58 protein-coding genes and 1 tRNA gene (2 of these 59 running past the window's edge) are annotated in these 54,726 nt (G+C 69.0%); 40 read left to right on the top strand and 19 right to left on the bottom strand.

What is annotated here, in order from left to right; all coding sequences use genetic code 11:
• Window positions 1-2,768: the 3' portion of a type I secretion C-terminal target domain-containing protein gene (locus JNK84_RS02850; RefSeq protein WP_293420331.1), read on the top strand. It extends 11,365 nt beyond the left edge of the window; only the last 2,768 of its 14,133 coding nucleotides appear in the window; its start codon lies beyond the left edge, outside the window; its stop codon occupies window positions 2,766-2,768.
• A 6-nt stretch (window positions 2,769-2,774) separates the two neighbouring features.
• Here JNK84_RS02850 and JNK84_RS02845 read toward each other — a convergent pair whose 3' ends face one another.
• Both JNK84_RS02845 and JNK84_RS02840 read right to left on the bottom strand, forming a co-directional pair.
• Window positions 2,775-3,188 carry an EVE domain-containing protein gene (locus tag JNK84_RS02845; protein ID WP_293420329.1) on the bottom strand — a complete coding sequence of 138 codons (414 nt, stop codon included), beginning with the start codon at window positions 3,186-3,188 and terminating at the stop codon, window positions 2,775-2,777.
• Window positions 3,185-4,189 (bottom strand): NAD(P)H-dependent glycerol-3-phosphate dehydrogenase, encoded by a 1,005-nt coding sequence (locus JNK84_RS02840; RefSeq protein ID WP_293420327.1) that lies wholly within the window; start codon window positions 4,187-4,189, stop codon window positions 3,185-3,187. The genes JNK84_RS02845 and JNK84_RS02840 overlap by 4 nt, the downstream gene beginning before the upstream one ends.
• Window positions 4,190-4,230: 41 nt before the next feature.
• Between JNK84_RS02840 and JNK84_RS02835 the strand changes: the two genes are divergently transcribed.
• Window positions 4,231-5,232 (top strand): SDR family NAD(P)-dependent oxidoreductase, encoded by a 1,002-nt coding sequence (locus tag JNK84_RS02835; RefSeq protein ID WP_293420325.1) that lies wholly within the window; start codon window positions 4,231-4,233, stop codon window positions 5,230-5,232.
• Between the two features lie 17 nt (window positions 5,233-5,249).
• On the opposite strand, the gene tsaD is transcribed toward JNK84_RS02835, so the two are convergent.
• Together tsaD and JNK84_RS02825 are read right to left on the bottom strand one after the other, a co-directional pair.
• Window positions 5,250-6,326 (bottom strand): tRNA (adenosine(37)-N6)-threonylcarbamoyltransferase complex transferase subunit TsaD, encoded by a 1,077-nt coding sequence (gene tsaD / locus JNK84_RS02830; protein WP_293420363.1) that lies wholly within the window; start codon window positions 6,324-6,326, stop codon window positions 5,250-5,252.
• Window positions 6,327-6,392: 66 nt separating this feature from the next.
• Window positions 6,393-6,695, bottom strand: coding sequence for a hypothetical protein (locus JNK84_RS02825; protein WP_293420323.1), 303 nt, complete (start codon window positions 6,693-6,695; stop codon window positions 6,393-6,395).
• Between the two features lie 200 nt (window positions 6,696-6,895).
• Between JNK84_RS02825 and JNK84_RS02820 the strand changes: the two genes are divergently transcribed.
• On the top strand, window positions 6,896-7,414 hold the full coding sequence (locus JNK84_RS02820; protein WP_293420321.1) for a MarR family winged helix-turn-helix transcriptional regulator: 519 nt from the start codon (window positions 6,896-6,898) through the stop codon (window positions 7,412-7,414).
• Window positions 7,415-7,440: 26 nt separating this feature from the next.
• Here JNK84_RS02820 and JNK84_RS02815 read toward each other — a convergent pair whose 3' ends face one another.
• Window positions 7,441-7,770, bottom strand: a complete 330-nt coding sequence (locus JNK84_RS02815) for a DHCW motif cupin fold protein (protein ID WP_293420319.1) — start codon at window positions 7,768-7,770, stop codon at window positions 7,441-7,443.
• A gap of 17 nt (window positions 7,771-7,787) precedes the next feature.
• On the bottom strand, window positions 7,788-9,167 hold the full coding sequence (locus JNK84_RS02810) for a formimidoylglutamate deiminase (RefSeq protein WP_293420317.1): 1,380 nt from the start codon (window positions 9,165-9,167) through the stop codon (window positions 7,788-7,790).
• A gap of 150 nt (window positions 9,168-9,317) precedes the next feature.
• Between JNK84_RS02810 and hutI the strand changes: the two genes are divergently transcribed.
• Window positions 9,318-10,547, top strand: a complete 1,230-nt coding sequence (hutI, locus tag JNK84_RS02805) for an imidazolonepropionase (protein WP_293420315.1) — start codon at window positions 9,318-9,320, stop codon at window positions 10,545-10,547.
• A complete protein-coding gene (hutG, locus tag JNK84_RS02800; RefSeq protein WP_293420313.1) occupies window positions 10,544-11,344 on the top strand; it encodes an N-formylglutamate deformylase in 801 nt (266 codons plus the stop codon). The genes hutI and hutG overlap by 4 nt, the downstream gene beginning before the upstream one ends.
• On the opposite strand, the gene JNK84_RS02795 is transcribed toward hutG, so the two are convergent.
• On the bottom strand, window positions 11,338-11,847 hold the full coding sequence (locus JNK84_RS02795; protein WP_293420311.1) for an adenine phosphoribosyltransferase: 510 nt from the start codon (window positions 11,845-11,847) through the stop codon (window positions 11,338-11,340). The two genes, hutG and JNK84_RS02795, sit on opposite strands and share 7 nt — an antisense overlap.
• 38 nt (window positions 11,848-11,885) lie before the next feature.
• Here JNK84_RS02795 and JNK84_RS02790 point away from each other — a divergent pair, with 38 nt between their 5' ends.
• A complete protein-coding gene (locus tag JNK84_RS02790) occupies window positions 11,886-13,160 on the top strand; it encodes a DUF2336 domain-containing protein (RefSeq protein ID WP_293420309.1) in 1,275 nt (424 codons plus the stop codon).
• A 141-nt stretch (window positions 13,161-13,301) separates the two neighbouring features.
• On the opposite strand, the gene JNK84_RS02785 is transcribed toward JNK84_RS02790, so the two are convergent.
• Window positions 13,302-13,378: transfer RNA gene (locus tag JNK84_RS02785), tRNA-Pro, on the bottom strand.
• Between the two features lie 257 nt (window positions 13,379-13,635).
• Window positions 13,636-14,661 carry a polyprenyl synthetase family protein gene (locus JNK84_RS02780; protein WP_293420307.1) on the bottom strand — a complete coding sequence of 342 codons (1,026 nt, stop codon included), beginning with the start codon at window positions 14,659-14,661 and terminating at the stop codon, window positions 13,636-13,638.
• A 104-nt stretch (window positions 14,662-14,765) separates the two neighbouring features.
• On the opposite strand from JNK84_RS02780, the gene JNK84_RS02775 reads away from it, so the two are divergent.
• The 6 genes from JNK84_RS02775 to JNK84_RS02750 all read left to right on the top strand — a co-directional run bounded on the left by JNK84_RS02775 (window position 14,766) and on the right by JNK84_RS02750 (window position 18,169).
• Window positions 14,766-14,993, top strand: a complete 228-nt coding sequence (locus JNK84_RS02775) for a putative signal transducing protein (RefSeq protein ID WP_293420305.1) — start codon at window positions 14,766-14,768, stop codon at window positions 14,991-14,993.
• A complete protein-coding gene (locus JNK84_RS02770) occupies window positions 14,990-15,736 on the top strand; it encodes a tRNA1(Val) (adenine(37)-N6)-methyltransferase (RefSeq protein WP_293420303.1) in 747 nt (248 codons plus the stop codon). The genes JNK84_RS02775 and JNK84_RS02770 overlap by 4 nt, the downstream gene beginning before the upstream one ends.
• Before the next feature lie 13 nt (window positions 15,737-15,749).
• Window positions 15,750-16,187 carry a hypothetical protein gene (locus JNK84_RS02765; protein ID WP_293420301.1) on the top strand — a complete coding sequence of 146 codons (438 nt, stop codon included), beginning with the start codon at window positions 15,750-15,752 and terminating at the stop codon, window positions 16,185-16,187.
• A 6-nt stretch (window positions 16,188-16,193) separates the two neighbouring features.
• Window positions 16,194-16,454, top strand: a complete 261-nt coding sequence (locus JNK84_RS02760; protein WP_293420299.1) for a hypothetical protein — start codon at window positions 16,194-16,196, stop codon at window positions 16,452-16,454.
• Window positions 16,455-16,669: 215 nt separating this feature from the next.
• Entirely contained in the window at window positions 16,670-17,581 is a 912-nt protein-coding gene (locus JNK84_RS02755) for a glycine--tRNA ligase subunit alpha (protein ID WP_293420297.1), read from the top strand.
• A gap of 105 nt (window positions 17,582-17,686) precedes the next feature.
• Window positions 17,687-18,169: a DUF3828 domain-containing protein gene (locus JNK84_RS02750; RefSeq protein WP_293420295.1), complete on the top strand. Its 483-nt coding sequence runs from the start codon at window positions 17,687-17,689 to the stop codon at window positions 18,167-18,169.
• 21 nt (window positions 18,170-18,190) lie between these two features.
• Here the strand turns inward: JNK84_RS02750 and JNK84_RS02745 are convergent, their stop codons facing one another.
• Window positions 18,191-18,445, bottom strand: coding sequence for a putative hemolysin (locus JNK84_RS02745; RefSeq protein ID WP_293420293.1), 255 nt, complete (start codon window positions 18,443-18,445; stop codon window positions 18,191-18,193).
• 90 nt (window positions 18,446-18,535) lie between these two features.
• Between JNK84_RS02745 and glyS the strand changes: the two genes are divergently transcribed.
• Complete coding sequence (glyS, locus tag JNK84_RS02740) at window positions 18,536-20,638, top strand: glycine--tRNA ligase subunit beta (protein WP_293420291.1); 2,103 nt, start codon at window positions 18,536-18,538, stop codon at window positions 20,636-20,638.
• A 221-nt stretch (window positions 20,639-20,859) separates the two neighbouring features.
• Here the strand turns inward: glyS and JNK84_RS02735 are convergent, their stop codons facing one another.
• Genes JNK84_RS02735 through JNK84_RS02725 form a run of 3 tightly spaced genes read right to left on the bottom strand, consistent with a single transcriptional unit; the run spans window position 20,860 to window position 22,329 of the window.
• The gene (locus JNK84_RS02735; RefSeq protein ID WP_293420264.1) at window positions 20,860-21,279 is read right to left on the bottom strand and encodes an Ivy family c-type lysozyme inhibitor; all 420 of its coding nucleotides are present in this window, start codon (window positions 21,277-21,279) and stop codon (window positions 20,860-20,862) included.
• On the bottom strand, window positions 21,280-22,044 hold the full coding sequence (locus JNK84_RS02730) for a tRNA1(Val) (adenine(37)-N6)-methyltransferase (protein ID WP_293420262.1): 765 nt from the start codon (window positions 22,042-22,044) through the stop codon (window positions 21,280-21,282).
• 57 nt (window positions 22,045-22,101) lie between these two features.
• Entirely contained in the window at window positions 22,102-22,329 is a 228-nt protein-coding gene (locus JNK84_RS02725; protein WP_293420260.1) for a putative signal transducing protein, read from the bottom strand.
• Window positions 22,330-22,460: 131 nt separating this feature from the next.
• On the opposite strand from JNK84_RS02725, the gene JNK84_RS02720 reads away from it, so the two are divergent.
• Together JNK84_RS02720 and queC are read left to right on the top strand one after the other, a co-directional pair.
• Window positions 22,461-23,468 carry a polyprenyl synthetase family protein gene (locus JNK84_RS02720; RefSeq protein WP_293420258.1) on the top strand — a complete coding sequence of 336 codons (1,008 nt, stop codon included), beginning with the start codon at window positions 22,461-22,463 and terminating at the stop codon, window positions 23,466-23,468.
• Window positions 23,469-23,478: 10 nt separating this feature from the next.
• Window positions 23,479-24,192, top strand: coding sequence for a 7-cyano-7-deazaguanine synthase QueC (gene queC, locus JNK84_RS02715; protein WP_293420256.1), 714 nt, complete (start codon window positions 23,479-23,481; stop codon window positions 24,190-24,192).
• A 4-nt stretch (window positions 24,193-24,196) separates the two neighbouring features.
• Here the strand turns inward: queC and JNK84_RS02710 are convergent, their stop codons facing one another.
• Together JNK84_RS02710 and JNK84_RS02705 are read right to left on the bottom strand one after the other, a co-directional pair.
• Window positions 24,197-25,072: a 4-(cytidine 5'-diphospho)-2-C-methyl-D-erythritol kinase gene (locus JNK84_RS02710; RefSeq protein WP_293420254.1), complete on the bottom strand. Its 876-nt coding sequence runs from the start codon at window positions 25,070-25,072 to the stop codon at window positions 24,197-24,199.
• Window positions 25,073-25,109: 37 nt separating this feature from the next.
• The gene (locus JNK84_RS02705; RefSeq protein WP_293420252.1) at window positions 25,110-26,900 is read right to left on the bottom strand and encodes a tetratricopeptide repeat protein; all 1,791 of its coding nucleotides are present in this window, start codon (window positions 26,898-26,900) and stop codon (window positions 25,110-25,112) included.
• A 267-nt stretch (window positions 26,901-27,167) separates the two neighbouring features.
• On the opposite strand from JNK84_RS02705, the gene prmB reads away from it, so the two are divergent.
• On the top strand, window positions 27,168-28,088 hold the full coding sequence (gene prmB / locus JNK84_RS02700; RefSeq protein ID WP_293420250.1) for a 50S ribosomal protein L3 N(5)-glutamine methyltransferase: 921 nt from the start codon (window positions 27,168-27,170) through the stop codon (window positions 28,086-28,088).
• Between the two features lie 3 nt (window positions 28,089-28,091).
• On the opposite strand, the gene JNK84_RS02695 is transcribed toward prmB, so the two are convergent.
• Window positions 28,092-28,583, bottom strand: a complete 492-nt coding sequence (locus JNK84_RS02695) for a GNAT family N-acetyltransferase (protein WP_293420248.1) — start codon at window positions 28,581-28,583, stop codon at window positions 28,092-28,094.
• An 11-nt stretch (window positions 28,584-28,594) separates the two neighbouring features.
• On the bottom strand, window positions 28,595-30,247 hold the full coding sequence (ettA, locus tag JNK84_RS02690; protein ID WP_293420246.1) for an energy-dependent translational throttle protein EttA: 1,653 nt from the start codon (window positions 30,245-30,247) through the stop codon (window positions 28,595-28,597).
• 208 nt (window positions 30,248-30,455) lie between these two features.
• On the opposite strand from ettA, the gene JNK84_RS02685 reads away from it, so the two are divergent.
• Window positions 30,456-30,824, top strand: coding sequence for a hypothetical protein (locus JNK84_RS02685; protein ID WP_293420244.1), 369 nt, complete (start codon window positions 30,456-30,458; stop codon window positions 30,822-30,824).
• 46 nt (window positions 30,825-30,870) lie between these two features.
• On the opposite strand, the gene JNK84_RS02680 is transcribed toward JNK84_RS02685, so the two are convergent.
• A complete protein-coding gene (locus tag JNK84_RS02680; RefSeq protein WP_293420242.1) occupies window positions 30,871-31,854 on the bottom strand; it encodes an alpha/beta fold hydrolase in 984 nt (327 codons plus the stop codon).
• A gap of 322 nt (window positions 31,855-32,176) precedes the next feature.
• On the opposite strand from JNK84_RS02680, the gene JNK84_RS02675 reads away from it, so the two are divergent.
• From JNK84_RS02675 to JNK84_RS02615, 13 genes are all read left to right on the top strand, one after another.
• Window positions 32,177-32,860, top strand: a complete 684-nt coding sequence (locus JNK84_RS02675; protein ID WP_293420240.1) for a TetR/AcrR family transcriptional regulator — start codon at window positions 32,177-32,179, stop codon at window positions 32,858-32,860.
• 65 nt (window positions 32,861-32,925) lie between these two features.
• Entirely contained in the window at window positions 32,926-33,876 is a 951-nt protein-coding gene (locus JNK84_RS02670) for an ABC transporter substrate-binding protein (RefSeq protein WP_293420238.1), read from the top strand.
• An 11-nt stretch (window positions 33,877-33,887) separates the two neighbouring features.
• Window positions 33,888-34,661, top strand: a complete 774-nt coding sequence (locus JNK84_RS02665) for an ABC transporter ATP-binding protein (protein ID WP_293420236.1) — start codon at window positions 33,888-33,890, stop codon at window positions 34,659-34,661.
• Window positions 34,661-35,419, top strand: coding sequence for an ABC transporter permease (locus JNK84_RS02660; protein WP_293420234.1), 759 nt, complete (start codon window positions 34,661-34,663; stop codon window positions 35,417-35,419). Before JNK84_RS02665 ends, JNK84_RS02660 begins: the two co-directional genes overlap by 1 nt.
• A complete protein-coding gene (locus JNK84_RS02655; RefSeq protein ID WP_293420232.1) occupies window positions 35,416-36,180 on the top strand; it encodes an ABC transporter permease in 765 nt (254 codons plus the stop codon). The genes JNK84_RS02660 and JNK84_RS02655 overlap by 4 nt, the downstream gene beginning before the upstream one ends.
• Window positions 36,181-36,193: 13 nt before the next feature.
• Window positions 36,194-36,970 carry a cyclase family protein gene (locus JNK84_RS02650; protein ID WP_293420230.1) on the top strand — a complete coding sequence of 259 codons (777 nt, stop codon included), beginning with the start codon at window positions 36,194-36,196 and terminating at the stop codon, window positions 36,968-36,970.
• Between the two features lie 123 nt (window positions 36,971-37,093).
• Window positions 37,094-38,116 carry an SMP-30/gluconolactonase/LRE family protein gene (locus tag JNK84_RS02645; RefSeq protein ID WP_293420228.1) on the top strand — a complete coding sequence of 341 codons (1,023 nt, stop codon included), beginning with the start codon at window positions 37,094-37,096 and terminating at the stop codon, window positions 38,114-38,116.
• Between the two features lie 328 nt (window positions 38,117-38,444).
• The gene (locus tag JNK84_RS02640; protein ID WP_293420226.1) at window positions 38,445-39,254 is read left to right on the top strand and encodes an ABC transporter ATP-binding protein; all 810 of its coding nucleotides are present in this window, start codon (window positions 38,445-38,447) and stop codon (window positions 39,252-39,254) included.
• Window positions 39,255-39,257: 3 nt separating this feature from the next.
• Entirely contained in the window at window positions 39,258-39,971 is a 714-nt protein-coding gene (locus JNK84_RS02635; RefSeq protein WP_293420224.1) for an ABC transporter ATP-binding protein, read from the top strand.
• Between the two features lie 69 nt (window positions 39,972-40,040).
• Complete coding sequence (locus JNK84_RS02630; protein ID WP_293420222.1) at window positions 40,041-40,946, top strand: branched-chain amino acid ABC transporter permease; 906 nt, start codon at window positions 40,041-40,043, stop codon at window positions 40,944-40,946.
• A gap of 3 nt (window positions 40,947-40,949) precedes the next feature.
• Window positions 40,950-41,999: a branched-chain amino acid ABC transporter permease gene (locus JNK84_RS02625; protein ID WP_293420220.1), complete on the top strand. Its 1,050-nt coding sequence runs from the start codon at window positions 40,950-40,952 to the stop codon at window positions 41,997-41,999.
• An 87-nt stretch (window positions 42,000-42,086) separates the two neighbouring features.
• Entirely contained in the window at window positions 42,087-43,313 is a 1,227-nt protein-coding gene (locus tag JNK84_RS02620; RefSeq protein ID WP_293420218.1) for an ABC transporter substrate-binding protein, read from the top strand.
• Window positions 43,314-43,390: 77 nt separating this feature from the next.
• Window positions 43,391-44,941, top strand: a complete 1,551-nt coding sequence (locus JNK84_RS02615) for an AMP-binding protein (protein WP_293420216.1) — start codon at window positions 43,391-43,393, stop codon at window positions 44,939-44,941.
• A gap of 4 nt (window positions 44,942-44,945) precedes the next feature.
• On the opposite strand, the gene JNK84_RS02610 is transcribed toward JNK84_RS02615, so the two are convergent.
• Complete coding sequence (locus tag JNK84_RS02610) at window positions 44,946-45,782, bottom strand: hypothetical protein (protein ID WP_293420214.1); 837 nt, start codon at window positions 45,780-45,782, stop codon at window positions 44,946-44,948.
• 213 nt (window positions 45,783-45,995) lie between these two features.
• Here JNK84_RS02610 and JNK84_RS02605 point away from each other — a divergent pair, with 213 nt between their 5' ends.
• The 10 genes from JNK84_RS02605 to JNK84_RS02560 form a co-directional block, all read left to right on the top strand.
• Window positions 45,996-46,823, top strand: coding sequence for a sugar phosphate isomerase/epimerase family protein (locus tag JNK84_RS02605; RefSeq protein ID WP_293420212.1), 828 nt, complete (start codon window positions 45,996-45,998; stop codon window positions 46,821-46,823).
• 157 nt (window positions 46,824-46,980) lie between these two features.
• Entirely contained in the window at window positions 46,981-48,615 is a 1,635-nt protein-coding gene (locus JNK84_RS02600; protein WP_293420210.1) for an ABC transporter substrate-binding protein, read from the top strand.
• A gap of 7 nt (window positions 48,616-48,622) precedes the next feature.
• On the top strand, window positions 48,623-49,651 hold the full coding sequence (locus JNK84_RS02595) for an ABC transporter ATP-binding protein (protein WP_293420208.1): 1,029 nt from the start codon (window positions 48,623-48,625) through the stop codon (window positions 49,649-49,651).
• On the top strand, window positions 49,648-50,637 hold the full coding sequence (locus JNK84_RS02590) for an ABC transporter ATP-binding protein (protein ID WP_293420206.1): 990 nt from the start codon (window positions 49,648-49,650) through the stop codon (window positions 50,635-50,637). Before JNK84_RS02595 ends, JNK84_RS02590 begins: the two co-directional genes overlap by 4 nt.
• Window positions 50,637-51,572: an ABC transporter permease gene (locus tag JNK84_RS02585; RefSeq protein WP_293420204.1), complete on the top strand. Its 936-nt coding sequence runs from the start codon at window positions 50,637-50,639 to the stop codon at window positions 51,570-51,572. Before JNK84_RS02590 ends, JNK84_RS02585 begins: the two co-directional genes overlap by 1 nt.
• 10 nt (window positions 51,573-51,582) lie before the next feature.
• Window positions 51,583-52,449, top strand: a complete 867-nt coding sequence (locus JNK84_RS02580; RefSeq protein WP_293420202.1) for an ABC transporter permease — start codon at window positions 51,583-51,585, stop codon at window positions 52,447-52,449.
• A gap of 115 nt (window positions 52,450-52,564) precedes the next feature.
• A complete protein-coding gene (locus JNK84_RS02575) occupies window positions 52,565-52,819 on the top strand; it encodes a helix-turn-helix transcriptional regulator (protein WP_293420200.1) in 255 nt (84 codons plus the stop codon).
• Window positions 52,819-54,132 carry a type II toxin-antitoxin system HipA family toxin gene (locus JNK84_RS02570; protein WP_293420199.1) on the top strand — a complete coding sequence of 438 codons (1,314 nt, stop codon included), beginning with the start codon at window positions 52,819-52,821 and terminating at the stop codon, window positions 54,130-54,132. Before JNK84_RS02575 ends, JNK84_RS02570 begins: the two co-directional genes overlap by 1 nt.
• Before the next feature lie 138 nt (window positions 54,133-54,270).
• On the top strand, window positions 54,271-54,702 hold the full coding sequence (locus JNK84_RS02565) for a hypothetical protein (protein ID WP_293420198.1): 432 nt from the start codon (window positions 54,271-54,273) through the stop codon (window positions 54,700-54,702).
• A protein-coding gene (locus tag JNK84_RS02560) for a relaxase/mobilization nuclease domain-containing protein (RefSeq protein WP_293420197.1) crosses the window boundary here: on the top strand, window positions 54,699-54,726 show its 5' end (the start). Its footprint extends 1,250 nt past the window's final position; only the first 28 of its 1,278 coding nucleotides appear in the window; its start codon is at window positions 54,699-54,701; the stop codon falls past the right edge of the window. Before JNK84_RS02565 ends, JNK84_RS02560 begins: the two co-directional genes overlap by 4 nt.

Genomic DNA, 54,726 nt, shown 5'->3' with positions numbered 1-54,726 from the left:
GCGGTAGCGAGTGGGATGCCGTCGACCTGATCGGGTGGCCGGCGCATCGCGCCGCGACGCTCGACCTGCGCGCCACGGTCGTGACCACCGAGAACGACGGCGACACCGAGGCCACCGGCTTCGCGACCTTCCCCGTCGTGGTTGCGCCGGTCGTCGACGACTTCGCGCCCGGCGGCGGCGCCTCCGGGCTCGAGGATACGGCGATCGCGTTGACCTTCGCGCCCGGGCTCGTCGATGCGGACGGCTCGGAGCGGATCGCGGGCGCGGTCACGCTCGGCCAGGTGCCGGCGGATGCGGTGCTGCGCGCCGACGGCGTGGCATTGACGCCGAGCGCGATCGACGGCGGTCTCGCGACCTATGTCGTCGCGCCGGCGGCGCTCGCGAGCCTGACGCTGCAGGCCCGCCACGACTCGAATGTCGATTTCACGCTGTCGGCGACGATGACGATCGCGGAGTTCGACGCCGGCGGCGCGCCGATCCCCGGCCAGAGTCGGACCGAGAGCTTCACGCTGCCCGTCGCCGTCGTCGGTGTCGCCGACATTCCCATGCCGCTCGCCGGTGACGCGAACGGCCCGGCCGGGACGGCGATCGATCTCGCGCTCGGCGGCACGCTGGCCGACACCGACGGTTCGGAGCGGCTGTACGTCGTCGTCTCAGGCATTCCGGCCGGGATGGGGCTGCGGCTCGCCGCGACGGCGTCGCCCGGCGACCATCTGCTCAATCTCGGCGGCGGGCGCTGGCTCGCCGACGCGGGCGCGCTCGACGACCTGCAGCTGCGCACGCGCAGCGATTTCGGCGGCGGCGGTACGACCGTCGTGCCGCTCACGCTCACGGCGATCGCGCAGGAGGACGACGGCGTGCGCGATCGCGCCGCGGCGAACCTGGAATTCAACGTCACGATCACGCCGGCCGGCGGCGGAGGGGGCGGCGGCGGTGTCAACGACGCCACCGACCTGCCTGGACCGACGCCGACGATCGCGATCGCTGCCGGCCTCGGCGGCGACGAGGATGCCGGCGCGCTTCTCGGCGTGTCGCTGCCGGGACTGCCGGCGGGTGCCGCCGCGACGTTGATCGTTCGGCGCGACAGCCTGCCGCCCGGAAGCGAGCTCGCGTCCGGCACCCCCGACGGCATCTTCATCGATCCGGCGACGGGCGACTGGATCGTCGTCGACGAGCCCGGCGTGCTCGCCTCGCTCGAGATCCGGCCGCCCGCGAATTTCGCCGGTATGATCGAGCCGGACGTCGCGGCGATCGTCACCTATGCGGACGGCCGCGTCGGATCGGCCGCCGCGCCGGTGCCGATCGCGATCCGCCCGATCGCCGATGCCGCCGCGATCGCGACCGGCGGGGCGGGGGCCGAGGATACGCTCATCAAGCTCGATCTCGCGGCGACGCCGACGGACACCGACGGCTCCGAGACGATCTCGTCGCTTCGCATCTCGGGCCTGACGCCGGGTGCCGTGCTCACCGACGCCGCCGGCGTGGCGCTGCCGCAGACGGCAGGCGTCTACACGATCGACGATCCGTCGAGCGTCCATGTCCGGCCGCCTGAACATCTGCACGGCGCGGTGACCTACAGCGTCGAGGCGACGGTCGTGGACAGCGTCGCGGGCCTGCCGGTCGACACCGTCGTCACGACCATCGCCGGCAGCGTCGCCGTCGCCGCCGTCGCGGATGCCGCGCCGATCGACGGTCCGGCGGTGCTCTCGGGCATCGAGCACAGCGGCGCGGCGCTCGGCGGCATCGGTCGCGTCACGGTCACGCCGATCGACACCGACGGCTCCGAGCTGCTGTCGGTGGTCGTGCATGTGCTCACCGCGCCCGCCGGCATTCTGCCGACCGATGTGCGCCTGTCGGCCGGCGTCGACAACGGCGACGGCAGCTGGACGCTGACCCGCGACGAGTTCGCCGGCGCGAGCCTGCTGCTGCCCGACAACGTGGCCGGGGACGTCGCGATCCGCGTGGTGGCGAACTCGTTCGAGCTCTCCAACGGCAGCACGGCCGCGACGCAGCGGGACTTCGCCGTCGCCATCCAGGCGGCCGCGGATGCGCCGCTGCTCACGGTCGCCGCCGCGAGCGGCCCGGAGGACCAGCCCATCGGGCTCGCGATCGATGCCGGCCTCGTCGACCTCGACGGCTCGGAGACGCTGACGCTGACCATCGAGAACCTGCCTGCGGGCGCCTCGCTGTCCGCGGGCACGGACAACGGCGACGGGTCGTGGTCGCTGACGCCGGCGCAGCTCGCGGGCCTCAGCTTCACCGCCCCGGCCGACGAGTTCGGCAGTTACGAACTGACGGTCGTCGCGACCGCGACCGAGCTGGGTGGCGGCGCGCCGGCCAGCGCCAGCACGACCGCGGCCCTGTCGGTCACCGTGACCGACGTCGTCGACAGCTTCGTCGGCGGCGCGGGGGCGGACACGCTGACCGGCACGGCAGGCCGCGACGTCATCGAGGGCAGGGGCGGCGCCGATCGGCTCGCCGGCGGCGCGGGCGACGACCGCTTCGTGTTCGGGGCCGACGCGCTGGATGCCGCCGACGTCATCGAGGATTTCGCGGCCGGCGACACGCTGGCGCTCGACACGCTGCTGCAGTCGCTGGGCGGTGCGCCGGCGGAAGGCGGGGACTATGTCCGCTTCGTGCAGAGCGGGATCAATGTCGAGCTGCGCGTCGACCAGAACGGCGCAGGCGCCGGCGACACCAACACGCTGCTGGCGACGATCCAGGACCAGACCGCCGCGCAGGTTCGCGCGCAGACCGATTTCGGCTGACGGGCGTCAGGCGGGGATGCCGGCCATCCGGCACAGCAGCTTCCACTCGGCTGCGCCGACCGGACTCACCGAGAGCCGCGATTGACGCAGGAAGACGAGCTCGGCGAGCTTCGGCTCGGCCTTCATCTGCGCGAGCGTGACCGGCGTCTTGACGGCAGCGAGGGGCGCCACGTCGACCATCACGAAGCGACCGGTCGGATCCGTCGGATCGGGATAGGCGGTGCGGGCGATCGTCATCACGCCCACGATCTCCTTGCCGATGTTCGAGTGGTAGAAGAATGCGCGGTCGCCGACCTTCATGGCCTTCAGGTTGATCGCGGCCTGGTGATTGCGCACGCCGTCCCAATGGCCGCGCCCGTCGGCGACGAGCTTCGACCAGGGATAGACGTCCGGCTCGGACTTCATCAGCCAGTACTTCATGGCGCGTCGGATTCCTCCTTGAGGGGGCGGGCGAGAAGCGCGGCGACGGCGTCGTCGATCCGCGCCTCGCCGCGCAGGATGGCGTTCACCGCGACGACGATCGGCATGTCGATGGCGCGCTCGGCCGCCAGCGCGGCGATCGCCGCGGCGGCCTCGACGCCCTCGACGACGCTGCGGCGTCCGGCGAGCAGGGCGGCGAGGGGCTCGCCGCGGCCCAGCGCGAGGCCGAGCGAGTGGTTGCGCGACTGCGGCGAACTGCAGGTCAACGCGAGGTCGCCGAGACCGGACAAGCCCATCAGCGTTTCGCGCCGCGCGCCGAGCGCGGCGCCGAGGCGGGCCATCTCCGCGAGGCCGCGCGTGAGCACCGCGGCGCGGGCGCTCTCGCCGAGACCGCGGCCGATGACGAGGCCGCATGCGATCGCGATCACGTTCTTGACCGCGCCGCCGATCTGCACGCCGACGAGGTCGTCGCTGGAGTAGATGCGCAGGCTCGGCGTGGCGAGGCGGCCCGCGAGGTCGCGGGCCCGCGCGCCGTCGACGCAGGCCAGCGTGACGGCGGTCGGAAGGCCGCGCGCGACGTCCGCCGCGAAGCTCGGGCCGCTGAGGACCGCGATCGTGGCGGACGGCAGGATCGCCGCGAGCGCGTCGGCGAGGAGGCGATGCGTGACCGGCTCGAGCCCCTTGGCCGCGAGCACGAGCGGACGCGTGCCGATCGCGGTCAGCCGTCGGGCGAGCGCCGCGACGTGGGCCGATGGAACGGCGAGGATGACGAGGCTGCTGGACTCCAATGTCGCCTCGAGGTCGCTCGAGACCGCGAGCCGCGGATCGAGCGCGATGCCGGGCAGGCAGGGCCGGTTCTCGCGCGCGGCGACGACGGACTCGACTACGTCGGCGCGCCGCGCCCAGAGCCGCGTCGGCCGCCCGGCGGCGGCATTCACCTGGGCGAGCGCGGTGCCCCAGGCGCCGGCGCCGATCACCGCGATTCCATCCCGCTTCGTCATCGCATGATTGTCCCGGCGCGCGTCGTCACGACGCAAGCGGCTTGCTGGCCATCGTCGCGGACGCGTGGTCAACTCCGTTCATGGCGGAGCTTGTGCTGGTGCTCGGGGCGGGGGGCGGCTTCGGCGGTGCGATCGCGGCGGAACTCGCGCGCGCAGGCATCCCCGTCCGCGCCTTCGTGCGACGCGCCGAGCAGGCGGCCGCGCTGGCCGACAGTCCCGGGGTCGAGATCGTCGAGGGCGATGCGCAGGACCGCTCGCGCCTGGCGCAATGCGCCGAGGGCGTCGCGACGATCGTGCACGCGATCAACTATCCCTATCCGCAATGGGATCCGGCGATGCGCGAGGTCAGCGCCAAGATCATCGCGACCGCGCGCGACGCCGGCGCCCGCCTCGTCTTTCCGGGGAACGTCTACGGATTCTCGCCCGAAGCGGGGCGCGCGCTGCCCGAGGACGCCCCGCAGGAGCCGGCGACGCGCAAGGGCCGCCTGCGTGCCGAGATCGAGTTCATGATCCAGCGTGGCACCGACGACGGCCGCATGGCCGCGCTGATCGTGCGCAGCGGCGATTTCTACGGCCCGACGGTGCGCAACGGCCTCGTCGACCGCGTGTTCGGCCGCGCGGCGCAGGGTCGCGCGATCCAGGCGCTCGGCCGGCTGACGATGCCGCACCAATGGGCCTATGTGCCGGACGTCGCGCGCCTCGCGGTGGCGCTGCTGCGCGTACCGCAGCGGCTGCGTCCGTTCGAGGTCGTGCACGTGGCGGGACATGTCGTGATGCGCCAGCTCGACTTCCTGCGCGAAGTCGCGGCGGCCGCCGGCAGGCCGAATCTTCCGATCCGAACCATGCCCTGGTGGCTGGTGCGGCTGGGCGCGCTGATCGATCCGATGGCCCGCGAGCTGCTCGAGCTCGCCTATCTCTTCGACGAGGCGATCATCCTCGACGACCCCAATCGGCGTCGGCTGCTGCCGGAGTTCCAGCCGACGCCGCTGGCGACCGCGATCGCGGTCACTCTCGGCAGCTACCGCCGGCCCGGCGGCGCCTGACGGCCTCGGCGCCGGTTCTAGGCGACGCGTGGATCGAGCGGCCAGCGCGGCCGCGCGGCGACATCGAGCCGGTCCACATGACCGGCGCGGAAATGTTCGAGTCCCGCCCACGCGATCATCGCGGCGTTGTCGGTGCACAGTGCCGGCGGCGGAGCGGCGAGAGCCAGGCCGTGTGCCGCGGCGAGCTCGGTCAGGCGCCGGCGGATCAACTGGTTGGCGGCGACCCCGCCGGCCACGACGAGGGCGGTCGGGCGCAGGCCGCGCTCGTCCGCCATTGCCAGGGCGTGGCGCGTGCGGTCCACGAGGACGGCGGCGACCGCGGCCTGGAAAGCCGCGGAGATGTCGGCGACGTCCCGGGCCGTCGCATCGGAGCCGAGCCGTTCGACGAGTTGCCGCACGGCGGTCTTCAGCCCCGAGAAGGAGAAGTCGCAGCCTGGGCGGCCGACGAGGGGCTGTGGCAGCGCGAAGCGGCGCGGGTCGCCCGTCACGGCGCTGCGCTCGAGGGCGGGGCCGCCGGGGTAGCCGAGGCCGAGCAGCTTGGCGGTCTTGTCGAAGGCTTCGCCGGCCGCGTCGTCGATCGTGCCGCCGAGTCGGTGATAGGTCCCGAGCCCCTCGACGACCAGCAGCTGGCAGTGTCCGCCGGAGACGAGGAGAAGGAGGTAGGGATAGGCAACGCCCGGCGCGAGGCGGGCCGACAGCGCATGCCCCTCAAGGTGGTTGACCGCGATGAAGGGAAGTCCCGCCGCCAGCGCGATCGCCTTGCCGGTCATCGCGCCGACGATCAGGCCGCCGATCAGTCCCGGTCCCACGGTCGCCGCCACCGCGTCCAGGTCGTTGAGAGATAGCGACGCTTGTTCAAGTGCTTGTGTCACGATCCTGTCGATGTGATCGAGGTGGGCACGGGCCGCGATTTCGGGCACGACGCCGCCATGGACCGCGTGAAGCGCGGTCTGGGAAAGGATCACGTTGCTGAGGATCGAGCGATCGGCGGCGACGACGGCGGCCGCGGTCTCGTCGCAGCTCGTCTCGATGCCGAGGACGAAGGGACGCTGCGGCGGTGCGGGATGTCGGGGAGGAGACTGAGGAGGAGCCATCGCGGGAGGCCGCGCTCCTACCACGGTCACCCCGGTCGGGAAACGTCGTGTGCGCGGCCGCCCGTCTCACGGGCGGTCGACGAGACGAACGATCACGGCGCGGCCGGTGTCGAGTCGGCAGGTGAACGCGAAGCGCGTCGCGGGGCCGTGGCCGTCATCTTGCTCGGCGACCCCGCGATAGCTGTGCGGCCGCGCCGGCGTCGCCGCGGCCTCGACGATCGTGAATGCCGTGGGGTCGGCCCCCTCGGCCCGAGCGAGAGCGATCCGGCAGGCTTCGAGGGCCCCGGGCTCGTTGGGCGCCGGCGCCAGGTATCCGGCGCCGGAGGCGGCGACGGAGGCGGCCAAGACCGCCTTGATCACGGTGTTCATGCGGCACCTCCCGGCAACGACGGCAACAGGGATACAGCGTCCCGGTCACCAGGGATGTGACGGCGCTAACTCGGCGTGGCGCCGCGTTGCTCCGTAGGCAGCCAAATCCCTGGTTGTGGTGCGGGAATGCCGGCGATAGCCTCCGCGCGCAATCGACATCGCGGGCGCGCCGTCAGGGCGCCGCGGGCAGGAGGCGAGGAATGCTTGATCCGAAACCAGCCGAGCGCGGTCCCGCGGCGGCGATGCCCGCGAAGCTGCAGCGGCCGGAAGGGGCGGACCTGATCACGCCAGCGGTGCGCGCCCTCGCGGAGCTCGTCGAGCAGGTCAATCGGATCGTCTACGGTCTGGGCTTCTCGGGCGGCGTCAATCCCGCCCAATGGGCCGCGCTGCGCTATTTCTCGCGCGCGCCGGAGGGTCGCCGCACCGTCGGCGGTCTCGCCGAATACCAGTGCGTCACAGCGCCGACGGCGTCGGAGACGGTGTCGGCACTCGTGCGCAAGGGCTATGTCGAGCGCCGGCCGTCGCTCACCGACAAGCGCAGCCACACGCTGATCCTGACGGCCGAAGGCCAGGCGCTGCTGCGCATGGACCCGCAGGCCGAGGTCGCCGTCGCGCTCAAGGCCCTGACCGACGACCAGCGCCTGGGTCTCGCCGAGGCGCTCGACGTGCTGCAGCGCCAGCTTCTCGCGCGTCGTCAGCTTCGCCGCAACCACGCCTGAGGGCGCGGGGGCGCGGCGCGCCCGCTTCAGTCGACGATGAACAGGGTCGCGCCCTCTGCGGTCCAGGAGCGATGCGGCTCGGCACCGTCCGCGACCTGGTAGCTCTGGCCGGGCGTGAGCGTGACCTTGCGGCCATCCGCGAGCTCGGTGTTCAGCTCGCCCTTCAGCACCAGCAGGATGTGGCCCTTCTTGCACCAATGGTCGGCGCGATAGCCCGGGCTGTAGTCCACCATGCGGACCCGGATGCCGGCGAAGTTGCGCGTGCGCCATGTCGCGGCGCCGGTCTCGCCGGGATGATGGGTCGGCAGCACCGACGCCCAGTCGGTGGTGCCGAAGGGAATGTCGCGCATCTCCATCTCGATCGCTCCTCGTTTCAATCCGATTGCATCAGCCGGGCGACCGCGCGCCCGAAGTCGGCGCGCGCCTGCGCCTCGTGGACGTGACGGCCCTCGCGCACGAGCCAATGGCCGCCGACCATGACGTCGCGCACGGGCGTGTCGTTGCCGGCGAAGATCCAGGCGTCGAGCAGCGCGTCGTCGTCGCGGCCCAGCAGCACGGGATGATCGGCGTCGAGCACGACGAGATCGGCGCGGTGCCCGGGGGCGAGCGCGCCGATGGGCCTCGCGCAGGCTCGCGCGCCGCCGGCCAGCGCCGCCCGATAGAGCGCGGCCCCGGTCGACGCGCCGGGCGTCGGCGCGAAGAGGTTGCGCGCGCGCCGCGTCAGGCGCTGGCCGTATTCGAGCCAGCGCAGCTCCTCGACCGGGCTGACGGAGACGTTGGAATCCGACCCGATGCCGAGCACGCCGCCGGCGGCGACATAGGGCCCGAGCGCGAAGAGCCCGTCGCCGAGATTGCCTTCGGTGGTCGGGCAGATTCCGGCGACGGCGCCGCTCGCCGCCAGGCGTCCGGTCTCGAGCGTGTCCATGTGGGTGGCGTGCACCGCGCACCACCGCCCGTCGATCGCGGCGTTGTCGAGCAGCCAGGCGACCGGCCGCGCGCCCGACCAGGCGAGGCATTGCTCGACCTCGCGCAGCTGCTCGGCGACGTGGATGTGGATCGGCGCGCGCGGATCGAGACGCGTGACGTGGTCGACGGCGCGGCGCAGCGCCTCCGGCGCGACGGCGCGCAGCGAGTGCGGCGCGATGCCGATGCGGATCTGACGGTCGCCGCGATGCCTCCGCAGCAGCGTCTCGACGAGGCGTGCGTAGCGGTCGTCGTCGAGCAGGAAGCGCCGCTGCGCGGGAAGCGGGGCCGCACCGCCGAATCCCCCGGACTGGTAGAGCACGGGAAGCAGCGTCAATCCGATCCCGCTTGCGCCGGCGGCGGCGCAGATCGCATCGCAGAGCGCGGTCGGTTCCTCGTAGGCGCCGCCGTCGCGATCGTTGTGCAGGTAATGGAACTCGGCGACCGCCGTGTAGCCGTGACGGAGAAGCTCGACATAGACCTGCGCCGCGATCGCCTCGACCTCGACGGGGCCGAGCCGATCGAGGAAGCGGTACATCAGGTCGCGCCAGCTCCAGAAGCTGTCGCCGGCAGGGCCGGCGCGCTCCGTCAGGCCGGCCATCGCGCGCTGGAAGGCATGGCTGTGGAGATCGGGCATACCCGGGACGACGATGCCGGCGACGCGCATGCCGTCGCCGGCCTCGACGCCGGGCGCGATCGCGACGATGTCGCCGTGCGCGTCGATGTCGATGCGCACGTCGCGCGCCCAGCCGTCGGGCAGCAGCGCGCGCGGGGCGTGGAGGCGGGGCATCGACGAAGCTCCGGCATTGGGGTTAGGTAGCCGCGACACTCTTGCCCGGCCCCGATGCGGCGGCGCAAGCCGAATTGCGCCGCGACCGCGCGACGCGCCGACGAGACGCCGGCTCCACGTGAAGACACGACGACGGGATGGGATGACGCGATGGCCGAACGCTGGGACACGCTCTGGACGAATCTTCGCCTCGCCACCATGGTCGCCGACGGGCGGCCCTATGGTGCGATCGAGGACGGCGCGATCGCGATCCGCGACGGGCGGATCGCCTGGATCGGGCCGCGCGCGGAGCTGCCGGCGAACGACGCGCGCGCGCGCCACGACGGCGGCGGCCGCTGGGCGACGCCGGGCCTGATCGACTGCCACACGCATCTCGTGTTCGGCGGCGATCGCGCCCATGAGTTCGAGCTGCGGCTCGGCGGCGCCACCTACGAGGAGATCTCCCGCGCCGGCGGCGGCATCCGCTCGACCGTCGCCGCCACGCGCGCGGCCGGCCCCGAGACGCTGCGCGCGGCGGCGCTGCCGCGGCTCGCGGCGCTGGCGCGCGAGGGCGTGACGACCGTCGAGGTCAAGTCCGGCTACGGGCTCGACGTCGAGACCGAGGTTAAGCAGCTGCGCGTCGCGCGCTCGCTGGGCGTGCCCGGCGGATCGCGGATCGTGACGACCTTCCTGGGCGCCCATGCCTTGCCGCCGGAGTTCGCCGGGCGGCAGACTGCCTTCATCGATCTCGTGGCGGGGCCGATGCTCGACGCGGTCGCCCGCGAAGGGCTTGCCGATGCGGTCGACGTCTTCGCCGACCGCATCGGATTCACGAACGAGGAGACCGGTAGGGTCTTCGCGGCCGCGCACGACAAGGGCATCGCCGTGAAGCTGCATGCCGACCAGCTTACCGACCAGGACGGTGCGGCCTTCGCCGCCCGCCACGGCGCGCTCTCGGCCGATCACCTCGAATACGCGAACGAGGCCGGAATCGCGGCGATGGCGCGCGCCGGCACCGTTGGCGTGCTGCTGCCCGGCGCCTTCTACTTCCTGCGCGAGAAGCAGCTGCCGCCCGTCGAGGCCTTCCGCCGCGCCGGCACGCGCATCGCGCTGGCGACCGACGCCAATCCCGGGTCGTCGCCGGCGCTGTCGCTGCTTCTCATGCTGAACATGGGCGCAACACTGTTCCGCCTCACGCCGGAGGAGGCGCTGTCCGGCGTGACACGCCACGCGGCGGCGGCGCTGGGCCTCGGCGGCGAGATCGGCACGCTCGAGACCGGCAAGGCGGCCGACATCGCGATCTGGGACATCGAGCGGCCTGCCGAGCTGACCTACTGGATCGCGCGCAATCCCCTGCACCTGGCGCTGCGCGCCGGCCGACCGCTGGAGCTGCCCCGATGACCGACGTCTTCGCCCTCGTGCGCGGCTCCGCGCCGCTGGTGGTCAGCGCACCGCATGTCGGCATCTACATTCCGCCCGAACTCGGCGCGGCGATGACGCCGGAGGCGGTCACGGTGCCGGACACCGACTGGCACATCGACCGGCTCTACGCCTTCGCGCTCGGCCTCGGCGCGTCGATGATCGTCGCCACGCATTCGCGCTTCGTCGTCGATCTCAATCGCGATCCCGGCGGCCGTGCGCTCTATCCCGGCGCCAGCAATACCGAGCTCTGCCCGCTCGGCACCTTCGCGAGCGGGCCGGTCTACCGGACCGGCGGCGAGCCCGATCCCGCCGCGGTCGAGCGGCGCGTCGACCGGTACTGGCGGCCTTATCACGAGGCGCTGGCCGCCGAGCTCGAGCGCGTCCGGCAGGCGCACGGCGTCGCGGTGCTGTGGGATGCGCATTCGATCGTCTCGCGCGCGCCGCGGTTCTTCGAGGGCGTGCTGCCGGACTTCAATCTCGGCACGGCCGACGGCGCGAGCTGCGATGCCGGCCTCGCGACGCGCGTCGAGGGGATCCTGCGCGGCGCGCCATCGTTCACGACCGTCCACAACGGCCGCTTCAAGGGCGGCTACATCACGCGCCGCTACGGCCGCCCCGCGGAGCGCGTCCATGCGTTGCAGCTCGAGATGGCGCAGTCGGCCTACATGACCGAGGGGCCACCCTTCGCCTGGAACGCGACGAAGGCGGCGGCCGTGCAGCCGGTGCTCGAGCGCTGCCTGGACGCCTGCCTCGACTGGGCGCGCCGCGCTCAGTAGGCGAGCAGGGCGTCGAACGGCACGTCGAGGCGCTTTCGGCCGTCGAGGAAGGTGAGCTCGAGGATGCAGGCGGCGCCGCGGACCTCGGCGCCCGCCTTGCGCAGCAGCGAGATCGCCGCCGCGAGCGTGCCGCCGGTCGCGAGCACGTCGTCGAGCACGACGACCCGCTGGCCCGGCGTCACGGCGTCGTCCTGGATCTCGATCGTGTCGGTGCCGTATTCGAGCTGATAGGTGTGCGGGACGGTCTTGCCCGGCAGCTTGCCGCGCTTGCGCACCATCACGAAGCCGCAGCCCAGGGCGAGGGCGAGCGGCGCCGTCACCAGGAATCCGCGGGATTCGATGCCGGCGAGAAGGTCCGGCTTGTGCGGACGGATCCGCTCGGCGAGCTGGTCGACGCAGCTGCGCCACGCTCCTGCGTCGCCGAGCAGAGGGGAGATGTCGCGGAACAGGATTCCGGGCTTTGGAAAGTCGGGGACGTCCCGGATGAAAGGCTTGAGATCCATGCGACGACTCGCGGGCGCTAGAGGGCGGCGGGGCGCGGATGCTAGTGGCGGGGCGCCCGCGCGGCAATTTCCTCGCGCGCCGGGTCGCCATCGCCGGGTGCGGCAACGACGCCGGGCATCGCGCCCCGCCGCTTAACGAAGGGTTAGCCAGCCTGGGGCTAGTTTCGAACCATTCCTCGAACCACGAGGCCTATGGAATGAGCCAGCCCCTGAGTCTCCAGGACGTCGAGCGACTCCTGTCCGACGGATCCCCGCATGCGCGTGCGGCGACGGCCGCCAAGGTCGCCACGCTCGTGGATCTGCCGAGCCTGGGGGCGCAACAGCGGCGCGAGCTCGAGCTGGTGCTGAACCTTTTCGCGCGCGACGCCGAGATCATGGTGCGCGCCGCCCTCGCCGAGCAGCTCAAGTCGAGCCCCCGGCTGCCCGTCGAGCTCGCCGCGCGCCTGGCGCGCGACGCGGTCGAGGTCGCGCTGCCGATCCTCAGCTACTCCGACGTGCTGACCGACGAACTGCTGGTCGAGATCGTCGCCGCCGGCGACGGCGGCAAGCAGCTTGCGATCGCAGGACGCGGCGCCGTGTCGGCCGAGGTCAGCGAGGCGCTGATCGAGAAGGGCCAGGAGGCCGCGGTCGCGCGGCTCGCCAGCAACGACGGCGCGCAGATCGACGAGGGCGGATTCGAGCGCATGCTCGAGCGCTTCGCCAGCTCGACGACGGTCGCGACCGGCCTCGCCAATCGCAAGCAGCTGCCGCCGACCATCGCCGAGAAGGTCATCGCGCGGGTCTCCGATCGCTTGAGCGCCGACCTCGTCGCGCGCCACGCGCTGCCCGAGCGGATCGCCGACCAGCTGGTCGACCAGGCCCGAGAAAAGGCGACCGCCGGCTATGCCGCGATGGTGGGCGAGGCCGAGGCCTCGCGCGCGCTCGCCCGTCAGATGCATCAGAACGGCAAGCTGACCTCGACGATCATCCTGCGCTCGCTGTGCATGGGCGACCTCCCGTTCTTCGAAGCCTCGATGTCGATCAAGGCCGGCATCCCGCTGGCAAGCACGCAGACGCTGATCCACGACGTCGGCGGGCGCGGCATCAAGGCGATCGCCGAGCGCGCTCAGCTGCCGGGCGCCTTCCTGCCGGCGGTGCGCGCGGCGGTAAGCGCCATCCTCGAGACCGACTACGACGGCATGCCCGGCGATCGCGTGCGCTTCATGAAGCGCGTCATCGAGCGCGTGCTGACGCAGGTCGAGGAGGTCGGCGCCGAGACTCTCGACTACCTGCTGGCCAAGTTGGCCGAGCCGGAGACCGTGAACGCGGCCTGAGCTGCGGCCGGCGCCCTGCGCCGTTCGACACGACGACGGCTCGTTCGCGTTTCGGCTGTCGGATCGGGGCGTCGGGCTCTCGGGAGCGCCGTGCCGGCGCTCGCGTCGCCGCGGCACGCCGTCGTCGGGGCGACGGCGAAATGGTCGGAGTGAGAGGATTCGAACCTCCGGCCCCTTGGTCCCGAACCAAGTGCTCTACCAGGCTGAGCTACACTCCGGCCGTCGAGCCTCGGACCGGACGGCCCGAAGCTCGGGGGCGGGCTTATAGCCCCGGGCGGCGGGTGGGGCAAGCCGTCCGCGCGGGGCTGCCCGCAAGGAGTAGGGCGGATCCGACACGGCGTGGCACGGGGCGGGGCGCTGGGAATGCCCCGCGGCCTCGATGACGGGGGCGGAAGGAGGCGCCCGCTCGGAGCGATGAACGCGGCGGGCCGTGCGCCCGCCGTCGATCGCGCGGACGGACGCGCCGTCCCGGGCCTCAATGCGCCCGGTGGATCGCGAAATCGATCAGCTCGATCAGGGCGCGCTTGATCGGATGGTCCGGAAAGATGCCGAGCGCGTCGCGGGCGATGGCGCCGTAGTGGCGCGCGCGCTCGACCGTGTCGCGCAGCGCGCCGTGGCGCGTCATCAGCTCGATCGCGTGGGCGAGGTCGCCGTCCTTCTGGTCGAGATCCTCGAGCGTGCGCCGCCAGAACTGGCGCTCCTCCTCGCCGCCGCGCAGGAAGGAGAGCACGACCGGCAGCGTGATCTTGCCGTCGCGGAAGTCGTCGCCGACCGACTTGCCCATCTTCTCCGCGGTCGAGGTGTAGTCGATGACGTCGTCGACGAGCTGGAAGGCGATGCCGAGATTGAGGCCGTAGCTCTCCAGCGCCTCCTCCTCGGCCTTGGGACGCGCGGCGACGACGGCGCCGACGCGGGCCGCGGCCGCGAAGAGCACCGCGGTCTTGGCCTTGATGACCTCGAGATAGGCGTTCTCGGTGGTCTCGGTGTCGTTGGCGGTGGTGAGCTGCAGCACTTCGCCCTCGGCGATCACCGCCGAGGCGTTGGCGAGGATGCGCAGGACGTCGAGCGAGCCGTCCTCGACCATCACCTGGAAGGCGCGGCTGAACAGGAAGTCGCCGACCAGCACCGAGGCCTTGTTTCCCCACACGGCGTTGGCAGTGGCGAGACCGCGGCGCAGGTCGGACTCGTCCACCACGTCGTCGTGCAGCAGGGTCGCGGTGTGGATGAACTCGACGCAGGCCGCGAGGCTGACGTGACGCTCGCCGTTGGCGTAGCCGCAGAGCCGGGCGGCGGCGAGGGTGAGCATCGGGCGCATGCGCTTGCCGCCCGCCGCGATGATGTGGCCGGCGAGCTGCGGGATCAGCGCCACCGGGCTGTGCATCCGGCGGATGATGACCTCGTTCACGCGCTTCAGATCGTCGCCGACGAGCGCCGTGAGTGGCGCCAGCGACGGTGCGCGCGAACGCTCCCGCCCGTCTTCGAGGTTGACGACGACTGCCACGTGACGCTCCCTTCGTTCCCGACCGATGTCCTTCCGTCCGAGCATAGAGCCGGCGTCGCGCCGATCAAGCAGAGTGCGCGTCCGTCGCGGCGCCGTGATCGTCGATGCGTGAAGTCCTGCGCACGTCCGACGCGGTCGAGTTGTGCTGGGCGCGGGCCGTGCTCGACGCTGCGGGTATCGATGTGCTCGTCTTCGACCACAACATCGCCGCGGCGGAGGGGGCGATCCTGGCCTTCCCGCAGCGCCTGATGGTGGCGAGCGACATGTGGCCGCAGGCGTGCGCCGCACTCGACGCGGCCCGTGCGGCGTTGCGCACGAGCAACGATCCATGACGGAACCGGCCACGACATCGGGAACGCTGCTGGGCGGCCGGCTGCGTTTCGAACAGCCCGCACGCGGCTACCGCGTCGCCATCGACCCGGTGCTCCTCGCCGCGTCGGTTGGCCTCGCGCGCGGCCGCGTGCTCGATCTCGGGGCCGGGGCGGGGGCCGCCGGCCTTTGCCTGGCTTGGCGCGTACCGGGCGTCGCGGTGACGGCGGTCGAGATCGACGAGACGCTGACCCGGCTCGCCGCGCGCAATGCCGCGGCGAACGGCCTCGCGTCGCGGCTCGCGGCGACGACGGGCGACGTGCTGCGGCTGCCGCGCGCGCTGCATGGCGCCTTCGACGCCGTCGTCACGAACCCGCCCTTCGAAACGGCGGCGCGCGCCAGCCCATCGCCCGATGCGGCGCGGCGTCGCGCCCATGTCGAGGGCGAGGCGACGCTCGAGCGTTGGGTCCGCGCCGCCCATCGGGCGCTCAAGCCGCGCGGCCGGCTGTTCGTCGTTCATCGCGCCGATCGCCTGGGCGAGCTGCTTGCGGCGCTCGGCCCGCGCTTCGGCGATGTCGAGATCGTCGCTTTGTGGCCGCGGGCGGGCGCGGCCGCCAAGCGGGTGATCGTACGCGCGCGGCGCGACGCGCGCGGCGCGCTGGTCTTGCATCCGGGGTTGGTCCTGCACGAGGCCGATGGCCGCTTCACCGCGGCCGCCGAGCGGATCCTGCGCGACGGCGCGGCGCTCGGCGCCGGGCCAGCCTGACGGCCCCGCGCCGATGACGCGCCGCACCGACAGCGAACTGCTCGCCGGTTTGCGCGCGCTGATCGTCGCCGGCGCCGTCGAGCTGCGCCTCGATCCCGCGCGGCTGGACAAGACCGACAGCCCCGTCAGCGTACAGGCGGAGTCCACACGCTGGCTCTACGCGCTCGTGGCGCTCGCGCTGGGCGCGGCCTGGCTCGGCGGCGCCGCAGCCTTCGGCATCGCCGCGGCACTCGGTGCCGGCCTGTGGTTCGGCTGGGTGCGCCGCGACGTCGCGCGGCGAATCCGCGATCGTGTCGAGACGCGCGCGCTCGTGGATGTGACATTATGGCGGCGGCTCTGGCGTTTCGGCGGCGTGCGGCTGGTCGCGACGGCCGACGGCGCGGCATGTTCGGCGCCGGACGACAATTGGATGCAATACGTGCGCGACCGGTCGCCGGTCGGGCACGAGTGAGGCGAGATGGGCGGCAGCTTCGGCAAGATCCTCCTGGTGATCGCGGTGTTCTCGATCGCGTGGTTCGGCTGGCGGTGGTTCCAGCGCTGGGACAAGGAGCGTCGTCAGCTCGCGGAGCGTCGCGAGGCGGCGGACTCCGTGCGCCGGCGTCGCGATCAGGACCAGCCGGTGGAGGTCGAGGAGCTGTCGAAGTGCCGCATCTGCGGCGCCTTCGTCGCCGCCGGGGCCCGCGCCTGCGAGCGCAGCGGCTGCCCCTATCCGCGCTGAGCGGTTCGGGCGGCCCGACCACGACCGTCGCGGCGTGCGATCGGGACGGGTGAGCTTTCCGAGGCGACATTCGGCAGGCGCGCCGCCGGCAGCACGGCGCGGCTGCGATGCCACGCCGCGCATCGGCCCGATGTCGGGTTGACTCGCCAACCTTCGCGGGTATGTTGCGCCGCACACCGGTTCCCCTCCGGCGACGCTTCCCTCGCAGGTATCCCGTGGCCAAACCGACGTCGTTTCAGGGCCTGATCCTGACGCTCCAGGACTACTGGGCGAAGCAGGGCTGCGTGATCCTGCAGCCCTACGACATGGAGGTCGGTGCCGGCACCTTTCATCCGGCGACGACGCTGCGCGCCCTCGGTCCGAAGCCGTGGAATGCGGCCTATGTGCAGCCCTCGCGCCGGCCCGCCGACGGGCGCTACGGCGAGAACCCGAACCGGCTGCAACACTACTACCAGTTCCAGGTGATCATGAAGCCGTCGCCGGCCGACGCGCAGGAGCTCTATCTCGGCAGCCTGCGCGCCATCGGGATCGACCCGGCCCAGCACGACATACGCTTCGTCGAGGACGACTGGGAGAGCCCGACGCTCGGCGCCTGGGGCCTCGGCTGGGAGTGCTGGTGCGACGGCATGGAAGTCTCGCAGTTCACCTACTTCCAGCAGGTCGCCGGCTTTGAGTGCGCGCCAGTCGCGGGCGAACTGACCTACGGTCTGGAGCGCCTCGCCATGTATGTGCAGGGCGTGGAGCGGGTCTATGACCTGAACTTCAACGGCCGAGAAGGCGCCGAGAAGGTCACCTATGGCGACGTCTTCCTCCAGGCCGAGCAGGAATATTCGCGCCACAACTTCGAATTCGCCGACACCGACATGCTGTTCGAGCAGTTCCGCATGGCCGAAGCTGCCTGCCGGAAATATCTCGCGGCCGGCGCCCCGGCGGAGGGTTCGGACGGGCGGCACCTCTCCGCCCTGCCCGCCTATGACCAGTGCATCAAGGCGAGCCACGCCTTCAACCTGCTGGATGCGCGCGGCGTGATCTCGGTCACCGAACGGCAGAGCTACATCCTGCGCGTGCGCGAACTCGCCAAGGCCTGTGGCGCGGCCTGGCTTCAGACCGAGGCGGGTGGCGCCTAGCAGCGTCCCGCGCTTTGTGTCGTGGGCGCTGCTGGCGACGACCACAAGCTGAAACCGAATACTCCCACAACCGCCCGGCCCGCCAACCAACGGACCGGATATCGCATGACATCGCATTCGAAAGCCTTCCCGCTGCTCTCGCGCCGCGTCCTTGGCCTCGCGGTCGCGGCAAGCGCCCTCGCTCCCCGCCTTGCGCTCGCGCAATCGACCACCGATCCCGTCGAGACGGTGCGCACCTTTTTCGCGACCGTGAACGAGCGCAACGAGCGGACTTTCCTCACCCGCGAGCTCAACCGCCTGTTCGCGCGCCAGCGCCGCCGCTCGCGCGAGCAGGACAGCCCCCTGCCCGGCCTCGACGCCGACTACCTCTGCCTGTGCCAGGAGGAGGAGGACGGCTGGAAGAACACGCTGCGCTTTGAACTCGTGGCCAAGGTCGACCGCGTCGCCCGCGTGCGCGTGAAGTTCCGCAACTACGAGGAGCGCGAGGTCATCTACGCGCTGCATTTCGAGAACGGCCGCTGGCTGATCGACAATATCGAGCCGCCGGGCCAGCAGAGCTGGCAATATCTCCTGCAGCAGACGGAATGAGGCGAGGCGCTGGTCGCGGGTTCAACCCCGCGGCCTTACGCAGCGGCCTTCCCGGAACAGCGCCCATTCCTCGCAGACCCGCCCGTCGGCGAATATGCAGACGCCATACTGGCCCTGCGCGCTATTCCTGATTTCCGAGCGCCCACCGCGCTGAATGCAGTTCGTCGAGGCCGGATTGGCTAGACCAACACCGCGCAGCTGCGCGACAGCCGATGACCACGCGACCGTGGCGACGACAGCAGCAATAGCCGCCAGCAGGCTCGGCGCTGGACGCATGGCCATTCTCCAATTACGGAAGCACCCGACGAAACCATCGCACAGGGTGCCTCCGTTCGCCACGCGGCGCGCGCCCGCCGAGCCGAGCCCATGCCCGATCTCCTTCTCGAACTGCTCTCGGAAGAAATCCCGGCCCGCATGCAGGCGGATGCCGCGGCGCATCTGAAGAAGGCCGTCACCGACGCTCTGGTGGCCAAGGGCTGCCTCTACGAGGGCGCCCGCGCCGTCGTCACCCCGCGTCGCATCGCGCTGTCGGTCCACGGCCTGCCCGCCGCCTCGCCGGACGTGAAGGAAGAGCGCAAGGGGCCACGCGTCGGCGCGCCGGAAGCCGCCATTCAGGGCTTCCTGAAAGCTGCCGGCCTCGCCTCCATCGATCAGGCGACCATCCAGTCCGACCCGAAGAAGGGCGACAGCTACATCGCCGTCATCGACAAGCCGGGGCGGCCGACCCCCGAGGTGATCGCCGAGATCGTCCCGGAGATCGTCCGTTCGTTCCCATGGCCGAAATCGATGCGCTGGGGCGAGGCGTCCATTTCGACCTCGTCGCTGCGCTGGGTGCGGCCGCTGCAATCCATCGTCTGCACCTTCGGCCCGGAGACCGAGGAGCCCGCGGTCATTCCCTTCGCCATCGACGGAATCGTTTCCGGAGACGTGACGCGCGGCCATCGCTTCATGGCGCCCGGCGACATCCGCGTCCGGCGCATGGACGATTATCTCGGCAGCCTCGACAAGGCGAAGGTCGTCGTCGACCCCGAGGAGCGCAAGCGCCGCATCCTCGACGACGCCAAGAACCTCTGCTTCGCGCAAGGCTATGAGCTGGTCGAGGACGAGGGCCTGCTCAATGAGGTCGCCGGCCTCGTCGAATGGCCGGTCGTGCTGATGGGCACGTTCGAGGCGGATTTCCTCCAGATCCCCGACGAGGTGATCCGGGCCACGATCCGCGCCAACCAGAAATGCTTCGTGGTGCGCGACCCGAAGACCGGGCGGCTCGCCAACCGCTTCGTGCTGACCGCCAATCTCGAAGCTGCCGACGGGGGGCTAACCATCGTCGCCGGCAACGAGCGGGTCATCCGAGCCCGCCTGTCGGATGCGCTCTATTTCTGGCAGACCGACCAGAAGCCCCTGCCCGGCTACGAGACACACGGAAAGCCGCTGGACCAGCGCATGGCGAAGCTCCGCGCGCTGAACGTGGTGTTCCACGAGAAGCTTGGCACGCAGGGCGAGCGCGTCGAGCGCATCAAGGCGCTGGCGAAGCATATCGCGCCGCTAGTGGGTGCGGATCCGGCTCTGGCCGAGCGTGCGGCGGAACTCGCCAAGGCCGACCTGATGACCGAGGTGGTCGGCGAGTTCCCGGAAGTGCAGGGCCTGATGGGCCGGAAATATGCGCTTCTGCAGGGCGAACACGAGAGCGTCGCGGCGGCCATCGAGGATCACTACAAGCCGCAGGGGCCGAGCGACCGCGTGCCGACCGATAAGGTCGCCGTGGCGGTGGCGCTCGCCGACAAGCTGGACGTTCTTACCGGATTCTGGCGGATCGACGAGAAGCCTACCGGCTCCAAAGATCCGTTCGCGCTGCGTCGCGCCGCGCTCGGCGTCATCCGCCTGCTGGCCGAGAATGGCCTGACGTTCGCCCTCACGAAGGTCGATGGCTTCAACGGCGACCTCCTCTCCTTCTTCCACGACCGCCTGAAAGTCCTGCTCCGCGATCAGGGCCAGCGCCACGACCTCGTCGATGCCGTGCTGGCTTCCGGCGAGGGCAATGACGACCTCCTGCTGGTCGTCCGACGCGTCGAGGCACTCGCCGCCTTCCTGACCACCGACGACGGGAAGAACCTGCTGGCCGGTACCAAGCGCGCCATGAACATCCTGCGCATCGAGGAGAAGAAGGACGGCCGCGCCTATGACGGCGCGCCCGACTCCCAGCTCGTCCATGACAAGGGCCTTCCCGAGGAGCGCGCGCTCTACAACCTGCTCCAGTCCGCCACGGCGCATGCCCGCGACCATGTCGCGCGCGAAGACTATGCCGGTGCGATGAAGGCGCTCGCCGAGCTTCGGCCCGCCGTCGATGCCTTCTTCGACAAGGTGACGGTCAATGCCGAAGACCCGGCGCTGCGCGAAAACCGGCTGAAGATGCTGGCCGAACTGCGCGCGGCAACCGCGACGGTCGCGGATTTCTCGAAGATCGAGGGATAGTGCTCCCTTCACCCTCCCTTGGAGGGCGAGGGTTGGCGGACGAAGGTCGACAGGCACGAGAGCCACCTGATCCTTCTCCCCTTGTGGGAGAAAGTGCCCCAGAGGGGCGGATGAGGGGTCTGTTTTTTCCCCTCACCCGCCTGCTACGCAGGCACTCTCTCCCACAAGGGGAGAGGGTTGGCACTGGCCAGGGCTACGCTCAGCATAATGAGCGACCACTTTCACCGCGCCAGCCGCTGCTCCAGCAGGCGCCGCTCCACCGGGCCGGGATTGCCGAACCACTGCACGAAATCCTTGTGCCGAAGCGTCGCCCAGGCCCTGCTTCCGTCTGCCGTGAACAGCACGAAAAGCTGGTTGTCGGCGCAGTCATGCGGCTTGCAGACATCGGTCGACAGGAAGCGCCGCCCGTCGGCCGCCACCAGCTCGGCAGGGCCGGAGACGCCGTTGCCCCCGCCGCCGAACACATGCACCCAGCGATCGACATTGCGGTTGCGGCGGAACAGGTTGTCCCAGCTGTCCTTGAAGGCCGGCCGTTTCAGAAGGTCGAACAGATAGGGCTGGTCGCTCTGCGCGGATAGCCGCGCCGGCGCGCCCAGCGCCACAATGGCCGCGACAAGGCCGGCAACGATCATCCGCATCATCTAGAAGCCCCTTCCTTCCCGCAGGATCGCCTCGGCCTCGGGCGTCGGCTGTCCCTCGCCGTCCTGCAGCACGAGACCGGGCAGGATCGACACCGGCGCGCGCGAGCCCTTGATGCCCGTGGCGATGAGCCTGACGGCCGCCGCGCCAGGCTTCGGATGGATCGGCCTGAGCGTCACACCGCCGAAACGCCCGCGCAGAGCCCCGAGCAGCACCTCCGGCTGGTCGGCGCGGTGGATCAGCGTCACCGTGCCGCCGGGCCGCAGCATCGAGACGGCGGTGCGCAGGAACCCGGCGATGAGGTCGTCGCCCGCCGCATGCGCGAGCCGCTTGCCCACCGAAGGCGAGGCGCGGTGACGCGGCGTGTCGTGGAAGGGCGGATTGGTCATCACGCGGTCGATTTCGCCGACCAGCAGGCCCGCCTTCTCGCGCGGCGCGCCGCGCGCGAGCGCGTCCATGACGATGACGCGGGTGCGGTTGCCATAGCCGTTGGCGGCGGCGTTCTGTTCGGCGAGCCGGGCAAGCCCCGGGTCGACCTCGACCAGCGTCAGGTAGCCGACGGCCACCCGCGCGGCGAGGCAGAAGGCCGCAGTGCCCACCCCCGCGCCGAGATCGAGCACCCGCTCGCCCGGCAGCGCGGGCACGGCGGCCGCCAGCAGCACGGCGTCATGGCCGGCGCGATGGCCGCGACGCGGCTGGACGAGCCGCACACGCCCGCCGAGGACGGTGTCGGTGGTCGTTTCCTGATCCTGCGCGTCGAGGCTCATCCCCAAGCCATGGCACGGATCACCGGACATGCCCACCCTGCATCGCGCGGCGACAAATCAGGGCGCCGGCCTCAGTTCATCGCCCCAGCCGGCCTCGCGGATCAGCCGCCGGGCGCGGTCGGCCTGGTCCGCCGGCACCAGCACACGCAGCGGAAAGGCGACGATACGTGCCTCGATGGCCGAAATGTGCCGATCGGCCACCAGAACGTCGATGCCCTCGGACCCCAGCAGGGCCTCGACCGCGCCGACCAGGACCGGATCGGGGGTTCGGATGATCTCCTCCACGATGCGCTTGCTCCCTCATGCGGCAACCTCGCCATCTTTCGCGACACCGCGCGACTTGAGAAGGGTGCGCCGCATCCCTATTGTCCCGGTAAATTCCGTCCAATGCGGACGCATACAGTCTGGAGCATGGCGTGGCAGTCGTCGTCCCCTTCGAGAAGGAAAAGGCCACCATCGAGGCGCTGGTCGGGGCGACCCGCGCGGACATGGAACGCGTCAACGCGATGATCCTGTCGCGCACGGGCTCCGAGGTCACCATGATCCCGGAGGTCGCGAACCATCTGATCTCCTCGGGCGGCAAGCGGCTCAGGCCCATGCTGACGCTGGCGACGGCCCAGCTCGCCGGCTACCGGGGCGAAGGCCACGTCAAGCTCGCGGCGGCCGTCGAGTTCATGCACACGGCGACGCTGCTGCACGACGATGTCGTGGACGAAAGCGACATGCGCCGGGGCAAGCCCGCCGCCCGCATGGTCTGGGGCAACGAGGCCTCGGTTCTGGTCGGCGACTTCCTGCTGGGGCAGGCCTTCAAGATGATGGTCGAGGTCGGCTCGCTGCGCGCGCTGGACATCCTCTCGACGGCGGCCGCCGTGATCGCCGAGGGCGAGGTCATGCAGCTTGCCGCGGCCAAGAACACCGCGACGACCGAGGACGAGTATCTGGCGGTGATCCGGGGCAAGACGGCGGAGTTGTTCGCCGCCGCCTGCGAGGTCGGCCCGGTCATCGCCGAGCGGCCGAAGGCGGAGCAGGCCGCCGCCCGGGCCTATGGCATGAACCTCGGCATCGCCTTCCAGCTCATCGACGACGCGCTGGACTATGGCGGCAAGGCGCAGAAGCTCGGCAAGAACACCGGCGACGATTTCCGCGAGGGCAAGATCACCCTGCCCGTCGTGCTCGCCTTTAGGCGCGGCTCGGAGGCCGAGCGCGCCTTCTGGAAGAAGACGCTGGTCGAAGGGGAGATCGCCGAGGGCGACCTCGACGCCGCCATCGGTCTGATGACCAAGCACGGTGCCCTCGCCGACACGATCGAGCGCGCGCGCCACTATGGCGACATGGCCAACGATGCGCTGGCGCTGTTCCCGGACTCCGCCCTGAAGGACGCGCTGAAGCAGGCGGTCGAGTTCTGCATCGCCCGCGCCTACTGAGCCGGCGGCGATGGCGTGCGAGAGCACTGGAACGCCTGGCGCCCTCGTCCTGTTCTCGGGCGGCCAGGATTCCTCGACCTGCCTCGCCTGGGCGCTGGACCGTTTCGGCCATGTCGAGACGCTCGGCTTCGACTACGGCCAGCGCCACCGCGTCGAGCTCGAATGCCGGGCAGCGGTGCGCGGCGGCCTGGCGAACCTGAACCCCGCATGGCGACAGCGGCTCGGCGAGGATCACACGGTCGGGCTCGCGGCGCTCGGCGAAATCTCGAACACCTCGCTCACCCGCGATGTCGCCATCGAGATGACCGATGCCGGCCTGCCCAACACCTTCGTTCCCGGCCGCAACCTCGTCTTCCTGACCTTTGCGGCCGCCCTCGCCTACCGGCGCGGCCTGAAACACATCGTCGCCGGCATGTGCGAAACCGACTATTCCGGCTATCCCGACTGCCGCGACGACACGATCAAGGCATTGCAGGTGGCGCTGAACCTCGGCATGGACACACGCTTCGTGCTGCACACGCCGTTGATGTTCATCGACAAGGCCGAGACCTGGGCCATGACCGAGCGCCTCGGCGGCGAAGCGCTGGTCGATCTCATCCGCGACGAGAGTCATTCCTGCTATCTCGGCGACCGCACGACAAAGCACGACTGGGGCTATGGCTGCGGCACCTGTCCGGCCTGCGATCTCCGCGTCGCCGGCTGGCGGCGTTACCGGAACAGCTGACGCCTCACCCGATCATCGTCGGCTTGACCCACCAGCCGGGATGATCGGCGGCAATGGCCTTGCCGGCCGCGGCCGCGGCCCGGCAGGTATCGAACAGGCCGAACACGGTCGCTCCCGAGCCCGACATGCGCGCGAGCCGGCAGCCGGGATCGGTCCGCAGCGTGGCCAGCGCCTCGCCGATGACAGGGGCGATGGCGAGAGCCGGCGGTTCGAGATCATTGCGGGAGGCATGCAGCCGCGCGATGAGGTCGGAGCGGCGGAGGGCCGCTTGCCGCTCGATCGTCGATGCGGCGTCGGCGGCGCCGGTCGATCCGGCCGCCATTCCGAGCCTTCGGAACACGTCCGGGGTCGGAACCGAAACACGCGGGTTGACGAGCAGGGCCGGCAATCGCGGCAGCGCGAGGACCGACCCGAGATCGTGGCCGATACCGCGCATCATGCGCGGCCGCGCCTCGAGGCAGACCGGCACGTCGGCGCCCGTCAGGCGCGCGGCCTCGATCAGCCGTGGGTCATCGCTGGCAAGTCCCGCGGCCCGCGCCAGAAGTCGCAGCGCGGCGGCAGCGTCCGATGAGCCGCCGCCAAGGCCAGCCGCGACGGGCAGGCGCTTCACCAGCACGAAACGGCCGCCGGGCAGACCGGAAATACGCTCCGAGGCGAGGCGCGCCGCCTTCAGCACGAGATTGTCGGCGAGCTGCCCCGCATCGGCGGCCGTCGCGCCGCGAACCGCGAGGTCGTAGCTCTCGCCGCCGGGTTCGAAGCGCAGCTCATCGCCGGCCGCCGCAAAGGCGACGAGGCTTTCGAGGTCGTGATAGCCGTCCGCACGGCGGCCGCGCACGGCGAGCGTCAGGTTGATCTTGGCGGGCGCCCGTTCGACCAGCATGGCGGCACGGCGGGGCTTGCGCTCCCGCCGCCTGCTGTCAGTTCGGGGCGGATTGCGGCGCCGCCTGCCCGGTCGTCGTGCGGGCAGCCGGATCGCGATCGTCGGAGAGACCGCTGGCGATCTTCTGCAGGATGCGCGGCAGATCGTCCGGCTCCGGCTTCAGGTCGCGCGCATGGTTCCACTGGAACCGCGCCTCCAGCTGACGGCCCGTGCGCCAGTAGGCATCGCCGAGATGATCGTTGATCACCGGGTCCTCGGGGCGCAGTTCGATGGCCCGCTCCAGCTCGACCACCGCCTCCTCGTAGCGGCCCATCCGGTAATAGGCCCAACCCAGGCTGTCGACGATGTAGCCGTCCTCCGGCGTCAGCTCGACGGCCTTGCGGATATGGGCCAGCCCCTCTTCGAGGTTCAGGCCCTGATCCACCCAGGAATAGCCGAGATAGTTGAGCACCTGCGCGCGACCGCGCGCGTTGCTCTCGGGGATCAGTTCCAGCGCCCGCTTCAGGTCGGCTTCCGCCTTCGACCACTGCTTGGTGCGCTCGTAGGCGATGCCACGGAAGTAGAAATAGACCCAGTGCTGCGAGGTCGGCGTCGGGATCAGCGCCAGCGCGCGCGAATAGGCATCGGCCGCCTCCGCGAACTGCTTGCGGCCGCGCAGGACATTGCCGAGCGCCTGAATCGCCTCCAGATCGTTCGGATATTTCGCCGTCAGATCCTGCAGCGCCTTCCGGGCCTCGTCGGTGCGCTCCATCTGGTCGAGGTTCAGGGCCCGCTGGATCTGCGCGTTGCGGTAGAGCGGCGAGGATTCCGGCATGGCGTCGAAGACCGCGATCGCCCGGCCCGGAACCTTCAGGAACTCATAGAGATCGGCCAGCGACAGGATCGCGAGGTCGTGCTGCGGGTCGAGCCAGCGCGCGAGTTGCAGATAGATCAGCGCGAGATCCTCGCCGCCCTGACGGGACAGCGCCGAGCCGAGCCCGTAGAGCACTTCGGCCGCGCCCGTCTGGGGCGTGCGCACCAGCATGGGCAGCGTGCCGCCCTCCGCGCCGAGCCGGCGCTGCGCGTCGGCGATGATCGGATGGCCGGGGATGACCTTGTCATAGGCCGCGAAAATCTGCCGCGCCTCGTCGGCGGACTTGGCTCGCGAGGCCCAGCGGCCATAGGCATCGACGATGCGCAGGATGGTCGGGTCCTGCTTGTAGGCCTCCTGCAGCCGGGCGCCGGCATCGGTGCGCCGCCCGGCGGCGTCGAGGATGAGGCCGGCGTGGAAGTTCTTGAACAGGGCATACCAGTCCGCGCCCGTCAGGCGGTCGATCGCCGCGACGCCCGCGCCGGCATCGCCGGAGCCAAGCTGCGACCAGCCGACCAGCAGCGCCGAGGTCAGGTCGGCGCCGGCGCGCGGGGCGGAATTGAGATGATTGCGCGCGGCCTGATACTGCCGGGCCTTCATCGCCCGCATCGCGAGGGCGAGGCGGGCCAGACGGTGGCCGCGATCGATCTGGATCAGACGCTCGGCGAGCGGAACCGCCTCATCGATATTGCCGTCCGCGAGGGTCGTGACGAAGGCGCGTTCGAGAATCTCGTTGTTGCGCGGGTCCTGCCGGAGCGCGGCCCGCCAGTAGACCGAGGCGGTGGCGGTGTCGCGCACTGTGGCGGCAAGGCGGGCGGCGAGCACGTTGCCATAGACCGAGGCGCGCAGCGCGTCGCGGAACGTCGGCGTCGCGCCGAGCGGCTGGAACGTGGCATTGCGTCCCTGGGCCATCGCGGTGGTCGCCGCGACAAGCCCGGCAGCGAGCGCGAAAGCCCGCAAAACGATGTTGAACGTCACTATCGGTCTCTCGTCATCCCGAGGGGAAGGGTCCGCTGAGGAAGGGTCGGCATGGGGCGGAAACGCCCGCTCCGCATGCAGCCGGCCATCTGGTCACCATGCCCGCGAACCCGGTGATCCGCAAGGCGACCATCGCCCCCGACTTGGGCAAGGCCGTGGCGGGATCGCCGTTTCGCGGCCTCGCCCGGCGCGCCGGGACTTGAAGCCCGCCGCCGCGCGCATTAGCAGGGGCCAAGCTGGCGCCCGGCCCAGCAGGAGACCCGCCTGATGGCCCAGCCAGCCAGCCCCGCCGACGACCTCATCACCGTGCGCGACCTGCTGCGCTACGGCGTCTCGCGCTTCTCGGCAGCGAAGCTCACTTTCGGCCATGGCACCAGCACGGCGCTGGACGAGGCCGCCTTCATGATCCTCGAAGGCCTGTCGCTGCCCATCGACGATCTCGCGCCCTGGCTGGAAGCGCGGCTGACACGCCCCGAACGCGAGAAAGTGATCGGCCTGATCGACGCGCGCGTCTCGACCCGCAAGCCCGCGCCCTACCTGCTCGGCCGCGCCTATATCCAGGGCATCCCGTTCCGGGTCGACGAGCGCGTCATCATCCCGCGCTCCTATCTCGGCGAGCTGATGATGACCGGCGGGCTGGAGCAGGACGGCCTCGGCCCGGTTCCCGAACCTTATGCGGTGGCCCGCGCCCTCGACCTCTGCACCGGCTCCGGCTGTCTCGCGATCCTCGCCGCCATGGCCTATCCGAATGCTACCGTCGATGCCGTCGACCTCTCGCGCGACGCGCTGGAAGTGGCGAAGCTGAACGTCGCCGATCACGGCATGCAGGACCGCGTGTCGCTGCTCGCGGGCGATCTGTTCAGTCCGGTGGCCGGCCGCCGCTACGACCTGATCATCGCCAACCCCCCCTATGTCGCCAGGGCCGAGGTCGACGCCTTCCCTGCGGAATATCGCGCCGAGCCGGTCATGGCCCATCTCGGCGGCGCGGACGGGTTCGACATCGTCCGCCGCATCCTCGACGAGGCCGGCAACCACCTCACCGCGCGCGGCGGCATCCTCTGCGAGATCGGAACGGGCCGCGACATCCTCGAAGCCGAATACGACCTGCCCTTCCTCTGGCTCGATTCGGAGGAGAGCGAGGGCGAGGTGTTCTGGCTGTCGGCGCGCGATCTCGGGCAGCGGGTTTGAGGCTCAGTCTCCGGCGAGCCGCGCCAGCGCCTCGCCTTCCAGCCGGTAGAAGACCGCCGGCCTGACCTTCATGCCGAGCCGCTCGTAAAAGCGCTGGGCGCCCTTGTTGTCAGGCTCGGCCGTCAGGTCGATGCGCCTGATGCCCTTCCCGGCCGCGAACCGCGCCAGAAAGCGCATCATCGCCTCGCCGGTGCCGAGGCTGCGCGCCTCCTCGGCGACAAAGAGGTCTTTCAGGAACAGAAGGCCGCCAAGACGCCGGCCCGGATGGATCAGCGCGAAGAAGGCGATGCCGGCGGGCTGGCCAGCGTGGAATGCCAGCGCGACCTGCGTCCCGAGTTGCGTATCGGCCCGGATGCGCTCCATCAGCGCGACGACGTCGCCCGCCGCGTCCGGCTCATCGCCGGGACGATAGAACCGGTCCATCGCCTGATTCATCGCGGCGATGGCGGCGTCGTCTCCCGGGCCCGCAATGCGGATCGTCAAGTCGTCCGCCATCCCCGCTCCGGTCAGCGCGAGAACTTCTTGTACTGGATGCGCTTCGGAATGGTCGAATCGATGCCGAGGCGGCGCTTCTTGTCTTCCTCGTAGTCCTGGAAGTTGCCCTCGAACCACTCGACATGGCTGTCGCCCTCGAAGGCGAGGATGTGGGTCGCGATGCGGTCGAGGAACATGCGGTCGTGGCTGATGATCACGGCGCAGCCGGCATAGTCCTCGAGTGCTTCTTCGAGCGCGCGCAGCGTGTCGACGTCGAGGTCGTTGGTCGGCTCGTCGAGCAGCAGGACATTGGCGCCGCGCTGCAGGATCTTGGCGAGGTGCACGCGGTTGCGCTCACCGCCCGAGAGCTGGCCGACCTTCTTCTGCTGGTCGCCGCCCTTGAAGTTGAACGCGCCGCAATAAGCGCGGGCGTTGATCTCGCGCTTGCCGAGATAGAGGATCTCGTTGCCCCCGGAGATTTCCTCATAGACGGTCTTGTTGTCGGCCAGCGCGTCGCGCGACTGATCGACATAGCCGAGCTTGACGTTGTCGGCGATGACGATCTCGCCGGCATCCGGCTTCTCCTGACCCGCGATCATGCGGAACAGCGTGGTCTTGCCGGCGCCGTTCGGGCCGATAATGCCGACGATGCCGCCTGGTGGCAGGCGGAACGACAGGTCGTCGATCAGGAGCTTGTCGCCGAAGGCCTTCGACAGTTCCTTGAACTCGATGACGTTGTTGCCGAGCCGCTCGGCGATCGGAATGATGATCTGCGCGGTGGTCGGGCCGGCCTCGGCCGCCTTCTTGACGAGATCGTCGTAGCGCTGGATGCGGGCCTTGTTCTTGGCCTGCCGCGCCTTGGGCGAGGACCCCATCCATTCGGCCTCGCGGGCGAGGGTTTTGAGGCGCGTCTCTTCCTCGCGGCCTTCCTGAATGAGCCGCTTCTGCTTCTGCTGGAGCCAGGACGAGTAGTTGCCCTCGTAGGGAATGCCCTTGCCGCGATCGAGCTCGAGAATCCAGCCCGTGACGTTGTCGAGGAAATAGCGATCGTGGGTGACGATCAGGATCGCGCCCGGATAGCTGCGCAGGTGGCCTTCGAGCCAGGCGGTCGTCTCGGCGTCGAGATGGTTGGTCGGTTCGTCCAGCAGCAGGACTTCCGGCTGGTCGAGCAGCAGGCGGCAGAGCGCGACACGGCGCTTCTCGCCACCCGACAGCTTGTCCACGGCCCAGTCGTCCGGCGGGCAGATGAGGGCGTCCATGGCCTGGTCGACCTGGCTGTCGAGATCCCACAGGCCCTTGGCCTCGATCTCGTCCTGGAGCCTCGCCATCTCGTCCGCGGTCTCGTCCGAATAGTTCATGGCGAGTTCGTTGTAGCGGTCGAGGATCGCCTTCTTCGCGGCGACGCCGAGCATGACGTTCTCACGAACCGTCAGACTGGCGTCGAGCTGCGGCTCCTGCGGCAGGTAGCCGACGCGCACGCCCTCGGCGGCCCAGGCCTCGCCGGTATATTCCTTGTCGGTGCCGGCCATGATGCGCAGCAGGGTCGACTTGCCCGCGCCGTTGACGCCGAGCACGCCGATCTTGGCGTCCGGGTAGAAGGAAAGATGGACGTTCTCCAGCACCTTCTTGCCGTTCGGATAGGCCTTGGTCAGGCCGGACATGTGATAGGCGAACTGGCGGGCCATGGGGTCGCGCCTCCTGAAGGAACGGGCGTATCGCTGGGGTTGGCCGCGAGATAGCGGGCGCGGGACGCCGCCGCAAGCCGGGCCCCGCGATTTGCTGGCATTCTGCCCGGAATATACCCAAGGTGACCCTGCGACACGCTGCGGCAACAATGGCTGGGGAATGTGCGCACCGGGGGCCGCGAGAGCCCCGATCCGACGGGAGTTCTTCATGACCATGCTTCGTTGCGCGGCGGCCGCCGCCATTCTGGCCGCGAGCGTTGCGACCGCGGGAGCCCAGCAGCTCACCGGCCGCTATCAGGTGATCGGCGACAATGGCAACGGCACCGGCTATCGCGGCGTCGCCGAGATTTCCGGCACGGCCGGCGGCAATTGCGCGATCCGCTGGGCCATCGTGAACACGCCGCCGACGCAGGGGTTTTGCATGCGGCAGGGCAATGTGCTTTCCGCCGCCTATCGGCTCGGCAATTCCATCGGGCTCGTCGTCTATCGCCTGAACGACGACGGTACGCTCGACGGCACCTGGACCATTGCCGGGCAGGAGGGCGTCGGCAAGGAGCGGCTGGTTCCACAGCGCTGACCTGTCCGGGCTGGCGACGCGCGGCCCCGGCCGCGCGGCCTCTGCCTCAGCGGAGTTCCGCGAGGAACGCAACGAGCAGGTCGCGGACCTCCTCCGCCCGCTCCTGCTGGATCCAGTGTCCGGCTCCGTCAAGGATATGGGCGCCCCGGCAGCCCGGCAGCGTCCTCGGGAAAGCCTCGATCTGCGCCTTCGACGCGGGGAAATGCATCACCCCGTCATTCGCCCCCGCGATGAACAGCGAGGGCTGCCAAATCGGCTGGCCTCGCCAGGGCGCCATCAGCGCAGCGTTGCGCCGCAGGCAGCGATACCAGTTGAGCCCCCCGCGAAAACCGGATTGCCGGAACTGCTCGGCCATGTAGGCCATGTGGTCCTCGGGGAGCCACGCCGGCAACACGCCCGGCGGATCGGTATTGTCGAGGATGCCGCCGCCACTCTTCATCCGGATCATCGACTTGCGGCGATCGGTCCGGTGGCCGAACCCGTCCTGATAGATTCGGTGCAGACTCTCGCGTGGATCGCGGTCGAGTTCGGCGTCGGCGACGCCCGGCGCCTGAAAATACTGGATGTAGAAGTCGCGGATGCCGAGCTTTTCGAGCGAGGTCAGCATGTCGGTATAGCCCGGCGGGGTCCACGGCACGCTCATGCCGACGACGGCCGGGAAGATGTCGGGCCGCAGCAGCGCGCAATGCCAGGCGACGGGCGCACCCCAGTCGTGACCGGCGATGACAGCCGTCTCCGCGCCGAGCGCCTTCACAAGCTCGACCTGATCGGCGACGAGATCGAGGATCGAATAGCGCTCGATCTCGGCCGGCGCGTCGGTGCCGCCATAGCCGCGCATGTCCGGCGCGACGGCCCGGTAGCCGGCGGCAGCCAGCGCGATCAACTGATGTCGCCATGAGGCCCAGCCTTCCGGCCAGCCATGGGTGAACAGGACCAGTGGCCCCTCCCCGACCTCGGCGTAGCGGATGGTGATGCCGTTGGCCCTGACGGTCTTGAGCGCGATGGCGGGATCGTGGTGCTCGCCGGACATGCATGAGGCTCCCGAGGAACCCAGACCCTGCCGGAACGGTTACCCGTTGAACACCCTGACAGGAGGCGCATATGCCGCGCGGCGACAAATCGGCCTACACGGACAGGCAGCGGCGCGGCGCGCTGCCCGGCGCTCCGCCTCCGCGAAGAAGGCGGCCGAAACGCGTGCAACCTGAAGGTGAGAGCCAACAGCCGACACAGCGCCAACAGCCTCGACCTCGGCCGAACGATAGAGAGACCGCTCCTGCGACAGGCCGCATCCCGCCGTTGACTCGCCTGGGCACATCATCTTGACTGATCGAACAGTCAGACAACGGGACCGGATGCCGACCAACCTCGCCACTGCCCGCGCCAAAGCGACGTCGAAGGAAGAGATCCTCGACGCGGCGGAGCGCCTGTTCGCCAAGTTCGGCTTCGACGGCACGAGCATGCGCGAGATCGCGCAGGAGGCGGGCGTCGCGCAGGCGCTGCTCCATTACCATTTCAAGACCAAGGAAGGCCTGTTCGAGGCCATGTTCTCGCGCCGCTCGGGCGCGATCAACCGCATCCGCCTCGCCCGGCTCGACGCCATGATCGCGCGCGGCACGCCGACGCTCGAGGAGATTGTCGATTCCCTGCTGCGCCCGACCATCGAGGCCGGCCACGACCCCGCGCGCGGCGGCTCGACCTTCGCCAGCCTCATCCTCGTCATGGGCGCTTCGAACCTCGACTGGCAGAAGGGCCTGATCTCCGCGAGCTATGACGCCATGGCCAAGCGCTACATCGCGGCGCTGCGCCTCGCCCTGCCGGAACTGACCCAGGCCAATGCCACCTGGGGCTATCTGTTCATCATCGGCGCGGCGCTGACCCAGATGTCGCCGACCGGCCGCGCCGACCGCCTGTCGGACGGCGAGACCACCGGCGGCAATACCGAGATCATGCTTTCGCGCGCGGTCGCCTTCGCGGCGGCCGGCATGCGGGGGCTTGCCGCAAGGTCCGACCCGGAGACACAGCCGGGCCGAGCCTGAACCATCCAGAGAGCCGGACGCGAAGATCCGGGCACAGACATCATTCACACGAGAGGACGACGTCCATGACTGAACTCACTCGCCGCGGCTTCGCCGCCGGCATTGCGGCCGGCTCGACCCTGATCGCCGCCCCGGCCCTCGCCCAGGCACCGACCAAGATCACCATCGGCTATACGGCGGTCTCCGACTTCACCTCGGCCTTCGTCGCCAAGGAAGAAGGCTATTTCGCCAAGCGCGGCATCGACGCGACGCTCCAGCTGATCGCGCTGAACTCCAACATCCCCGCCGCCATGCAGGCCGGCTCCGTGCAGGTCGGCGGCCCGACGCCATCGGTCATGCTGCAGGCCAATGACGGCGGCCTCGATCTCGTGGCGGTCGCCGGCGGTTCCTTCACCCACAAGGACGTCGCCAATTACGGCTTCGTGGAGAAGACCGGCGCAGGCATCACCGACGCCAAGACCGCCGAGGGCAAGCGCATCGGCGTGCCCGGCATGAACGCCTTCCTGCACGTGCTCTTCCGCAAGTGGATGACCGAGAAGGGTGCCGACTGGAAGAAGGTCACCTTCGTCGAAACGCCGTTCCCGCAGATGGCGGACATCCTGCGCGGCGGCTCGGTCGACGGCCTCGTCACCGGCTCGCCGATCATGGAGCGCATCGTTCAGACCAATGTCGGCCGCGTGGTGTCCTACTTCCACAACGAGCTGCCGGCCGGCCTGCCCGCCATCCTCTATTCGACGACCCGCGCCTGGGCGACCGCCAATCCCGGACCGCTGAAGGCGTTCCGCGAGGGCCTCGCCGAGGGCAATGCCTTCGTCAACGACAAGGCGAACGACGCCAAGGTGCGCCAGATCATCGGCAAGTACATCCCGCTGCCGCCGGCCGTGCTCGCCAACGCGATCATCTCGTTCCAGAAGCCGACGATCACGGTGGCCGAGGTGAACTACTGGATCACCATCATGAAGGAGCAGGACATGCTGCGCGGCAATCCCGTCGCGGCCAACGTCGTCCTGCCGTGAGAGAGAGCGAGATGCTTGCCCGACCGCCTGAACCCGCCATCGCGTTCGATGCCATCCGCGTCGATCTCGGCGGCAAGACGATCCTCACCGACATCACGCTGGACGTGAAGCCGGGCGAGTTCATCTGCGTGATGGGCCCGTCGGGCTGCGGCAAGACCACCTTGCTGCGTGTCGTCGCGGGGCTCGTGCAGGCGAGCGCGGGCAAGCTCTCGCTGTTCGGCAAGCCCGTGCAGGGGCCAAGCCGCAAGGTGTCCGTGGTCTTCCAGGACTACGGGCGCGCCCTGCTGCCGTGGCGCGATGCGGCGGGCAACGTCGCACTGGCCCTCGAGGCGGCCGGCATGCCCCGGGCCGAGCAGCGCCCGCTGATCGAGACGCTGCTCGCCAAGGTCGGCCTCAAGGACCACGCCCACAAGTTTCCGGGCCAGCTTTCGGGCGGCATGCAGCAGCGGCTCCAGATCGCCCGCTGCCTCGCGCAGGACCCCGAAATCCTGCTGATGGACGAGCCCTTCGGCGCGCTCGACGCGATGACCCGCCAGCAATTGCAGGACGAGGTTCTGGCGCTCGCCGCCGAGCGGAACACCACCGTTTTCTTCGTCACCCACGACCTCGAGGAAGCGCTCTATCTCGGTGACCGGGTGGTCGCTCTCCTGCCCAATCCGGGCCGGCTCGCGCGGATCGTCGACGTGCCGCTGGCGCGCCCGCGCAACCAGCTCACCACGCGCGAGCATCCCGACTTCCTCGCGATGCGCCGCGACCTGTTCGACATGATGCACGAGACGCACTGATGCGCTTCGCCAAGGCAGCGGCGCTGCCGCTTCTCCTGCTGGTCGCCGCCGAGTGGTGGTTCCGCGGTCCCGGCGCGGGATCGGAAAGCCTCGCGCCTCCCTCCGCAGCCTTTGCCGCCATCGTCGAGGCGCTCGGCGACGGCACGCTGGTCACCGCGACGCGCCAGACGCTCACCGCCGCCCTCGGCGGGCTCGCCATCGGCGCCAGCGCCGGTCTCGTCCTCGGCTTCCTCATCGGCCTGTCGAAAACGGCCATCGCGCTGTCGACGCCCTCGGTCGAACTGTTCCGCCCGATCCCGTCCGTGGCGCTGATCCCGCTGGCCATGCTGGTCTTCGGCTTCGGCTACGGCTTCGAGATGTCGATCGTCGCCTTCGCCACCTTCTGGCCCTGCCTCATCCTCGCGCAGGCAGCGGCCTCGCAGATCGAGCCGCGGCTGATGGAGGTCTCACGCGTCATCGGCCTGTCCTCGACGCAGCGCCTGTTCAAGATCGTGCTGCCGGCCGCCATGCCGCGAATCTTCGTGGCGCTCCGGCTCGCCGCCGGCTTCGCGCTGGTGGTAGCGGTGACCGTGGAGATCGCCGCCAATCCGCAAGGGCTCGGCTACATGCTGATGATCGCCCAGCAGTCGTTACGGCCTGAACTCATGCTCGGTGCGCTGATCTGGATCGGCCTGATCGGCTGGGGCGTCAATGCCGGGCTGAACGTCCTCCAGGGGCGGCTGTTCCGGCACCAGCCGGTCGCGGGAGGCAAGCCGTGACCTTGCGCAACCCCTTCGTCTTCATCGGCTCCATCGCCGTCGTCTTCGCCATCCTGTTCCTGTGGTGGCTGGCCTCCGTCACCGGCGCTGTGTCCCGCGCCTTCGTGCCGAACCCGTTCGACGCCTGGGCGGCGCTCGTGCGCGGCTTCTCGCGCGGCGATCTCCTGCCGCAGACCATCGGCACGGTCGGCCGCATGCTGCAGGGTTGGCTGCTCGCCAGCCTCATCGGCGTCATCCTCGGCGCCGCCATCGGCCTGTCGAAGACCGCCCGCGACTATCTCCAGCCGACGCTGGAATTCCTTCGGCCCCTGCCCGCCTCGGCGATCATTCCCGTCGCCATCGCGCTGATGGGCCTGTCGCCGGGCATGGCGCTGACGGTGGTCGCCTTCGGCTCGCTCTGGCCGACCCTGCTCGGCACGATCCACGGCTTCGCCGCCGTGGAGCCCCGGCTGAAGGAGGTGGCGCGCTGCCTGCAGATGTCGGGTCCGGCCTTCGCCTGGAAGATCGGCCTGCCCAACGCCATGCCCGACATCCTCGCCGGCATGCGCCTGTCGATGACGGTAGCGCTGATCCTCGCGATCATCTGCGAGATGCTGGCCTCGCAGGCCGGCCTCGGCACCGCGATCCTGCTCGCCGCGCGCGCCTTCCAGTCGTCGGAACTGTTCGCCGGCATCGCGCTGCTCGGCGCCATCGGCCTCGTCTCGAACCTGGCGCTGCGCGCCGTCGAAATCCGGGCGCTGGCCTGGCAAAACTCGCATTGAAGGAGGAAGCCCCATGCCACGCCGGATCGTCGACCTGTCCGTGTCGCTGAGAGCCGATATCGCCTCCGACCCGCCGGGCGCCCTGCCCTCGATCACCTATGTCGACCACAAGGCCTCGGTGGACAATATCCTGCAGTTCTTCCCCGGGCTGACGCGGGACCAGTTGCCGGGCGGCGACGGCTGGGCGGTGGAGCAGCTGAACATCTCCACCCATAACGGCACCCACCTCGACGCGCCCTACCACTTCCACTCGACCACCGATGACGGCAAGCCGGCCTGGACGATCGACGAGATGCCGCTCGACTGGTGCTTCCAGCGCGGCGTGAAGCTCGATTTCCGCCACCTGCCGGACGGCTATGTCGCGACGGCCGCTGATGTCGAAGCCGAGCTGAAGCGGACCGGCGTCGCGCTCCAGCCGCTCGACATCGTCGTGGTCAACACGGCGGCAGGCGCGCGCTACGGGCATCCCGACTATGTCGGACGCGGTTGCGGCATGGGCCGCGAGGCGACGCTCTGGCTCACCGAGCGCGGCGTCAGGATCACCGGCACCGACGCCTGGAGCTGGGACGCGCCCTTCATCCACACCGCGAAGAAGTTCGCCGAAACCGGCGATGCCGGCCTCATCTGGGAAGGCCACCGCGCCGGCATGGTGCGCGCCTACGGCCATATCGAGAAGCTGACCAATCTCGACCAGCTGCCCGCGACCGGCTTCATGATCTCGTGCTTCCCCTACAAGATCCACAAGGCCTCCGCTGGCTTCTGCCGGGCCGTGGCGATCTTCGAGGACTGAGGCAGGGCACGAACGCGGCGAAGCGTTTCGCCGCCGGGTCCGGCGCCCCCGCGCGACGCCCGACCTTCATTCCGACCGATACCGCGAAGCGCCGGAAGAGCGCCCGACCGCTCACGAGGAAACATGCCCGCCAATCCCCTTGACGGCTTCGTCGTCGACCGTACCCAGATCGGCTACATCGGCGAGGGGCTGCAACGACCCGAATGTATCCTGGCCGAGCGCGACGGCTCGCTCTGGGCGGCCGACGCGCGCGGCGGCGTCGTCCACATCAGGCCGGACGGCAGCCAGGAACTGATCACCCAGAACGATCCCGGCGCCTTCGCCGGCGCCAAGGACGACGCGACGCGCTTCACCGTCGGGACGCTGCCGAACGGCCTCGCCTTCGACCGCAACGGCGACATCGTCATCTCCAATTTCGGCACCGACCGGCTGGAGCTGATGAAACGCGGGACCGGCCGGACGACGGTGCTGGCCGACACGCTCGACGGCAAGCCGATCGGCAAGGTCAACTTCGTCCTGCGCGACAGCCGCGACCGCCTCTGGCTGACCATCTCCACCCGCATCGTCAACTGGATGGAGGCGATCTCGCCGAACATCGTCGACGGTTACATCGCCCTCTACGAGAATGGCAGGCTGCGCGTCGTCGCCGACGACATCGCCTTCACCAACGAGATCCGCTTCGACGCCAACGAGGAATGGCTCTACGTGGTCGAGACCTGCGGGCCGAAGATCACCCGCTTCCGCGCCGCCCCTGACGGCAGCCTCTCGGACCGCCAGACCTTCGGCCCCGAGGACCACGGCGCGCCGATCGACGGCATCGCCTTCGACGCCCACGGCAACCTCTGGGGCACCCACGTGATGATGGACCGCATCTTCGCGATCACGCCCGAAGGCGAGTTGCGCATCATCCTCGACGACCACGATCCCTGGACCAGCCGCGCGCTGATGCGGGAGTTCCGCGCCGGCGGCGCATCGGCGGAGGTCATGCTGGCCGCAGGTGGGCGCATCGCTCCGTGGTTCGCCTCCGTCACCTTCGGGGGAGAGGACCTCAGGACCGTCTATATCGGCTCGCTCCGCGGCACCCGCATCCCCTTCTTCCGCTCCCCCGTCCCGGGCCTCCCCATGGTCCACTGGAACGAGCGCTAGGGTCCTCCCGCCGCATTGGCGAACGCGCCAGGGCGGCGATCACACCCCTCATCGGGAAACAAACCGGCCTCCCCCGAACGTCGGAGACCGGTCTCCGACTGGCCGAAACCGATTTCGGCTAGTGGAATGATATTTCACGAATTTTGAACTTTGCCTTCGGCCAGTTTTCCCGGCCTTGCGGACAGGTCGCGGCAAAACAACGGATAATTCGCGCCCAGGCGGCATTGCGACACCGCACGTAATCTGCTCACACTGGCGCCAACGACAATGGCCGCGCCCGCAAGAGGCGACGCAACAAGCGAACGGCCTTCCAGGGAGAAGACTGCCGATGACGTCCGTTGGCACGGCGGAGGCATATCCGGAATCCGGTTCCGGCCCGTTACTCGCAGTCAAGAATATCTGCGTCCGGTTCGGCGGCATCATTGCGCTGAATGGCATTTCCTTCGATGTGACGCGCGGCGACGTGGTCGGTCTGATCGGCCCAAACGGCGCCGGCAAGACCACGCTCTTCAATTGCCTCAGCCGCCTCTACATCCCCAACGAGGGCGACATCCTGTTCGAGGGGCGCTCGATCATGAACGCCCCCCGTCACGCCATCGCGGCGATCGGCATGGGCCGGACGTTCCAGAACGTCGCGCTGTTCGACCACATGTCCGTGCTCGACAACGTCAAGGTCGGCTGCCACAGCCAGACAAGCGCCGGCTTCCTCGCCAGCATTCTCCGGCTGAACGGCGTCGGCGCGGAGGAGAAGGCGATCACCGACCGGGCGCGCGAACTCATCGCCTTCATGGACATCGAGCCCTTCGCCAACATGCCGGCGGGCCCTCTGCCCTTCCCGATCCGCAAGCGCGTGGAACTCGCCCGGGCGCTCGCGGCGCGGCCGAAGCTGCTGCTGCTCGACGAACCCGCGGCCGGCCTCAACCACGACGAGATCGAGGTCCTCAAGGAACAGATTCGGCGCGTGCGTGACGTGCAGAAGGTCACGACCCTGCTGGTCGAGCATCATATGAGCCTGGTCATGTCGGTGTCGGACAAGGTGGTCGCCATCGATTTCGGCAAGAAGATCGCCGACGGCACGCCGGCCGAGGTGCAGCGCGACCCCGAAGTCATCCGCGCCTATCTCGGAACGGGGGCCTGACCCATGACGGCACTGCTCGAGATCAGCGGCCTCAAGGCCTATTACGGCGCGACGCAGGCCCTGCACGGCCTCGGCTTCTCGCTGGGCAAGGGCGGCATCACCACGCTGCTCGGCGCCAACGGCGCCGGCAAGACGACGACGCTGCGCGCCATATGCGGCATGGTCCGGCGCGAGGGCGCGATCCGCTTCGACGGACAGCCCATCGAAACCATGGCGACCGAGGACATCGTCCGCCTCGGCGTGGCCCACGTGCCAGAGGGGCGCGGCACCTTCGTCGGCCTGTCGGTCGAGGAAAATCTCAAGATCGCCTCCTACGGACGGCGCGACAAGACGCATGTTCCGCGCGACCTCGAACTGGTCTTCAGCTATTTCCCGCGCCTCAAGGAACGCATCCACCAGCAGGCGGGAACGCTGTCGGGCGGCGAGCAGCAAATGCTCGCCATCGCCCGCGCGCTGATGCTGGGCCCGCGCCTCATGCTGCTGGACGAGCCCTCGTTCGGGCTCGCCCCGCTGATCGTGCAGGAGATCTTCCACATCATGCGCCGGATCAACGAGGAAGAAGGCGTGTCGATGCTGCTGGTCGAGCAGAACGCCGCGCTCGCCCTCGATCTCGCCGACAATGCCTACGTGCTGGAGACCGGCAATGTCGTGATGGCGGGGCCGGCCGCCGATATCCGGAACGACGAGGGCATCCGCAAGTCCTATCTGGGCTACTGACGGACCAGCCGCACAAGCAGCGACGGCCGGACCAACCGGCCGCGAGAGAACGGTCGAAAAGGAACTGGCATGGAACAACTCATCCAGCAGATCGCATCGGGCCTCGCCTCCGGGGCCATCTATGCGCTGCTCGCCCTCGCTCTGGTGATGATCTTCACGGCCACCGACCATCTCAACTTCGCCCAGGGCGAGATGGCGATGTTCTCGACCTATGTCTGCTGGCAGCTCATCCAGCTCGGCGTGCCGTTCTGGCCGGCGCTCGGCCTGACCATCGTCTTCTCCTTCGTCCTCGGCCTCAGCATCGAGAGGATCATCCTCCGGCCGCTTCACGGTTCGCCGATCCTGTCCATCGTCGTCGTCTTCATCGGGCTTCTCGCCATCTTCCATTCGCTGGCGGGCAGCATCTGGAGCCACACGATCAAGACCTTCCCCTCGCCCTTCCCGAACGTCTCCTTCGCCGGCTCCGGCTATATCGGCCCTCACCAGATCGGCATGATCGCCGTCTCGCTGATCATGCTCTTCGCGCTGTTCGCCTTCTTCCGCTTCACGCCGCTCGGCCTCGCCATGCGCGCCGCCGCGCAGAACCCCGTCTCGGCGCGCCTCGTCGGCATCAGGGTCGACTGGATGCTGGCGCTGGGCTGGGGGCTTGCCGCCTCGATCGGCGCGGTCGCGGGCGCGATGGTCGCGCCCGTCGTCTATCTCGAGCCGAACATGATGGCGTCCATCCTGCTCTATGGCTTTGCCGGCGCTCTGGTCGGCGGCATTTCGAGCCCCGGCGGCGCGGTGTTCGGCGGCTTCCTCGTCGGAGTCCTCGAGAACCTCGTCGCCTATTTCGGCAATCTCACCGAGAAGGCCTTCGGCATCTACATCGTCGGCAATGGCGAGAAGCTGACGGTCGCGCTCATCATTGTCATCACCATCCTGACGCTGAGGCCCGCCGGGCTGTTCGGCAGGACGACCGTGAAGAGGGTGTGAGCCATGACCGCGATCACCTCGGCCGGCCCGATGACCGATGATCCCCGCCGCAGCCTCGGCAGCTACGCCATGATCGGCCTGCTGGTGCTGGCGGCAGCCCTGCCCTTCCTTGTCGGCAAGTCCGGCTGGATCAGCAACTTCACCTTCCTCCAGATGAGCCTGATGATCGTCTATGCGATCGCCGTGCTCGGCCTGAACCTGCTGACCGGCTTCAACGGCCAGATCTCGCTCGGCCACGGCGCCTTCTTTGCCGTGGGCGCTTACACCGCCGCGATCCTCATCGACCAGTATTCGGTCAATGCCTGGCTGACGCTGCCGATCGCCGCCATCTTCTGCTTCGTCATCGGCTACCTGTTCGGCCTGCCCGCCCTGCGCCTCGAAGGGCACTATCTGGCGCTCGCGACCTTCGGCCTCGCCATCGCCGTGCCGCAGATGCTGAAGTACCGCCATCTGGAGCCGTTCACCAACGGCGTCATGGGCATCAACCTGATCAAGCCCGACCCGCCCTTCGGCCTGCCGCTGTCGTCGGACCAGTGGATGTATCTCGCCGTTCTGGTGGTCGCGGTCGTCATGTTCTGGATGGCGCGCAACCTGCTGAACTCGCGCCCGGGCCGCGCCATGACCGCCATCCGCGACCACACCATGGCCGCCGGCACCATGGGCATCGACACCTCCCGCTACAAGGCGACGGTGTTCGGCATTTCCGCGCTCTATGTCGGCGTGGCCGGCGCGCTGCACGCCATCATCTTCGAGTTCGTCTCGCCTGACAGTTTCCGCTTCGAACTCTCCATCGCCATTCTCGTCGGCGCGGTGGTCGGCGGCGTCGCCTCGCTGCCGGGCGCCGTCATCGGCGGCATTTTCGTCCAATTCATCGAGAAATATGCCGATGCGATGACCAAGAAGATCAGCCAGGCCATCCACCTGCCGCTCGAACTGCAGCCCTGGACGCTCTACGGCATCACGCTCATCGTGCTGATCTACGTCATGCCCGGCGGCATTGCCGGCGGCCTCGCCAGTCTCTGGGCGAGGATCAGGCCACGACAGGGAGGCTGATCCTTCCACCGGACTTTCGACAACAGTGCAGCCAGACACTGGACCAAACGGGGTCTCAAACACCCGCAAATCTTCGGAGGAAACGACATGACCCATATCAAGCGCAGAACAGTTCTCGCAGGGCTCGGCGCCTTTGCCGTCACGCCCGTCTTCGCTCCCGCCATCGCCCAGAAGCGCTATGACGAGGGCGCCAGCGACAGCGAGATCAAGATCGGCAATATCATGCCCTACTCGGGCAATGCCTCGGCCTACGGCGTCATCGGCCGCACGTCCGAAGCCGTCATGAAGATGGTCAACGATGCCGGCGGCCTGAACGGCCGCAAGCTCAACTTCATCACCTACGACGACGGCTACTCGCCGCCGAAAGCGGTCGAAATGGTCCGCAAGCTGGTCGAGGAGGACAAGGTCCTCGTCGTCTTCAACCCGCTCGGCACCCCCTCCAATACGGCGATCCAGCGCTACCTCAACACCCGCAAGGTGCCGCAGCTTTTCGTCGCCACCGGCGCGTCGAAATGGGGCAATCCCCGCCAGTTCCCCTGGACCATCGGCTGGCAGCCCGACTACGCGACGGAAGCGGCGATCTACGCCAAGCACATCATCCAGAACAACGCCAATGCCAAGATCGCCGTGCTCATGCAGAACGACGATTACGGCAAGGACTATTTCAACGGCTTCAAGGCAGGGCTCGGCGCTGCGCATCAGAAGAACCTGGTGCAGGTTTCGACCTACGAAGTGACCGACCCGACCGTCGACAGCCAGATGATCCAGCTCAAGAACTCGGGCGCCGATGTCTTCTTCAACATCACCACGCCGAAATTTGCGGCACAGGCGATCAAGAAGGCGGCGGAGATCGCCTGGAAGCCGATCCACTACCTCAACAACGTCTCGTCGTCCTTCGCCTCCGTGCTGAAGCCGGCCGGCATCGAGAACAGCCAGGGCATCATCATCGCGCTCTACCGCAAGGATGCGAGCGACCCGCAATGGGCGAACGCTCCCGACGTGACGGCGTGGAAGCAGTTCATGGCCAAGTACATGCCGAACGCCGACATCCGCGACGACGGCCACAACTACGGCTACTGCGTCGCCCACACCCTGCTGCAGACGCTGAAGCAGGCCGGCGACAACCTGACGCGCGAGAACGTCATGAAGGAAGCGGCCAATCTGAAGAACTACGAGTCACCGCTGCTGCTGCCCGGCATCAGGGTCAACACCAGCCCGACCGACTTCTTCCCGATCCAGTCGGTGCAGCTCGCCCGCGTGAAAGGCGAGAGCTTCGAGCTGTTCGGCAACGTTCTCTCGAACGAGAGCGCCTGATCGCCACCCAGCACCCGTCGCGGGCGAGCCTCGCCCGCGACGGCGCATGGCCTCCGGCCGATCGCATCGAGGTTCGCATGTACACGCGCAAGACCGCACAGAACCATCCCGGCCGGGCCGCCTTCATCATGGCCGGCACCGGCGAGACGGTCACCTATCGGGAGCTCGAGGAGCGGGCGAACAGGCTTGCTCATCTGCTCCGGGCCGAGGGCCTCAACCGGCTCGATCACTATGCGATCTTCATGGAGAACCATCCGCGCTACATCGAATGCTGCGCGGCGGGCGAGCGGTCCGGCCTCTACTATACCTGCATCAATTCCTACCTGCTCGCCGACGAACTCGCCTACATCCTCAACAACAGCGAATCCAAGGTGCTGATCACGTCGCGCGCCAAGCGCGAGGTTGCGCTTCAGGCGCTGAAACAGGCACCGAACGTCAAGCTCTGCATCGTCGTCGATGGCGACCCCAGGGACACCCAGACGCGCAGCCTCGACGCGGCGGTCGCGCCCTATCCGGCAACCCCGATCGCCGACGAATGGCTCGGCACGCCGATGCTCTATTCATCGGGCACGACCGGGCGGCCGAAGGGCATCCTGCGCCCGCTTCCCGACAATCCGCCGGAAGAGCCGCTGCCGCTCTACAAGTTCCTGCACCAGCTCTGGCGCTACCGCGAGGAAATGACCTACCTGTCCCCGGCCCCGCTCTACCATTCCGCGCCGCAGGCGGCGGTGGGTCTTGCGGTCCGCGCCGGCGGCACGGTGATCGTGATGGAGCATTTCGACCCCGAGGCCTATCTGGCCCTGGTCGAGAAATACAAGGTCACGCACAGCCAGCTGGTGCCGACCATGTTCTCGCGTCTTCTCAAGCTGCCGCTGGAGGTGCGCGGGCGTTACGACCTGTCGTCGCTGGAGGTCGCCGTCCACGCCGCGGCCCCCTGCCCGCCGCAGGTCAAGGAGGAGATGATCGCCTGGTGGGGGCCGATCATCCATGAATATTACGGGGCGACTGAGGCCATGGGCTTCACCGCCTGCGATTCCGAGCAGTGGCTTGGCCATCGCGGCACGGTCGGCAAGGTGCTGATGGGCGACCTGCATATCCTCGACGCCGACATGCAGCCAGCGCCAAAGGGCGAGCCGGGCGAAATCTGGTTCAAGACCGCCAATCCCTTCGTCTATTTCAACGACCCCGAGCGCACGGCCCAGTCGCGCTCCGCGGACGACACCATGTCGACCGTCGGCGATGTCGGCTATGTCGACGATGATGGCTTCCTCTACCTCACCGACCGCTCCACCTTCATGATCATCTCGGGCGGCGTGAACATCTACCCGCAGGAGGCCGAGAACCTGCTCATCACCCATCCGAAAGTCGCCGATGCCGCCGTCTTCGGCGTGCCGAACGACGATCTCGGCGAGGAGGTGAAGGCGGTCATCCAGCCCATGCCCGGCTACACCACCGGACGGGAACTGGAGGAGGAGCTCCTGGCCTTCTGCAAGGCGAACCTGTCGATCCAGAAGTGCCCGCGCTCCATCGATTTCATGGACCAGTTGCCGCGCCTGCCGACCGGCAAGCTCTACAAGAAGTCGCTGCGCGACAAATACTGGGGCGACCGCAAGGTGCGGATCGTCTGAAATCTCAGGCGAAGCGCAGCAGCGGCACGGCGGCGGCCGACAGCGCCACCGCCCCCAGCCGGAACGGCGTGAAGGGCTCCTTCAGCCAGATCACCGCGATCAGGATGGCGAAGACGGCGCTGGTGTCGCGGAGCGCCGCCGCCGGCGCGATCGGCGCGCCGGTCCAGACCCACAGGATCAGAAGGTAGGAGGCCATCGACGCCAGCGCGATCGGGACAGCGGCGCCGAGGCTCTCGCGCGACACCCGCCACCCGCCGAACCGGGCGCGCTGCATCGCGGTCATGGCGACGGCATTGCAGATGGCCGCGAGCACGCCATAGGCGAGCGGCGCGCCAGCCGCCCTGACGCCCTGGGCGTCGCACAGCACGTAGGCCGCCGTTCCGACGCCGGCGAGCGCGATCCAGCCGAGCGCCTGCCGGCCGACGGCGGGGCCGCGGGCGTGATCGGCGGCCAGAGCAGCCAGCGACGCGATCATCAGGCCGATACCCCCGAGACCCGCGAGGCTCAGTTGCTCGCCCGAGAGCGCCGATGCCGCCGGCACCACCAGAAGGACGGCGAGCGCGCGGATCACCGGATAGGCCATGCCGAAGCCGACAAGCTCATAGGCCCTGAGCAGGGCCACCACCGTCACCATGTTGCAGATGGTCGACCCCGCCAGCCACACCCACGACGACTGGGCCGGCAGACCGGTCCAGAGCATGACCGGAGCCGCCACGGCCGCGCCGATCAGCATCTGGGAGGTCATCACTTCTGCGGGGCGCGCCTGCGCCTTGAGCGCGGCATTCCATCCGGCATGGAGGGCGGCGCTGACGAGAGCCGCAACGACATGCCAGACATCCATAGCCGCCTAATTTCTCCTATAGGTGACGAGTGTTCCAATATACGGGATCGATCATTCCGGCAGCAATGGCGAAAGGCGATAACGGCCACGCGGCTGCTCGCTACCTGCCGCGACGGACCGCCACAATTCCTTGATGCGGATGTCACCGCGCTGTCGCGCAACGGTCCGATGACGGCACGCGCTCTTCAACGCGGCCCTCGATCGGACCTTCCCATGACATCAGCCAAATCCCTCCCCCTTCTCGGCGCGGCCCTGCCGCTCGACGGCCTGCGCCTCCATCGCGACTGGATTTTCGAGCGCCAGCGCGATCTCGAATTGCAGGACTTCTTCTGGGCCGAGGTGCTCAACGGCGACTGGCGCTCCATCGCCGACGCGGTCAAGGCGGAACTCGACGGCTATCGTGGCCGCCTCGGCGTCCACGGCCCCTTCTGGGGCTTCAACCTCGCGAGCCAGGACCCCGATATCCGCGCCGTCGTGCAGAAGCGGATGATGCAGGGGCTCGACGTTTGCGAGGCGGTCGGCGCCACCCAGATGGTGATCCACTCGCCCTACACGACCTGGGACTACAACAACCTCGACTACAATCCCGGCGCGCGGGCGAAGATCACGGAGCGCATGCATGACGCGCTCGGCGCCACCGTACGCCGCGCCGAGACCATGGGTCTCGTGCTGGTCATCGAGAACATCGAGGACAAGGACCCCCACGAGCGCGTCGCCCTCGCCCGCTCGTTCGACAGCCCCGCCGTGCGCGTCTCCATCGATACTGGCCATGCCAACTATGCACATTGCTCAACCGGCGCACCGCCCGTCGACTATTACGCGGTGGCGGCCGGCGACATGCTCCACCACGTCCATCTGCAGGACTCGGACGGCTATGCGGACCGGCACTGGAATCCCGGCGAGGGCAATATCCAGTGGCCGCAGCTGTTCCGGGCGCTTGAACCGATCACCAGCAAGCCCCGCCTGATCCTTGAGGTCCGCAACAAGGAAGGGCTGCGTTCCGGCGCCGATCATCTGATCGGGCTCGGCCTCGCCGAATAGTCCACAACCCGGGCGCCCGGCGCATGCCGCTGTCACGGCGGCGACATGCGCCGGTCATGCCCGCGTTATCCGGCCCCGGTAGCCAGACCACAGTCACGGAAGGCGGCCTCAAGAGGCAGCCGCCGGACATTTTGATCCTCGACACACGGTGACCACCATGCGCGAAACCTCCCGCCGCTCGGTTCTATGGATGGGCGGCGCAGCCGTCGCCGCGCCCTTCGTGCCCCGCTTCGCCATCGCGCAGACCGACAACCGTCCGCGCATCACCATCGCGGTCCAGAAGATCGTCAATTCCAACACGCTCGACGTCCTGCGCGAGCAGTCGAATGTCGGCGAGCGGGTGTTCTTCACCTCGCTCTGGGAAGCGCTGATCAGCCGCGACTGGCTCGGCAACCTGATGCCGCAGCCGGGCCTCGCCACCGCCTGGAAGCGCATCGACGACCAGACGGTCGAACTGCAGCTGCGCCGCGGCGTGAAGTTCCACAACGGCGACGAAATGACCGCCGAGGACGTGGTCTTCACCTTCTCGCGCGAGCGCATGTTCGGCGACACCCAGCCGAAGAACCGCGCCACGCTCCGCACCAGCGAGAACATCCCGACCTCGCGCGTCACCAAGGAGCTGCCGGCGGAAGTCTCCGCAGTCGCCCGCCGCGCCTGGCCGGACCTCGTCCGCGTCGAGGCCGTCGACCGCTATACCGTGCGCTTCCACAATGGCTCGCCGGACGTGACGCTGGAGGGCCGCCTCGCCCGCTACGGCTCCGACATCATGAGCCGGCGCGGCTGGGAAGAAGCGGCGAGCTACCTCGACTGGGCGCGCAAGCCGATCACCACCGGCCCCTACAAGGTGGTCGAATTCCGCCCCGACAACTCGCTGACCCTCGAAGCCCATGACGAGTACTGGGGCGGCACGCCGCCGCTCAAATCGATCCGCTTCGTCGAAGTGCCGGAAGTGGCGAGCCGCGTCGCGGGCCTCCTCTCCGGCCAGTACCAGTTCGCCTGCGACATTCCGCCGGACCAGATCAGCGAAGTCGAGAAGAACGCTGCCTTCGAGGTGCAGGGCGGCACGATCCTCAACCATCGTCTGACCTGTTTCGACAAGAACAACACCCAGCTCGCCAATCCGCTGGTGCGCCGCGCCTTCACCCACGCCATCGACCGGCAGGCCATCGTCGACTCGCTTTGGGCCGGCCGCACCAAGGTGCCGGCGGGTCTCCAGTGGGACTATTACGGCGACATGTTCCACGCCGACTGGAAGGTTCCCGAGTTCAACCCGTCGCTCGCCCGCGACCTCCTGAAACAGGCCGGCTACAAGGGCGACGCGATCACCTACCGTGTCCTCAACAACTACTACACCAACCAGAACGCCACGGCGCAGATCCTGGTCGAGATGTGGCGCTCGGTCGGCCTCAACGTGCAGATGAGCACGGTGGAGAACTGGAGCCAGATCATGGCCCGCGGCCCCCAGCGCGCGGTGCGCGACTGGTCGAACTCGGCGCCGTTCAACGATCCCGTCTCCTCGATGGTCAACCAGCACGGTCCGAACGGCCAGCAGCAGCAGATCGGCGAATGGACCAATGCCGAGATGAACCAGCTCTGCGAAGTGCTGGAGACCTCCACCGACCGCGCGCTGCGCCGCCGCTCGTTCCGCCGCATGCTGGAAATCTGCGAGCGCGAGGACCCCGCCTACACGGTGCTCCACCAGAACGCGACCTTCACCGCCAAGGCGAAGTCGATCCGCTGGAAGACGGCCCCGGCCTTCGCCATGGACTTCCGGCCCGGCAACTATGCCTGAGCCCGGCATGCTGGTCCGCCTCTCCAATCTTGGGGTCGCCTTCGACGGCGTCCGCGTCCTTCATGGCATCGACCTCGCGGTGGCGCGGGGCGAGGCGGTCGGCATGGTCGGTGAATCCGGCTCCGGCAAGTCGGTCACCTGGCTTGCCGCGCTCGGCCTCCTGCCGGCCAAGGCTCGCGTCACCGGCAGCGCGATCATCGACGGACAGGAACTGGTCGGCGCCCCCGGCGCCGTCCTCGACCGGCTGCGCGGCGGCCGCGCGGCCATGATCTTCCAGGACCCCGCCAGCGCCCTCAATCCGGTGCTCAGCGTCGGTCGCCAGATCGCCGAGGCGCTGGCCCTGCATACGGGTCTTTCGGGGCGCGCCCTCCGGGCTGAGGCGAAGCGTCTGCTCGATCTCGTTGGCATTCCCGATGCCGGACGGCGCATCGATGCCTATCCGCACGAATTCTCCGGCGGCCAGAACCAGCGCGTCATGATCGCCATGGCTCTGGCTGGCAAGCCCGATCTCCTGATCGCCGACGAGCCGACGACCGCGCTGGACGTGACGATCCAGGCGCAGATTCTCGACCTGCTCAATGCGGTCCGCAGCGAGTTCGGCATGGCGCTGGTGCTGATCAGCCACGACCTCGGCGTCATCGCGGAGACCTGCGACCGCGTCATCGTCATGTATGCCGGCCGCGTCGTCGAACAGGCCCCGGCCTCAGTCCTGTTCGACGATGCCCGCCATCCTTACGCGCGCGGCCTCGTCGGCTCGCTGCCGCCGCTGGCCGGCCCGCGCCGCCGGCTGACCCCCATTCCGGGCGTCGTCCCCGATCCGCGCGCCATGCCGGCGGGCTGCGCCTTCGCGCCGCGCTGCTTCATGGCCGAGGCGCGTTGCACGGCGGCTCAGCCGGCTCTTGCTTCCTTGTCGGATGATCGGCTGGCGGCCTGTTTCCGGACGGATGAGCGGGACGTCGCCGACGAACCCTCCGCAGAGACCGCCCTTGCCGTTGCGGTCGCCCCTGCCCTGCAAACCGAGACCGTCGGCGCATGATTTCCTCGCTGGTGGAGGCCAAGGGCCTCGCGCGCAGCTATACGCAGCGCCGTGGCCTGTTCGGCCGATCGGTCGCTGTGCGCGCGGTCGACGGCGTCAGCCTGCGGATTTCCGCCGGCGAGACGCTGGGCATTGTCGGCGAATCCGGTTCGGGCAAATCGACCCTCGGCCGCATGGTGCTCGGCCTCGAAGCCCCGGACGAGGGCTCGGTCCGCTTCGACGGCACCGACATGCCGAAATTCGGGACGGCGGAATGGCGGCGCGGCCGCGCGCGCATGCAGATGATCTTCCAGGACCCTCTCGGTGCGCTGGACCGCCGTCTCGCGATCATCGACCAGGTCCGCGAGCCGCTCGATATTCACGGCCGCAATGAGCCAGCGGAACGGTCCGACAAGGCGCTTGCCATGCTCGCGCGCGTCGGCCTTTCGCGCCATCTCGCGACCCGCTATCCGCACGAACTCTCCGGCGGCCAGCGCCAGCGCGTCGTCCTCGCCCGCGCCCTGATGACCAAGCCGGCGCTGCTGGTCTGCGACGAACCCGTCTCCGCGCTCGATGTCTCGATCCAGGCGCAGGTGGTGAACCTTCTGATCGACCTTCAGGAGGAAATGCGCCTCGCCATGCTGTTCATCAGCCACGATCTCAGGGTCGTCCGGCAGGTGAGCCGACGCGTCGCTGTGATGTATCTCGGCCGCTTCGTCGAGGAAGGCGACGCCGACGACCTCTTCGCCGACCCGAAACATCCCTACACGCAGGCGCTCGTTTCGGCGGCGCCTGCGCCCGGCGCGCGGCAGAGGCGCATCATGCTGACCGGCGAGCCGCCCAATCCGGCTGAGCGCCCCGCCGGCTGCGCGTTCCACCCACGCTGCCCGCTGGCAACCGCGCGCTGTCGCGCGGAGCCGCCCGCCATGCGCACCGTCGAGGGCGGGCGGCGCGTCGCCTGCCACCTCGCGGAAGACCCGGCCCATCTCGCAAGGAAAGCCGCCTGATGGCCAGATTCATCACCCTGCGGCTATTGCGGGCGGCCCTGACCATCGCGCTGGTGGTGACCTTCGCCTTCATCGTGCTGCGCATGTCCGGCGATCCCGCCCAGATCATCCTCGGGCCCGAGGCGGACCCGGAGGCGATCCGGGCCTTCCGGAAGTCTTGGGGTCTCGATGCGCCGCTCTGGCAGCAATATTTCCAGTATTTCGGCGCCATCGCGCAGGGCGAGCTGGGACGCTCCATGCGCGACGGCCGCGCCGCCATCGAACTGGTCGCCGAGCGCATTCCGGCGACGCTCGCTCTCACGCTTCCGGCGCTGTTCCTAAAGCTCGCCATCGGCATCCCCGCAGGCATATTCGCGGCGCTCAACCGTGGCCGCTTCGCCGACCGCGCCATCATGCTGCTATCGGTCGCCGGCTTCACGGTTCCGAGCTTCGTGCTCGGCCTTGTTCTGGTCCTCGTCTTCGCGGTGCAACTCGGCTGGCTGCCCTCCGGCGGCCAGGACAGCTGGCGGCACGCGATCCTGCCGATCCTGACGCTCGGCATCGGCGGCGCGGCGGTGCTCGCCCGCTTCACGCGCAGTGCCATGCTGGAAGTGCTGGGGCAGCCCTATATCCGCACCGCCAGCGCCAAGGGCGTGCCGTGGCGGCTAGTGGTCACCGGCCACGCCCTGCCGAATGCCGCGATCCCCACCGTCACCATCGTCGGCTTCATGGTGGGATCACTGATCGCCGGCGCCGTGGTGGTCGAGAGCGTCTTCTCGTGGCCGGGCGTCGGCCGCCTGCTGGTCGTCGCCGTCTCCAACCGCGACCTCGCCGTCGTCCAGTGCATCCTGCTGCTGGTGGCGGCCACCATGGTCGCCTCCAATCTGATCGTCGATTTCCTCTACGGCTTCCTCGACCCGCGCCTGCGACAGGCGAGCGGCAAAGCCGGCGCCTGAAGGGCAAGCCATGACCGACCGCGCCCTCGACGATGCCCCCGCGCGTCCAAGCCGCCTTGCCGCGCTCAAGGTTATCCCGCCGCTCGTCTGGGTGGCGATCCTCTGGCTTGCCACTGTGCTGCTCGTCGCGATCTTCGCCGATCTCGTCGCGCCCTATTCCTACACCGCGCCGAACCTGCGCAACCGGCTGGTCGCGCCCGGCCACGCCATGCACTGGCTCGGCACGGATGAGCTCGGCCGCGACGTTCTCTCGCGCCTGATCGTCTCCATCCGCATCTCGCTGCTCATCGCCTTCGGCGCGACCGTCATCTCGGCCTGCCTCGGAACGGCGCTCGGCTTCCTCGCGGCCTATTTCCGCGGTCTGGTCGAGCAGGCCGTGCTGATGCTCGCGGACTTCCAGGCCAGCATGCCCTTCCTGATCCTGGCGCTGGCCGTCCTCGCCTTCTTCGGCTCTTCGCTGGTGCTGCTGGTCGGCCTGATGGGCCTGTTCGGTTGGGAGCGCTATGCCCGCATCGCGCGCGGCCTCGCTATCTCGGCCGGCGCGCAGGGCTATGCCTCGGCGGTCACCCAGCTCGGCGCCCCGCCGACACAGGTCTACCTCCGCCACATCCTGCCGAACATCGCCTCGACCCTGATCGTCTCGATGACGCTGGTCTTCCCGGAGGTCATCCTGCTCGAAAGCGGCCTGTCCTTCCTTGGCCTCGGCGTGCAACCGCCCATGACCAGCCTCGGCAACATGGTCGGCTTCGGGCGCGAATACATCACCCGCGCGCCCTGGATCATGCTGGCGCCCGCCAGCGTCATCGTTCTGACGACGCTGTCCGTCTCGCTACTCGGCGACTGGCTGCGCGACCGGCTCGACCCGACTCTGCAGTGAGGGTCTCGTTATACGCTCATCAGGATATGCCAGAGTTATACCCTGTACCGCATAAAGTAGAAATATACGTAGTATCGTATATTGACATTTTATCAGACAGGGCGTATAAAATGGCATGGTCACACTTGCGCGCACGCCTCAGCAGCTTGGCAACGCCATCCGCCGCGCCCGAAAGCAGCTTGCCCTCAATCAAGCCGAACTGGGCCAGCGTTCCGGACTTCGCCAAGCAACCGTATCGCTGATCGAAGCCGGCCACCCCGCCGCTCGCCTCGATACAGTTCTGGCCTTGCTGGCGGCGCTCGATCTTGAGTTGCGGGTGGCGCCACGGACGAAGCAATCATCGTCCGACGTGGGCGACTGGCTCGACTGATGGGACGCCGGCCCCGGCATGTCCCCCTGCGGGTCTATCTGAACAACCGCCTCGTCGGGCACCTGACCCGGGAGCCGAGCGGCGCGACCACGTTCCGATACGATGCAGGCTGGCTGGACCGGCCCAACGCGATCCCCGTCTCTCTCTCCCTGCCCTTGCGCGAGGACGTCTATCGCGGCGAGCCGGTCAGTGCCGTCTTCGAAAATCTGCTGCCCGATTCCCCCACCCTGCGCAGCCGGGTGGCGGAAAAGGTCGGCGCGCGCGGCACCGACGCCTACAGCCTGCTGACGAAGATCGGGCGCGACTGCGTCGGCGCCCTGCAATTCATCGCGGGTGACGACGACATTGCACCGGACGAGGGTATCAGCGGCGAGCCCGTCGATGACGAACAGATCGAGGCGCTGCTCAGGAATCTGGCGCAAGCCCCTTTGGGCCTCAGTCGCGACGACGATTTCCGCATCTCGGTCGCCGGCGCGCAGGAGAAAACGGCGCTGCTCTGGCACGACGGGCGATGGCTCAAGCCGCACGGCACGACGCCGACCACGCATATCCTCAAAACGCAGATCGGCACGCTGCCGAACGGCATCGACCTGAAAGACAGCGTCGAGAATGAATTCTACTGTCTTGCTCTGGCAGAGGCATTCGGCCTGCCCGTCAACAAGGCGCGGATGCTCACCTTCGGCGGGACGAAAGCCCTTGTCATCGAGCGGTTCGACCGCCGCTGGACGGAGAGCGGCCGGCTGATCCGCCTGCCCCAGGAGGACTGCTGCCAGGCCATGTCCTTTCCGCCCTCCCTCAAATATCAGGCCGATGGCGGACCGGGCATGGCGAGAATCCTCGACCTTCTGAAAGGCAGCGACACGCCGGCGCAAGACCAGCAGACCTTCCTCGCCGCGCAGATCCTGTTCTGGGTCATCGGCGCGACCGATGGCCATGCGAAGAACTTCAGCGTGTTCCTCTCACCGGGCGGCGGCTACCGCATGACCCCGCTCTACGACGTGCTCACCGCGCAGCCAAGCCTCGACCGGCACGAGATCGTCCGCAAGCAGATGAAGCTCGCCATGTCGGCGGGGACCAACCGCCACTACCGGATCGACCTCATTCTGCCGCGCCACTTTCTTCAGACCGCCGCCGCGGCGAAAATTCCCGAAAGCCTTGCCCGCGCCACCATCGCCCAGGTCGCGGAGCGCGGCGCGCACGCCTTCGAGCGCGTCGAAGCGATGCTTCCCTCGGGTTTTCCGGAGGAACTGCACGCAAGCGTTGCCGCAGCGGCGATGCCGCGTTTGCACGCGCTCGCGGATGTGGTGGGCTGACAGCCTCCTCGACGGCAGGCCGCCACGCTCAACGGATGATGGATTGAATGGTGGGCCCGGAGCCCAATCCGCTTATCAGAATTTTCCACGCTCTTAACGTTCCGATCCAGAAGGCCCCATCACTAAGGCTTTGAAACCATGGGGTTTCGGAGCCACGCCAACAATGCGGCAGGCAAGCCTAAGCGGCTCAAACCGATTTCGGTTCGGGTGAACGCCGACGAGCTCGCCCGCTTGCGCGCTATAGCAGCTGATCAGCCGCTTTCCACTTATCTCAAGCAAACTGCGCTGGGACGCACTGCGTCCAATCCGAAGGCAACAACCGCGCAGGCCTTGGCCCAGCTTGGCCAGTCGGAACTTGCGCTGAGCCTGCGCACCATGGCTGCCGCCGCCCGCGCGGGTGCACTGCCGGTCAGCATCGAACTGGAAGCCGCCTTGTGGCGCGCCTGCGCCGACATCGCGGACATGCGCGCTGCGCTTCTGCGCGAGCTGGGCGTCCGCGTAGATGCCTTGCCGGGCGATCCCACGCATGTCGCTGCGGCGTTCAACCGCGAAGCGGGGTCGCCGCCATGATCCTGCAAGGCTCCCAGCGCGGCG

Origin of the sequence: Phreatobacter sp., assembly GCF_016793595.1 — a bacterium.
Lineage (GTDB): Bacteria > Pseudomonadota > Alphaproteobacteria > Rhizobiales > Phreatobacteraceae > Phreatobacter.
Note: the sequence above shows the minus strand (reverse complement) of the source record. Positions and strands in the feature narration are given on the sequence as shown.

Bases quoted from the DNA above. Each gene is read 5' to 3' on its own strand.
- JNK84_RS02845 (WP_293420329.1), bottom strand. From the start codon at position 3,188: ATGAAGTACTGGCTGATGAAGTCCGAGCCGGACGTCTATCCCTGGTCG.
- JNK84_RS02840 (WP_293420327.1), bottom strand. From the start codon at position 4,189: ATGACGAAGCGGGATGGAATCGCGGTGATCGGCGCCGGCGCCTGGGGC.
- tsaD (WP_293420363.1), bottom strand. From the start codon at position 6,326: ATGGCTCCTCCTCAGTCTCCTCCCCGACATCCCGCACCGCCGCAGCGT.
- JNK84_RS02825 (WP_293420323.1), bottom strand. From the start codon at position 6,695: ATGAACACCGTGATCAAGGCGGTCTTGGCCGCCTCCGTCGCCGCCTCC.
- JNK84_RS02820 (WP_293420321.1), top strand. From the start codon at position 6,896: ATGCTTGATCCGAAACCAGCCGAGCGCGGTCCCGCGGCGGCGATGCCC.
- JNK84_RS02815 (WP_293420319.1), bottom strand. From the start codon at position 7,770: ATGGAGATGCGCGACATTCCCTTCGGCACCACCGACTGGGCGTCGGTG.
- JNK84_RS02810 (WP_293420317.1), bottom strand. From the start codon at position 9,167: ATGCCCCGCCTCCACGCCCCGCGCGCGCTGCTGCCCGACGGCTGGGCG.
- hutI (WP_293420315.1), top strand. From the start codon at position 9,318: ATGGCCGAACGCTGGGACACGCTCTGGACGAATCTTCGCCTCGCCACC.
- hutG (WP_293420313.1), top strand. From the start codon at position 10,544: ATGACCGACGTCTTCGCCCTCGTGCGCGGCTCCGCGCCGCTGGTGGTC.
- JNK84_RS02795 (WP_293420311.1), bottom strand. From the start codon at position 11,847: ATGGATCTCAAGCCTTTCATCCGGGACGTCCCCGACTTTCCAAAGCCC.
- JNK84_RS02790 (WP_293420309.1), top strand. From the start codon at position 11,886: ATGCTAGTGGCGGGGCGCCCGCGCGGCAATTTCCTCGCGCGCCGGGTC.
- JNK84_RS02775 (WP_293420305.1), top strand. From the start codon at position 14,766: ATGCGTGAAGTCCTGCGCACGTCCGACGCGGTCGAGTTGTGCTGGGCG.
- JNK84_RS02770 (WP_293420303.1), top strand. From the start codon at position 14,990: ATGACGGAACCGGCCACGACATCGGGAACGCTGCTGGGCGGCCGGCTG.
- JNK84_RS02765 (WP_293420301.1), top strand. From the start codon at position 15,750: ATGACGCGCCGCACCGACAGCGAACTGCTCGCCGGTTTGCGCGCGCTG.
- JNK84_RS02760 (WP_293420299.1), top strand. From the start codon at position 16,194: ATGGGCGGCAGCTTCGGCAAGATCCTCCTGGTGATCGCGGTGTTCTCG.
- JNK84_RS02750 (WP_293420295.1), top strand. From the start codon at position 17,687: ATGACATCGCATTCGAAAGCCTTCCCGCTGCTCTCGCGCCGCGTCCTT.
- JNK84_RS02745 (WP_293420293.1), bottom strand. From the start codon at position 18,445: ATGCGTCCAGCGCCGAGCCTGCTGGCGGCTATTGCTGCTGTCGTCGCC.
- glyS (WP_293420291.1), top strand. From the start codon at position 18,536: ATGCCCGATCTCCTTCTCGAACTGCTCTCGGAAGAAATCCCGGCCCGC.
- JNK84_RS02735 (WP_293420264.1), bottom strand. From the start codon at position 21,279: ATGATGCGGATGATCGTTGCCGGCCTTGTCGCGGCCATTGTGGCGCTG.
- JNK84_RS02730 (WP_293420262.1), bottom strand. From the start codon at position 22,044: ATGAGCCTCGACGCGCAGGATCAGGAAACGACCACCGACACCGTCCTC.
- queC (WP_293420256.1), top strand. From the start codon at position 23,479: ATGGCGTGCGAGAGCACTGGAACGCCTGGCGCCCTCGTCCTGTTCTCG.
- JNK84_RS02710 (WP_293420254.1), bottom strand. From the start codon at position 25,072: ATGCTGGTCGAACGGGCGCCCGCCAAGATCAACCTGACGCTCGCCGTG.
- prmB (WP_293420250.1), top strand. From the start codon at position 27,168: ATGGCCCAGCCAGCCAGCCCCGCCGACGACCTCATCACCGTGCGCGAC.
- JNK84_RS02695 (WP_293420248.1), bottom strand. From the start codon at position 28,583: ATGGCGGACGACTTGACGATCCGCATTGCGGGCCCGGGAGACGACGCC.
- ettA (WP_293420246.1), bottom strand. From the start codon at position 30,247: ATGGCCCGCCAGTTCGCCTATCACATGTCCGGCCTGACCAAGGCCTAT.
- JNK84_RS02685 (WP_293420244.1), top strand. From the start codon at position 30,456: ATGACCATGCTTCGTTGCGCGGCGGCCGCCGCCATTCTGGCCGCGAGC.
- JNK84_RS02680 (WP_293420242.1), bottom strand. From the start codon at position 31,854: ATGTCCGGCGAGCACCACGATCCCGCCATCGCGCTCAAGACCGTCAGG.
- JNK84_RS02675 (WP_293420240.1), top strand. From the start codon at position 32,177: ATGCCGACCAACCTCGCCACTGCCCGCGCCAAAGCGACGTCGAAGGAA.
- JNK84_RS02670 (WP_293420238.1), top strand. From the start codon at position 32,926: ATGACTGAACTCACTCGCCGCGGCTTCGCCGCCGGCATTGCGGCCGGC.
- JNK84_RS02665 (WP_293420236.1), top strand. From the start codon at position 33,888: ATGCTTGCCCGACCGCCTGAACCCGCCATCGCGTTCGATGCCATCCGC.
- JNK84_RS02660 (WP_293420234.1), top strand. From the start codon at position 34,661: ATGCGCTTCGCCAAGGCAGCGGCGCTGCCGCTTCTCCTGCTGGTCGCC.
- JNK84_RS02650 (WP_293420230.1), top strand. From the start codon at position 36,194: ATGCCACGCCGGATCGTCGACCTGTCCGTGTCGCTGAGAGCCGATATC.
- JNK84_RS02645 (WP_293420228.1), top strand. From the start codon at position 37,094: ATGCCCGCCAATCCCCTTGACGGCTTCGTCGTCGACCGTACCCAGATC.
- JNK84_RS02640 (WP_293420226.1), top strand. From the start codon at position 38,445: ATGACGTCCGTTGGCACGGCGGAGGCATATCCGGAATCCGGTTCCGGC.
- JNK84_RS02635 (WP_293420224.1), top strand. From the start codon at position 39,258: ATGACGGCACTGCTCGAGATCAGCGGCCTCAAGGCCTATTACGGCGCG.
- JNK84_RS02630 (WP_293420222.1), top strand. From the start codon at position 40,041: ATGGAACAACTCATCCAGCAGATCGCATCGGGCCTCGCCTCCGGGGCC.
- JNK84_RS02625 (WP_293420220.1), top strand. From the start codon at position 40,950: ATGACCGCGATCACCTCGGCCGGCCCGATGACCGATGATCCCCGCCGC.
- JNK84_RS02620 (WP_293420218.1), top strand. From the start codon at position 42,087: ATGACCCATATCAAGCGCAGAACAGTTCTCGCAGGGCTCGGCGCCTTT.
- JNK84_RS02615 (WP_293420216.1), top strand. From the start codon at position 43,391: ATGTACACGCGCAAGACCGCACAGAACCATCCCGGCCGGGCCGCCTTC.
- JNK84_RS02610 (WP_293420214.1), bottom strand. From the start codon at position 45,782: ATGGATGTCTGGCATGTCGTTGCGGCTCTCGTCAGCGCCGCCCTCCAT.
- JNK84_RS02605 (WP_293420212.1), top strand. From the start codon at position 45,996: ATGACATCAGCCAAATCCCTCCCCCTTCTCGGCGCGGCCCTGCCGCTC.
- JNK84_RS02600 (WP_293420210.1), top strand. From the start codon at position 46,981: ATGCGCGAAACCTCCCGCCGCTCGGTTCTATGGATGGGCGGCGCAGCC.
- JNK84_RS02595 (WP_293420208.1), top strand. From the start codon at position 48,623: ATGCTGGTCCGCCTCTCCAATCTTGGGGTCGCCTTCGACGGCGTCCGC.
- JNK84_RS02590 (WP_293420206.1), top strand. From the start codon at position 49,648: ATGATTTCCTCGCTGGTGGAGGCCAAGGGCCTCGCGCGCAGCTATACG.
- JNK84_RS02585 (WP_293420204.1), top strand. From the start codon at position 50,637: ATGGCCAGATTCATCACCCTGCGGCTATTGCGGGCGGCCCTGACCATC.
- JNK84_RS02580 (WP_293420202.1), top strand. From the start codon at position 51,583: ATGACCGACCGCGCCCTCGACGATGCCCCCGCGCGTCCAAGCCGCCTT.
- JNK84_RS02575 (WP_293420200.1), top strand. From the start codon at position 52,565: ATGGTCACACTTGCGCGCACGCCTCAGCAGCTTGGCAACGCCATCCGC.
- JNK84_RS02570 (WP_293420199.1), top strand. From the start codon at position 52,819: ATGGGACGCCGGCCCCGGCATGTCCCCCTGCGGGTCTATCTGAACAAC.
- JNK84_RS02565 (WP_293420198.1), top strand. From the start codon at position 54,271: ATGGGGTTTCGGAGCCACGCCAACAATGCGGCAGGCAAGCCTAAGCGG.